The sequence below is a fragment of the Deltaproteobacteria bacterium genome, assembly GCA_029210625.1.
Classification (GTDB): Bacteria; Myxococcota; Myxococcia; order SLRQ01; family SLRQ01; genus JARGFU01.
This window is the reverse complement of record JARGFU010000015.1, coordinates 14,940-72,610: the sequence shown is the minus strand read 5'-3', so window position 1 is coordinate 72,610 and position 57,671 is coordinate 14,940. Positions and strand designations below refer to the sequence as shown.

The 57,671-nt window shown below is 71.6% G+C and carries 44 protein-coding genes; 22 read left to right on the top strand and 22 right to left on the bottom strand.

Features of this window, described 5'->3' with window-relative positions; genetic code table 11:
- Positions 1-160 precede the first annotated feature (160 nt).
- The 5 genes from P1V51_15275 (at position 161) to P1V51_15255 (ending at position 10,154) form a co-directional block, all read left to right on the top strand.
- Positions 161-499 carry a P-II family nitrogen regulator gene (locus P1V51_15275; GenBank protein ID MDF1564404.1) on the top strand — a complete coding sequence of 113 codons (339 nt, stop codon included), beginning with the start codon at positions 161-163 and terminating at the stop codon, positions 497-499.
- Positions 500-708: 209 nt separating this feature from the next.
- Positions 709-2,127: a type I glutamate--ammonia ligase gene (gene glnA, locus P1V51_15270; protein ID MDF1564403.1), complete on the top strand. Its 1,419-nt coding sequence runs from the start codon at positions 709-711 to the stop codon at positions 2,125-2,127.
- A gap of 224 nt (positions 2,128-2,351) precedes the next feature.
- Positions 2,352-2,681 (top strand): TRL-like family protein, encoded by a 330-nt coding sequence (locus P1V51_15265; protein ID MDF1564402.1) that lies wholly within the window; start codon positions 2,352-2,354, stop codon positions 2,679-2,681.
- Positions 2,682-3,078: 397 nt separating this feature from the next.
- Positions 3,079-6,915 carry a hypothetical protein gene (locus P1V51_15260; protein MDF1564401.1) on the top strand — a complete coding sequence of 1,279 codons (3,837 nt, stop codon included), beginning with the start codon at positions 3,079-3,081 and terminating at the stop codon, positions 6,913-6,915.
- Positions 6,912-10,154 carry a hypothetical protein gene (locus P1V51_15255; protein ID MDF1564400.1) on the top strand — a complete coding sequence of 1,081 codons (3,243 nt, stop codon included), beginning with the start codon at positions 6,912-6,914 and terminating at the stop codon, positions 10,152-10,154. Before P1V51_15260 ends, P1V51_15255 begins: the two co-directional genes overlap by 4 nt.
- Here the strand turns inward: P1V51_15255 and P1V51_15250 are convergent.
- Positions 10,141-11,526 (bottom strand): hypothetical protein, encoded by a 1,386-nt coding sequence (locus tag P1V51_15250; protein ID MDF1564399.1) that lies wholly within the window; start codon positions 11,524-11,526, stop codon positions 10,141-10,143. The genes P1V51_15255 and P1V51_15250 overlap by 14 nt on opposite strands.
- 74 nt (positions 11,527-11,600) lie before the next feature.
- Between P1V51_15250 and P1V51_15245 the strand changes: the two genes are divergently transcribed.
- Complete coding sequence (locus P1V51_15245) at positions 11,601-11,771, top strand: DUF5989 family protein (protein ID MDF1564398.1); 171 nt, start codon at positions 11,601-11,603, stop codon at positions 11,769-11,771.
- A gap of 212 nt (positions 11,772-11,983) precedes the next feature.
- On the opposite strand, the gene P1V51_15240 is transcribed toward P1V51_15245, so the two are convergent.
- The 4 genes from P1V51_15240 to P1V51_15225 form a co-directional block, all read right to left on the bottom strand.
- Positions 11,984-13,786, bottom strand: a complete 1,803-nt coding sequence (locus P1V51_15240; protein ID MDF1564397.1) for a carbamoyltransferase — start codon at positions 13,784-13,786, stop codon at positions 11,984-11,986.
- A complete protein-coding gene (locus tag P1V51_15235) occupies positions 13,786-14,181 on the bottom strand; it encodes an SxtJ family membrane protein (GenBank protein MDF1564396.1) in 396 nt (131 codons plus the stop codon). Before P1V51_15235 ends, P1V51_15240 begins: the two co-directional genes overlap by 1 nt.
- Positions 14,178-15,881 (bottom strand): alanine/glycine:cation symporter family protein, encoded by a 1,704-nt coding sequence (locus P1V51_15230; GenBank protein MDF1564395.1) that lies wholly within the window; start codon positions 15,879-15,881, stop codon positions 14,178-14,180. The genes P1V51_15235 and P1V51_15230 overlap by 4 nt, the downstream gene beginning before the upstream one ends.
- Positions 15,882-15,951: 70 nt before the next feature.
- On the bottom strand, positions 15,952-16,878 hold the full coding sequence (locus P1V51_15225; GenBank protein ID MDF1564394.1) for an NAD(P)H-binding protein: 927 nt from the start codon (positions 16,876-16,878) through the stop codon (positions 15,952-15,954).
- A 99-nt stretch (positions 16,879-16,977) separates the two neighbouring features.
- On the opposite strand from P1V51_15225, the gene P1V51_15220 reads away from it, so the two are divergent.
- From P1V51_15220 to P1V51_15170, 11 genes are all read left to right on the top strand, one after another.
- Entirely contained in the window at positions 16,978-17,877 is a 900-nt protein-coding gene (locus P1V51_15220) for a site-specific DNA-methyltransferase (GenBank protein ID MDF1564393.1), read from the top strand.
- A 98-nt stretch (positions 17,878-17,975) separates the two neighbouring features.
- Positions 17,976-19,082, top strand: coding sequence for a hypothetical protein (locus P1V51_15215; protein ID MDF1564392.1), 1,107 nt, complete (start codon positions 17,976-17,978; stop codon positions 19,080-19,082).
- Positions 19,083-19,269: 187 nt separating this feature from the next.
- Positions 19,270-20,493, top strand: coding sequence for a hypothetical protein (locus tag P1V51_15210; protein MDF1564391.1), 1,224 nt, complete (start codon positions 19,270-19,272; stop codon positions 20,491-20,493).
- Positions 20,494-20,529: 36 nt separating this feature from the next.
- Positions 20,530-21,084, top strand: coding sequence for a 3'-5' exonuclease (locus tag P1V51_15205; GenBank protein ID MDF1564390.1), 555 nt, complete (start codon positions 20,530-20,532; stop codon positions 21,082-21,084).
- Positions 21,085-21,246: 162 nt separating this feature from the next.
- The gene (locus P1V51_15200; GenBank protein ID MDF1564389.1) at positions 21,247-21,744 is read left to right on the top strand and encodes an NAD(P)H-dependent oxidoreductase subunit E; all 498 of its coding nucleotides are present in this window, start codon (positions 21,247-21,249) and stop codon (positions 21,742-21,744) included.
- A gap of 2 nt (positions 21,745-21,746) precedes the next feature.
- Positions 21,747-23,036: an NADH-quinone oxidoreductase subunit NuoF gene (gene nuoF / locus P1V51_15195; protein MDF1564388.1), complete on the top strand. Its 1,290-nt coding sequence runs from the start codon at positions 21,747-21,749 to the stop codon at positions 23,034-23,036.
- A 60-nt stretch (positions 23,037-23,096) separates the two neighbouring features.
- Positions 23,097-23,585 (top strand): NADH-quinone oxidoreductase subunit J, encoded by a 489-nt coding sequence (locus tag P1V51_15190; GenBank protein ID MDF1564387.1) that lies wholly within the window; start codon positions 23,097-23,099, stop codon positions 23,583-23,585.
- Positions 23,586-23,591: 6 nt separating this feature from the next.
- Positions 23,592-23,891, top strand: a complete 300-nt coding sequence (gene nuoK, locus P1V51_15185; protein MDF1564386.1) for an NADH-quinone oxidoreductase subunit NuoK — start codon at positions 23,592-23,594, stop codon at positions 23,889-23,891.
- Between the two features lie 10 nt (positions 23,892-23,901).
- The gene (gene nuoL / locus P1V51_15180; GenBank protein ID MDF1564385.1) at positions 23,902-26,004 is read left to right on the top strand and encodes an NADH-quinone oxidoreductase subunit L; all 2,103 of its coding nucleotides are present in this window, start codon (positions 23,902-23,904) and stop codon (positions 26,002-26,004) included.
- Positions 26,001-27,950: an NADH-quinone oxidoreductase subunit M gene (locus P1V51_15175; protein MDF1564384.1), complete on the top strand. Its 1,950-nt coding sequence runs from the start codon at positions 26,001-26,003 to the stop codon at positions 27,948-27,950. The genes nuoL and P1V51_15175 overlap by 4 nt, the downstream gene beginning before the upstream one ends.
- A complete protein-coding gene (locus tag P1V51_15170; GenBank protein ID MDF1564383.1) occupies positions 27,947-29,521 on the top strand; it encodes an NADH-quinone oxidoreductase subunit N in 1,575 nt (524 codons plus the stop codon). Before P1V51_15175 ends, P1V51_15170 begins: the two co-directional genes overlap by 4 nt.
- Here P1V51_15170 and P1V51_15165 read toward each other — a convergent pair.
- Genes P1V51_15165 through P1V51_15135 form a run of 7 tightly spaced genes read right to left on the bottom strand, consistent with a single transcriptional unit; the run spans position 29,518 to position 37,132 of the window.
- Complete coding sequence (locus P1V51_15165; protein MDF1564382.1) at positions 29,518-30,615, bottom strand: chemotaxis protein CheB; 1,098 nt, start codon at positions 30,613-30,615, stop codon at positions 29,518-29,520. The genes P1V51_15170 and P1V51_15165 overlap by 4 nt on opposite strands.
- Entirely contained in the window at positions 30,608-32,779 is a 2,172-nt protein-coding gene (locus tag P1V51_15160; protein ID MDF1564381.1) for a response regulator, read from the bottom strand. Before P1V51_15160 ends, P1V51_15165 begins: the two co-directional genes overlap by 8 nt.
- Entirely contained in the window at positions 32,776-34,446 is a 1,671-nt protein-coding gene (locus P1V51_15155) for a methyl-accepting chemotaxis protein (GenBank protein ID MDF1564380.1), read from the bottom strand. Before P1V51_15155 ends, P1V51_15160 begins: the two co-directional genes overlap by 4 nt.
- A gap of 28 nt (positions 34,447-34,474) precedes the next feature.
- Positions 34,475-34,981, bottom strand: coding sequence for a chemotaxis protein CheW (locus P1V51_15150; GenBank protein MDF1564379.1), 507 nt, complete (start codon positions 34,979-34,981; stop codon positions 34,475-34,477).
- A complete protein-coding gene (locus tag P1V51_15145; GenBank protein ID MDF1564378.1) occupies positions 34,978-36,339 on the bottom strand; it encodes a tetratricopeptide repeat protein in 1,362 nt (453 codons plus the stop codon). Before P1V51_15145 ends, P1V51_15150 begins: the two co-directional genes overlap by 4 nt.
- A complete protein-coding gene (locus P1V51_15140; protein ID MDF1564377.1) occupies positions 36,336-36,791 on the bottom strand; it encodes a chemotaxis protein CheW in 456 nt (151 codons plus the stop codon). The genes P1V51_15145 and P1V51_15140 overlap by 4 nt, the downstream gene beginning before the upstream one ends.
- Positions 36,788-37,132 (bottom strand): response regulator, encoded by a 345-nt coding sequence (locus P1V51_15135; GenBank protein MDF1564376.1) that lies wholly within the window; start codon positions 37,130-37,132, stop codon positions 36,788-36,790. Before P1V51_15135 ends, P1V51_15140 begins: the two co-directional genes overlap by 4 nt.
- 372 nt (positions 37,133-37,504) lie before the next feature.
- Between P1V51_15135 and P1V51_15130 the strand changes: the two genes are divergently transcribed.
- A complete protein-coding gene (locus P1V51_15130; protein MDF1564375.1) occupies positions 37,505-39,736 on the top strand; it encodes a DUF3160 domain-containing protein in 2,232 nt (743 codons plus the stop codon).
- On the opposite strand, the gene P1V51_15125 is transcribed toward P1V51_15130, so the two are convergent.
- Genes P1V51_15125 through selB form a run of 4 tightly spaced genes read right to left on the bottom strand, consistent with a single transcriptional unit; the run spans position 39,733 to position 46,925 of the window.
- Positions 39,733-41,991, bottom strand: coding sequence for a CocE/NonD family hydrolase (locus P1V51_15125; GenBank protein ID MDF1564374.1), 2,259 nt, complete (start codon positions 41,989-41,991; stop codon positions 39,733-39,735). The two genes, P1V51_15130 and P1V51_15125, sit on opposite strands and share 4 nt — an antisense overlap.
- 17 nt (positions 41,992-42,008) lie before the next feature.
- Complete coding sequence (locus tag P1V51_15120) at positions 42,009-43,388, bottom strand: sigma-54 dependent transcriptional regulator (GenBank protein MDF1564373.1); 1,380 nt, start codon at positions 43,386-43,388, stop codon at positions 42,009-42,011.
- 7 nt (positions 43,389-43,395) lie between these two features.
- Positions 43,396-44,955: an ATP-binding protein gene (locus P1V51_15115; protein MDF1564372.1), complete on the bottom strand. Its 1,560-nt coding sequence runs from the start codon at positions 44,953-44,955 to the stop codon at positions 43,396-43,398.
- Positions 44,952-46,925, bottom strand: a complete 1,974-nt coding sequence (selB, locus tag P1V51_15110) for a selenocysteine-specific translation elongation factor (GenBank protein MDF1564371.1) — start codon at positions 46,923-46,925, stop codon at positions 44,952-44,954. The genes P1V51_15115 and selB overlap by 4 nt, the downstream gene beginning before the upstream one ends.
- A 120-nt stretch (positions 46,926-47,045) precedes the next feature.
- Between selB and P1V51_15105 the strand changes: the two genes are divergently transcribed.
- Positions 47,046-48,899, top strand: a complete 1,854-nt coding sequence (locus P1V51_15105; protein MDF1564370.1) for a tetratricopeptide repeat protein — start codon at positions 47,046-47,048, stop codon at positions 48,897-48,899.
- 39 nt (positions 48,900-48,938) lie between these two features.
- Here P1V51_15105 and P1V51_15100 read toward each other — a convergent pair whose 3' ends face one another.
- Positions 48,939-50,345: a hypothetical protein gene (locus P1V51_15100; protein MDF1564369.1), complete on the bottom strand. Its 1,407-nt coding sequence runs from the start codon at positions 50,343-50,345 to the stop codon at positions 48,939-48,941.
- 65 nt (positions 50,346-50,410) lie between these two features.
- Between P1V51_15100 and P1V51_15095 the strand changes: the two genes are divergently transcribed.
- Together P1V51_15095 and P1V51_15090 are read left to right on the top strand one after the other, a co-directional pair.
- Positions 50,411-51,553 carry a hypothetical protein gene (locus P1V51_15095; GenBank protein ID MDF1564368.1) on the top strand — a complete coding sequence of 381 codons (1,143 nt, stop codon included), beginning with the start codon at positions 50,411-50,413 and terminating at the stop codon, positions 51,551-51,553.
- Entirely contained in the window at positions 51,543-52,286 is a 744-nt protein-coding gene (locus P1V51_15090; GenBank protein ID MDF1564367.1) for a hypothetical protein, read from the top strand. Before P1V51_15095 ends, P1V51_15090 begins: the two co-directional genes overlap by 11 nt.
- A 15-nt stretch (positions 52,287-52,301) precedes the next feature.
- Here P1V51_15090 and P1V51_15085 read toward each other — a convergent pair whose 3' ends face one another.
- From P1V51_15085 to P1V51_15065, 5 genes are all read right to left on the bottom strand, one after another.
- Positions 52,302-53,252, bottom strand: coding sequence for an SDR family oxidoreductase (locus P1V51_15085; GenBank protein ID MDF1564366.1), 951 nt, complete (start codon positions 53,250-53,252; stop codon positions 52,302-52,304).
- 2 nt (positions 53,253-53,254) lie between these two features.
- A complete protein-coding gene (locus P1V51_15080) occupies positions 53,255-54,091 on the bottom strand; it encodes a lysophospholipid acyltransferase family protein (GenBank protein MDF1564365.1) in 837 nt (278 codons plus the stop codon).
- A gap of 133 nt (positions 54,092-54,224) precedes the next feature.
- Positions 54,225-55,169: a polysaccharide deacetylase family protein gene (locus P1V51_15075; protein ID MDF1564364.1), complete on the bottom strand. Its 945-nt coding sequence runs from the start codon at positions 55,167-55,169 to the stop codon at positions 54,225-54,227.
- Positions 55,166-55,894: a glycosyltransferase gene (locus P1V51_15070; GenBank protein MDF1564363.1), complete on the bottom strand. Its 729-nt coding sequence runs from the start codon at positions 55,892-55,894 to the stop codon at positions 55,166-55,168. The genes P1V51_15075 and P1V51_15070 overlap by 4 nt, the downstream gene beginning before the upstream one ends.
- Entirely contained in the window at positions 55,891-57,234 is a 1,344-nt protein-coding gene (locus P1V51_15065) for an FAD-dependent oxidoreductase (GenBank protein ID MDF1564362.1), read from the bottom strand. Before P1V51_15065 ends, P1V51_15070 begins: the two co-directional genes overlap by 4 nt.
- 165 nt (positions 57,235-57,399) lie before the next feature.
- Between P1V51_15065 and P1V51_15060 the strand changes: the two genes are divergently transcribed.
- Positions 57,400-57,671 (top strand): zinc-ribbon domain-containing protein (locus tag P1V51_15060; GenBank protein ID MDF1564361.1); only part of this gene is annotated, 272 nt, incomplete at its 3' end.

Here is a 57,671-nt window from a genome sequence, read left to right as displayed (position 1 = left end):
TGGCTGTGAGCTACGAGCCGCGAGCTGCGAGCTTGGCCGACTCGCGCCCCAGCCGGGAGCCCACTTGCTCGAAGCTCATAGCTCGCAGCTCGTAGCCTCGTCGGGCTGGCAAGAGTCTTGCTAATCGCCCGGAGGCCACCTCAACGCTCCGAGGCCCCGAATGAAGAAGATCGAAGCCATCATCAAGCCCTTCAAGCTCGACGACGTGAAGGAGGCCCTCCACGAGGTGGGCGTCCAGGGGATGACCGTGACCGAGGTGAAGGGCTTCGGCCGCCAGCGGGGACACACCGAGATCTACCGGGGCGCCGAGTACGTCGTGGACTTCCTCCCCAAGGTGAAGGTCGAGGTCGTCGTCCCCGCCGAGCTGGTCCACCTGGCCATCGAGGCCATCGAGCGGGCCGCCAAGACCGGGCGGATCGGCGACGGCAAGATCTTCGTGACGCCGGTCGAGGAGGCCGTCCGGATCCGCACCGGCGACCGGGGCGACGCCGCCCTCTAGCCGACAGCTGACAGCTGATAGCTGCCGCCTGCTCGCATGGCGGGCACTGCCCAAGATCCGAGCAAAGGACTGCTTGTCGTCTGGGCAACGAGGTCAGCTTCAATGAAGCCCTTGGTGTCCCAGTCCAGCGAATCCGCCCGAGCCACGTTGGTACGCCCCTTGCCAGAGAGCGCCCCGACTTCCTCCCCATCACCGCAAGGATCCCAGCGATGCCCAAGACCCCCAAGGACGCCCTCGACCTCGCCAAGAAGATCGACGCCAAGTTCGTCGACGTGAAGTTCCTCGACTTCGTCGGCCTCTGGCAACACTTCGTGCAGCCCGTCGATCAGATCACCGAGGACACCTTCGAAGAGGGCCTCGGCTTCGACGGCTCCTCGATCCGAGGGTGGGCGGCGATCCACAGCTCCGACATGCTGGTCGTCCCCGATCCGGACACGGCGATGGAGGAGCCCTTCGCCCGGGAGTCGACCCTCTCGCTGATCGGCAACATCGTCGATCCGATCACCAAGGAGGCCTACAGCCGCGATCCCCGGAACATCGCGATGAAGGCCGAGAAGTACCTCATCTCCACCGGCATCGCCGACACCGCCTACTTCGGCCCCGAGGCCGAGTTCTTCATCTTCGACGACGTGAAGTTCGACCTCGGCCCCAACTTCGCCTTCTACGAGGTCGACTCGAACGAGGGGCGCTGGAACACCGGCCGGGACGAGGGCCCGAACCTCGGCTACAAGCCGCGGCACAAGGAGGGCTACTTCCCCGTCGCCCCCACCGACCAGCTCAACGACCTGCGCAACGAGATCTGCCTCGAGCTCGCCAAGGTCGGCATCGAGGTCGAGCGGCAGCACCACGAGGTCGCCACCGGCGGCCAGGCCGAGATCGACTTCCGCTTCCGCTCGCTGACCGAGATGGGCGATCAGCTGCAGTGGTTCAAGTACATCGTGAAGAACGTCTGCTGGCGTAACGGCAAGACGGCGACCTTCATGCCCAAGCCCCTCCACGGCGACAACGGCTCGGGGATGCACACCCACATCTCCCTCTGGAAGAACGGCAAGCCCCTCTTCGCGGGCGACCGCTACGCCGGCCTCTCCGAGATGGCGCTGCACTTCATGGGCGGCATCCTCCACCACGCCTCGGCGCTCACCGCCATCACCAACCCCTCGACCAACTCCTTCAAGCGGCTGGTGCCCGGCTACGAGGCCCCGGTGAACCTGGCCTACTCGAGCCGGAACCGCTCGGCGGCCCTGCGCATCCCGATGTACTCGCCCTCGCCCAAGGCCAAGCGGGTCGAGGTGCGCTTCCCCGATCCCACCTGCAACGGCTACCTCGCCTTCGCGGCGATGATGATGGCCGGCCTCGACGGCATCGAGCGCAAGCTCGATCCGGGCGAGCCGCTCGACAAGGACATCTACGGGATGACCCCCGAGGAGCTCAAGGACGTCCCCTCGGTGCCCGGCTCCCTGGCCGACGCGCTGATCGCGCTGGAGCGGGACCACGAGTTCCTGCTGGCCGGCGACGTCTTCACCGAGGACGTCATCAGCACCTGGATCAAGTACAAGCGCGAGAACGAGGTCGACCCGGTCCGCATGCGGCCGCACCCCATGGAGTTCGCTCTCTACTTCGATGTGTAGTGGGGGGAGGTCCTCTCCCCCCACACCCCCCAGCTCGTGAACGGGTTTCGGGGACCGCTGCCCTCCGCCGGCTGGGCGCCGCCTGCGGGCGCTTCTTCCGGGGGAGGTAGAGGCGTTGCATCGGGATCCACCCCGTGCCAACGTCCGGCCGCCGAGGCGCGCCGATCCGTCCGGATCGGGCGCGCCTTCGGCCAAGAGACTCTTTCGAAGACAGGAGCAAACTCATGCGCAAGCTCGTTCTGGCCGTCGCGGCCGTCGCTCTCTTCTCCACCGGCTGTGCCGGCCTCTCCTTCATGAACCGTGGTGTCGCGATGGGCACCCTCTACGTCGACGAGACCGGCTCGCCCGCGATGGGCACCACCGACAACGACGTGGGCACCAAGGTGGGTGAGGCCTGCGCCTCCTCGATCCTCGGCGCGGCCGTGATGGGCGACTCCAGCATCCAGACCGCCGCCAACGCGGGTGGGATCACCAAGGTCGGCACCGTGAACCACCACTACACGAACATCCTGGGCCTCTACGCGAAGTATTGCGTGATCGTCACCGGCGAGTAGATTCACCGCATTCGTTGTACCGGGTGAGCGATCACCCGAAGAGTTGAGGCCGCCCAGAGACCCCGGGAGGGGGTGGGCGGCCTCTCTCGTTTGGCGTGGTTCCTGCCATCGGCCTTTTCGTTTCCGTCCCCGTCCCCGTCTCCGTCGCCGTCTTGTCCCGGGGATCGTGGGGAGGCGACTCGAGCCAGGGGAAAAGACGGGAACGGGGACGGAAACGGGAACGGGGACGGTGAGCGGGGCCGCTTGTGAACGCGGTTTTCGGCTGCTAGCGTCATCCTCTGAAGCCGTACTTCAGAGGAGGGCAGGGGGCTCGATCCGAGGCCATCGGTATGTCCGGTCGGGCAATCGAACCTGTTCCCCCTAGAGGCGGCAGTTTCGCGATCTCGAGGTGAAGCAAATGGGTCGATTCCTCCTCCCCCTGCTGGCCGCCCTGGCCCTGCTCAACGTCGCCGCCTGCGGCGGCAAGGGCGACACGCCCGACGGGGGCTCCGACGCGGGCACGGACGCTGGCGGCTGCCAGATGAACACCCAGTGTCCGGCCGCGCGGCCGATCTGCGAGGTCGACACCGCCACCTGCCGGGCCTGCGCGAGCGACGCCGAGTGCGGTGCGGGCTTCGTCTGCGAGGCGGCGGGCTCCTGTGGCCTGCCCCCGGCGGTCTGCGCCACCGACAACGACTGCCTCGGCCAGCCGGGCCGCACCCACTGCGATCCGGCGCGGGGCACCTGCGAGGCCTGCACCTCGGACTCCCACTGCACCGGCATCGGCCAGATCTGCGATCCCACCTCCCGCACCTGCACCGCGCCGCCCTCCTGCGTGGACGACACGACCTGCACCGATCCGGCCCGCCCCCGCTGCGAGGTGGGCTCGGGCCTCTGCGTGGCCTGCGTCCAGGACGACGACTGCAACGTCGCCGCCCGGCAGACCTGCGCCCTCTCCACCCACACCTGCGCCGACTTCGTGCCCTGCACCTCGGACGCCGACTGCGAGGGCTCGCCCGAGGGCGCGCTCTGCGACACCGCCACCGGCGACTGCGTGGCCTGCCGGGGCGACGCCGACTGCATCGCCGGCACCGGCCGCACCTGCGACACCGCCCGGAACCTCTGCGTGGGCGGCAACCGCTGCATCGACGACGGCGGCTGCGTGGGCCTGACCAACGACGTCTGCGATGCCCGCCTCGGCTACTGCGTCGAGTGCCTCGGCGGCAGCGACTGCGCCGATCCCGGGGCGACCTGCGACGTGCCGGCCCGCCTCTGCCGGGATCCGCTGCCTTGCCTCAACGACGCCGAGTGCACCGGCGCGCCCCTCACCGTCTGCGACACGGGCACGGGCTTCTGCGCCGAGTGCCTGAGCGCCGCCGACTGCGGCAGCCCCGAGGCCGTCTGCGTGGGCGGCATCTGCGACGCCGGCCCTCCGGGCGGCGGCCGGGCCGGCTCGGCCTGCACCCAGTTCACCGACTGCGAGGCGGCCAGCGCCCTGCCGGCCGATCAGTACAACTACTACTGCCTCGAGCCCGACGACTACGTGATCCCCTGGAAGTGGTACGAGGGCTACTGCCTGGGCTTCTGCAACAGCCAGAGCGAGTGCCCCGCGGGCACCACCTGCCTGGGCGGCGCCTGCTGGGACGCCTGCACCGCCGACGCCGAGTGCCGGGCGGGCTACAGCTGCCAGCCCCTCCAGGCGGGCGGCGTGGTGCGCAGCATCTGTGCGCCCGAGTGCGACGCGGCCCTGATCTCCCAGCTCGCCTGCGTCACCGACCGCGACTGCCCCCTGGGCATCTGCAACCAGCAGACCGGCTTCTGCGGCTGCTCGCCGGTGGGCGGCCCCTGCGTGGGGCCGGGCTCCTGCCGGTCCGACGCCGGCTGCATCGGCGAGACCGACGCCAACGGTGACCCCACCGGCTGGCCCGGCGGCTACTGCATCGTGGTGGACTGCGATCCGCCGGCCGTCCCCTGCCCGGCGGGGAGCTCCTGCTACACCCTCCCCGGCGACGTGAACGCCTGCCTGCCCGACTGCGATCCGAACGACCTCGGCTCCTGCAGCCGCGCGAACTACATGTGCGCCGAGGTGGACCGCTACATCGTCGGGGGCACCTGCCAGTCGAGCGCCGACTGCAACGCCGTGGCCCCCGACTGCTTCGGCGCCAGCCCCGGGGTCGTGGGCACCTGCATCCGCGCCTGCGGCAGCGACGCCGACTGCGCCACCAGCCAGGGACACGTCTGCCGCAACTTCCAGGATCAGGTCTCCCTCTGCGCCGACCCCTTCCAGCGGGGCGCCTGCTACCCGGGCTGCTCCACCGACAGCGACTGCGGGGTCTGCACCGCCGACGCCGACTGCCAGCTCGGCCAGGTCTGCTCCGGCTCGCGCTGCCGCACCCCCTGCTCGAGCGACGCCCAGTGCGGGGTCGGGGCGGTCTGCGCCGGCGGGCTCTGCACCATCGCCTGCGGCGCGGACCTCGACTGCCCCCGCGGCTCGGCCTGCGCCGGCGGCGGCTGCACCGTGCCGGCCGTGACCTGCGACGCCGTCGCCCGCCGCTGCGACGCGCCCTGCGACGGCGACCTCGACTGCGACCGCAGCCGCAGCTGCGATCTGACGAGCCAGAGCTGCTTCACCGCCTGCTCCGCCGCCAGCGACGACTGCGGCCCCGCCGGCCGCTGCGATCCGGCCCTGGGCGAGTGCGTGCCCGACTGCCGCATCCTCGGAGAGATCTGCACCCCCGACACCTTCTGCGACTTCGACACCGGCGCCTGCCAGCCGCGCTGCGGCACCTTCGGCAGCGGCACCTGCACCGCGCCCGAGATCTGCGACCTGCTGACCGGCGAGTGCGTCGAGACCTGCTCCAGCCTGCTGGGCACGGCCTGCACCAGCAGCACCGAGTGCGGCACCGACCAGGTCTGCTGGCTCGGCAACTGCGCCGATCGTTGCGAGGACGACAGCCAGTGCGGGCCCGAGCTGATCTGCCAGTACAGCTACGCCTGCTCTCCCTGCCCCACCAGCCGCTGGCGCTGCGACGCCGGCGGCACCGAGCTCTGCGTCGACTGCAACACCGACAACAACTGCAGCTCCCGCTCCTACTGCGACGTGGGCGGCACCTGGGAGTGCCTCGAGCGCTGCGGCGGCGTGAACGGCGGCAGCCGCAGCTGCAACCCCGGTGAGGTCTGCGACATCGGCGGCGGCGGGCTATGCAAGCTGCCCTGCGCCATCGACGCCGACTGCCCGGACGCGGCGCGCCCCTACTGCGACACCGGCAGCGGCCTCTGTGGCGCCTGCGCCGACGACAGCCACTGCGTGGGCGACCCGGCCGGCGAGGCCTGCGATCCGCTGACCCTGACCTGCACCGTCTGCGCCGACGACGCGCACTGCCTCGATCCGGCGCTCCCGGCCTGCGACGCCACCGTGCCCGCCTGCGTGGAGTGCACCGACGCCACCCACTGCACGGGCCACGCGAACGGAGAGCTCTGCGAGCCCACCAGCCAGACCTGCGTCGAGTGCCTCCTCGACGCCGACTGCCCCTCCATCACCCCGCTCTGCGACCCGAGCACCTTCACCTGCCTGCCCTGCACGGCCGACGCCGAGTGCGCGGCCGGCGAGCTCTGCCACTTCGCCATCAACGGCGGTGAGTGCCACGAGCCCTGCGGCCTCGTGGCCGGTCAGGTCTCCGGCGAGGCCAACATCGACACCGGCAACGTCGGCTTCGTCGACGCCGCCGGGGCGCCCGCGAACTTCAGTCACTTCCGCGGCAGCAACGACGTCTGGGCCTACACCCTCGATCCGGCCAGCGCGGGCGCGGAGACGGCGACCATCGACCTGCTGATCTTCGGCCTCTCGGTGCCGGCGGGCTCGACCGTCACCGGCGTCAGCGTGGAGATCGAGGCCTCCACCGACGGCGACCCGGCGGCCGGCGGCGACCAGTGGAACATCCGGGGCGTGCTCCTCGCCTCGGGCGGCCGGATCGGGACGCCCATGAACATCGCCACCCCGCTCACCGCCACCGACACCGTCCACACCCTCGGCGGGAGCACCGAGCTGTGGGGCCTCACCCTCGGCGAGGCGGACGTCGCCGACGTGAGCTTCGGCGTGCGGCTCATCCTGAACGAGGTCGGCGGCAGCCCAGACGTGCGCGCCCGCGTCGATCGGGTCGTGCTCATCGTCCACACCAGCATCCCCGGTGGGGCGAATTGTGACACTCTCCTCTCCGGCTCGACCTGCAATCTCACGGAGAACCGCTGCCAGTGATCCGCACCGCCCGCCTCGTCTTCTTCCTGCTGCTCTTCGGGGTCGCGGTCACCACCGAGGGCTGCCGCTGCGGTGATCCCTGCGACGGCGTCACCTGCGCGACGGGCGAGGTCTGCGAGGACGGGGTCTGCGTCTCGAACCCCGACGGAGGCGGCGAGAGCTGCTTCTCGGACTTCGACTGCGCCGGGAAGGTGGGGCGCACCCACTGCGACGGCATCAGCCAGACCTGCGTCGCCTGCCTCTTCGCCGCCCACTGTCCCGACCCCCAGACCCAGATCTGCGAGTCGAGCAACCACACCTGCGTGGCCCGCCCGCCTTGCGCCACCGACGACTCCTGCGCCGACCTGCCGGCGACCCCGCGCTGCGAGGTGGTGAGCGGCGCCTGCGTCTCCTGCCTGGTGGACGACGACTGCCCGGGCAGCCAGCAGGGCTGCCACCCCACCGGCTACTTCTGCCGCTTCGAGCCCTGCTCGGCGGACGCGGACTGCGCCTCCCAGCCGGACGAGCCCTACTGCCACGCGGCGACCGGCCTCTGCCAGCAGTGCACCGGCGACGCCCACTGCGGCGCCGACGAGGTCTGCCGCGACGGCCTCTGCCAGGCGCGGGGTGAGTGCGTCCGGAACACCGACTGCGGCCCGGGCCAGGTCTGCGACACCTCGGGGCTGGCCACCTGCGTGCAGTGCTCGGTCGACCTCGACTGCCGCCTCGGCGGGGTCTGCACCAGCCGCAGCTGCCAGGGAAGCACTTCCTGCACCGGCGACGTCGACTGCGACGCACCCCGCCACTGCCAGCTCGCCCTGGGCCTCTGCGTCGAGTGCCTGGACAACGCCCACTGCCGGGCGGGCCAGACCTGCGCCGCCGACGGCACCTGCTCGGCGCCCGCCACCTGCTCCTCCAGCGCCCTCTGCCTCGAGGGGCAGAGCTGCGTCTCGGGGCAGTGCCGGGCCGCGACCTGCAGCGACGACGACCTCGAGCCGAACGACACGCCCTACGGGGCGAGCCCGATCCTCCCCGGCGTCACCGCCGGACGCACCCTCTGCCCCAACGACCGGGACTGGTACGTCGCCGACGCCGCGGTGGGCGACGGGGTCCTGGTCGAGCTGGCCTACGATCGCAGCGGCGGGGATCCCACCCTCCTGGTCTGGGCCGGCACCGGCTCGGGCCCCGTGCTCGCCGGCCAGGCGGCCTTCACCGCCACCGGTCAGAAGGTCGAGATCCCCTCCCTCTCCCGCTCCGGCCCCCTCTGGATCGGGGTGCGGGGGATCAACGCCGAGGTCGGCTACGACCTCTCGCTCACCGTGGATCCCGACGGGCTCTGCGACGACGACGCCCTCGAGCCCAACGACAGCTCGGGGCTGCCCACGAACATGCCCCTCCCGCTGGCCGGGCGCAGCGAGCTCGACGCGACCGCCTGCTTCGCCGACGAGGACTGGTTCGCTCTCGACGTGCCCGCCGGGCAGCGCCTCCTGGCCGAGGCGGCGCCGCTGGGCGGGGCCTCCGCCGGCAACCTCATGCTCTCGATCTTCGTCCAGACCGCGGGCGGCAACCTGCAGCTGGTGGGCGGCACCGGCGCCAACACCGCCGAGGCGCCGGCCGCCGGCGCGGATCGCATCCTCCTCATCCGGGTGAGCCAGGTGGTGCCCGGCGCCACCGACTACCACCTGGTGGGCTGGATCCGGCCGCCGCGGCCCGCCAACGACGGCTGCAGCGGCGCGCCCCTGCTCACCGACGGCGCCACCGTCACCGCGACCACCGGCGGCGGCACCGACGACGGCCAGACCCTCTGCGGCGGCGCGGGGAGCGCGGACGTCGTCTTCCGCCTCGACCTGCCCACCGACCGGCTGGTGACCCTCTCCACGACCGGCGCCCTGGACACGGTGCTGGGCCTCCGCACGACCTGCGCCGATCCGGCCAGCGAGCTCGCCTGCAACGACGTGCCCGGCAGCCTCGAGCAGCTCACCGCGCTCCTCCCGGCCGGCGCCTACACGGTCTGGGTGGACGGCTACGGCGGCGCCGAGGGCAGCTTCGACCTCTCCCTCACCACCGCCGATCCGCCCCCGCCCCCGGCCAACGAGGACTGCAGCAGCGCGATCCTCCTCGACGAGTCCCTCGGCGGCGGCAGCGAGAGCGGAGATCTCTCCACCGCCCTGCGCGACCTCGCCGTGAGCTGCGGGCAGTCCGGCGGGGACGCCGTCTACCGCCTGCCCCTCTCCACCGACGCGAGCCTGAGCCTCCAGCTCGCCGGCGCCCCGGGCCTCTCGGTCTCGGTGCGGAGCACCTGCGCGGACGACGGCACGGAGGCAGACTGCGCCGCGGTGGCCGCCGACGGAGGCCCCGGGCTCCTCGACCTCCCCTTCCTCGCGGCGGGGGACTGGACGGTGGTGGTGAGCGGCGGCGGTCCCGCCGGCGGGCTCTACGATCTCTCCTGGGCCCTGGGCTCGCCGATCCCCCCGGCCACCAACGAGGACTGCAGCACCCCCGAGCCCCTGGTCTTCACCGCCGATCAGGCGAGCGTGGCCGGTGACACCCGCAACGCCGCCGAAGATCTCGACGCGGCCTGCGCCCTGCCAGGGCAGAGCGGGGGAGACGTCCTCTACTCCTTCGCCCTCCTCTCGCCGCGCTCGGTCAGCGCCTCCCTCGGGGCCGCCTTCGACGGCGTGCTCGCGCTGCGCGCGATGCCCTGCGCCGACGCCGGCAGCGCGCTCTCCTGCTCGGACCTCCAGACGCCCACCCTCTTCGAGCCCGAGCTGCCCGGGGGCCTCTACTACCTGATCGTCGACGGCTACGACGGCGCCGCCGGGCCCTTCACCCTCGACGTCAGCCTGGGGGCGCCGCTGCCGCCCCCGGCCAACGACACCTGCGCCGCCGCCGAGGTGGTGAGCGTGGCGGGCGGCACCGCGACGGTCACCGGCCACACCTACCGGGGCAGCGACACCCTGGATCCCGTGGGCTGCCTCTCCTTCGCCCAGCCCGGGCCCGAGGTCTTCTTCGCCGTCGACCTCCTCGCCGGCCAGACCCTCACCGCCACCGCCACCCCCGAGGCCGGCCACGACCTCTCGATCTACCTGCTCTCGGGGTGCGACCCGAACGCCTGCCTCGCCGGCGCGGACGACTCGTTCATCAGCCTGCCCGAGACGGTGAGCCACACGGTCGCCGTGAACCAGACCCTCTGGGTGGTGGTGGACAGCTGGTCGGCTACTTCCGAGGGGCGCTTCACCCTCGAGCTCACGGTGCAGTGAGGGCTTCCTCCCGGACGTCCGGGAGATCCGCCTCGAGCCGGTCCAGGGCGAAGGAGAAGTCGTTCGCGTCCCAGCTGGCCTCCTCGAAGTTGCGGAGGTAGCGGTCGCGGTTGATCCACTCCACCGAGCCCGCGGTGGTCAGCAGCTTGAGGCGCAGCCACTTCAGCCGCTTCACCGTGTGCAGGCGGGAGAGCTGCCCCTCGCTGAAGATCTCGACCTCGAGAGCGGGCAGGGCGGCGATCCGCTCGGGGGGCGCGCCCAGCGCCTCGCCGAAGGCCCGCGCGATCCGGAGCGCCAGGAGGCGGTAGCCCCGCAGGTGCAGGTGGCAGGAGTCGATGAAGAGCTCGTCTCCCGGGATGCCGTCGGGGGCGACGCGGCGCAGGTGGGCCTCGAGATCCAGGACCCGCACCCCGGGCCGCCCCTCCCGCTGCCGCAGGAGGCGGTTGAGCGCCGGGCGCGCGCGCTGGATGACCTTGTCCTCCTCGAGGGCGCGCTCATAAAAAGACAGGGCCTCGGCGGGGCTCCCCGAGCGATCGAGGCAGCGGGCCCGCAGGAAGAGGGCGGTGGCGTGGTCCTCACCGGCCCCGGCGATCCGGGCCTCGAGCCGCTCGCACTCGCCGGCCTCGGCCTCGGCCAGGGCCGCGGGCAGGTCGAAGAGCGGCCGGTCGGTGGGGACGTGGTCCCGGAGGTTGGTGGGCACGGTGAGGAGCCACACCGGCACCTCGGCGGCGCCCGCCGCCGCCAGGATCGCGTCCAGGTGCTGCTCGTACTCCTCCACCGTCCGGGAGACGAAGGCGTCGAACTCGTCGCCGACCAGGAAGTCCTCGGCGCCGAAGACCGCTCCCTCGTTGTTGCCCGAGAGGATCAGGAGGGCGTCGGGGGAGCCGGCCTCGAGGACGCCCGGCACGAGCTGGTGCACCATGCTGATCGGCGTGCCGGGCATGGCGAGGTTCACGACCTGCACCGGGCGGTCGGGGAAGAGGTGCTGCAGGTAGGCCTCGAGCCAGGTGGCGATGCCGCCGCGGTTGGGCACCTCCAGCCAGCGGAGGAGGCGGGAGGTGGCGAGCTGATCCCGGTGGACGTAGGGGGAGCCGAAGGCCTGGGAGCCGCCGAAGAGGAAGACGCGCAGCGCGCCCTCGGGCTTCTCCACCTCCCAGGACTGGCGGGCCAGCCCCGGATCGAAGGTGTGGATGCGGCCCTCGCGCTCCTCGAAGAAGACGCCCTCCTCCCTCCGCTGCACCTCGTCGGTCTCCGCCAGCAGGAGGACCCCGCCGATGGCGGCGATCAGGCCGAGCACCAGCAGCAACCACAGGAGCTTCAGGGCCCAGATCAGCGGCCGGCGCAGCAGCGGGTGGAGGCGGAGGGGCGACACGATCGCCCAAGCCTACCTTGCTGGCGGCGCCAGGAAACGATCTGGTAGCGTGGCCGCACCATGGAGCACGAGCGATGAGCAGGCGGCGGTCGAGCATCGTCTGGGTGGCGAGGGACGTCGGCGGCTTCCTCTGGTCCCACAAGAAGTGGTGGCTCCTCCCCGTGATCCTCGTCCTCGCCCTCCTCGCCACCCTCATGGCCCTCGGCGGCACCCCCGCCGCGCCCTTCATCTACACCCTCTTCTGATCTACGGGGGTGCCGCGCACCCCCGCCCCGCCGGCGAAGCCGTCGGGGCCCCACCCCCGCGCCCGGGGGGGGACCCCCCGCCCCGTCAGGGGACCTGCCGGGGCCCCACCCCCTACCTTTCCGGACGAGCTGCGGCCGGGCGGCACCTCCGACGCCCCCGGAGCGACCCCTCCCCACCGGGCCCGAAAGCGCCGCGACGGAAGCAACCGCGCCTAGACGTCGACCTCGTCGAAGGGCGGCTGCTCGCGCTTGAGGAGGAGGTGGCGGCCGAGGACGAGGACGTCCATCTCGGTCTTCATGAAGCAGCGATAGGCGTCCCGCGGCGTGCAGACGATCGGCTCCCCCCGCACGTTGAAGGAGGTGTTCACCAGCACCGGGCAGCCGGTCCGCCGGTGGAAGGCGGAGAGGAGCCGGTGGAAGGTCGGGTTGCGCTGCGCGTCCACGGTCTGCAGGCGGGCCGAGTGATCGAGGTGGGTGATGGCCGGGAGATCCGAGCGCACCTGGTTGACCCGCGCGCTCACGTCCTCGCGATCGACGCCCTCGTCCACCGGCGCCCAGCGCTCCTCGCGCACCGGCGCCACCATCAGCATGTAGGGGGAGGGGCCCTCGAAGTCGAAGACCGTGGCGGCCTCCTCCTCCAGCACCGCCGGGGCGAAGGGGCGGAAGGACTCCCGCTGCTTGATCTTCAGGTTCATGGTCCGCTGGGTGTCCGCCCGCCGGGGGTCGCCCAGGATCGAGCGGTTGCCCAGCGCCCGCGGGCCGAACTCCATCCGGCCCTGGAACCAGCCGACGATCTTCCCCTCGTCGAGGAGGTCCGCGATCCGCCCGGGGAGGGCCTCCTCCTCGAGGAGGGTGTGGGGCAGGTGGCACTCCTCCAGGAAGGAGTCGATGGCCTCGTCGGGGAACTCGGGGCCGAGCAGGCTGCCCTGCATGGCGTCGCCGGCGCGCGCCACGCGCGGGGCGCCGACCTTCTGGTGGTGGACCCAGAGCGCCGCCCCCAGGGCGCCGCCGGCGTCGCCCGCGGCCGGCTGCACCCAGACCTCCTCCACCGGGGTGTTCGCCTTCAGCTTGCCGTTGGCCACGCAGTTGAGCGCGACCCCGCCGGCGAGGCAGAGGCGCCTCTCACCGGTCACCGCCAGGGCGCGGCGGGCCAGGGCGAAGACCACCTCCTCCGTCACCTGCTGCACCGAGGCCGCCAGGTCCATCTCGCGGCGGGTCAGGGGCCCCTCCGGCTCGCGGGGCGGGCCGTCGAAGAGGGCGTCGAAGCGCGCCGAGGTCATCTTCAGGCCGCCGACGTAGTCGAAGTAGGAGAGGTCGAGGCGGTAGGAGCCGTCCTCCTTCAGGTCGATGAGCTTCTCCCGGATGCGGTCGGCGTAGGAGGGCTCCCCGTAGGGGGCCAGGCCCATCAGCTTGTACTCCCCCGAGTTCACCTTGAAGCCGCAGTGGTAGGTGAAGGCCGAGTAGAGCAGGCCGAGGGAGTGGGGGAAGCGCAGCTCCTCGAGCAGCTCGAGCCTCGAGCCCTGCCCGTGGCCGATGGTGGTCGTGGCCCACTCGCCGACGCCGTCGATCGTGAGCACCGCGGCCGACTCGAAGGGGGAGGGGTAGAAGGCGCTGGCGGCGTGGCTCTGGTGGTGCTCGCAGAAGAGCAGCTCGTAGTCGCCCGGGAGCGCGCGCTCGATCGTGCGCGGCATCCAGAGCTTCTCCTTGAGCCAGAGGGGCAGCGCCATCCGGTAGGGCCGGAGGCCGCGGGGGGCGATGGCCAGGGCGCTCTCGAGGATGCGGCCGAACTTCAGCACCGGCTTGTCGTAGAAGACGACGTGGTCGAGCTCGTCGGCGCCGAGGCCGCCCTGCCGCAGGCAGAAGGCGATGGCCTCGGCGGGGAAGTCACTGTCGTGCTTCTTCCGGCTGAAGCGCTCCTCCTGGGCGGCCGCCACGATCTCGCCGTCGCGCAGAAGCACCGCCGCGCTGTCGTGGTAGAGGGCCGAGATCCCGAGGATGTGCACGGGCTTCGCCATCAGTAGAGGCGCTCCAGCTCCTCGGCCGGATCTCCGGGCGGGGCGCGCTTCACCCAGTAGCTCGGCGCGTCGCGCTCGAGGCGCCGCTGCAGGGGGTCCCAGCCGAAGAGGCGCATCAGCAGCCCCAGCGGAGCGAAGACCAGGAAGAAGAGCAGGGTGAGGAGGATGTAGGCGTTGATCCGGCCCAGGACGTGGCCGAGCTTCATCCAGGGGCCGTAGATCGGACCCAGGGCGCGCGGCCAGACGAGGGCGAGCGCGAGGAAGACCCCGCCGGCGATGGCGAGGCCCGCCGGCCAGCCCTCGAGCGGCGGCCAGCCCTTCCAGCAGGCGATCGCCAGGAGGAGACCTCCCAGGATCAGCCCGAAGGAGCGCAGGGCTCGCCGCGTCTCGCTCATGCGAACTTCTTGATCTCCCCGCTCTTGAGGCGCCGGAGGTAGTCCCGCAGGTCGGCTCTCACCTCCTTCGAGAGGAGGAGCAGGCCGAGGATGTTCGGGAAGGCCATGCCCAGGATCATCATGTCGGAGAAGTCGAGGACCGCCCCGAGGCTGGAGGCCGAGCCGATCACCACGCAGAGCAGGAAGAGGATCTTGTAGGCGAGGTCGGCGTAGCGGTTGCCGCCGAAGAGGAAGTTCCAGGCCTTCAGCCCGTAGTAGCTCCAGCTGATCATCGTGGAGAAGGCGAAGAGGAAGGCCGCCAGCGCCAGGAGGTAGGGGAACCAGGTGAAGACCGTGCCGAAGGCGTGGGAGGTCAGCGCCGTGCCCTCGAGGCCCGGCACCTTGTAGGAGTCGGTGAAGATGATCACCAGGGCGGTCATGGTGCAGACCACCACGGTGTCGATGAAGGGCTCGAGGAGGGCCACGATGCCCTCGCTGATCGGCTCGTCGGTCTTGGCGGCCGAGTGGGCGATCGAGGCCGAGCCGATGCCGGCCTCGTTGGAGAAGGCCGCGCGCTTGAAGCCCTGGACGATGACGCCGAGGAAGCCGCCGTACATGGCCTTGGCGGAGAAGGCGCCGGCGAAGATGGCGCCGAAGGCGTCACCGACGTGGGAGAGGTTCATGCCGATGATCACCAGGGCCACCGCCACGTACATGCCGCACATGAAGGGCACGATCACCGAGGTGACCTTGGCGATGGACTGGATGCCGCCGATGATCACCAGGCCCACCAGGATCGCCACGCCCATGCCGAAGGCCACGCCCCAGGAGCTCATGCCCGGGAAGAGGGTGCTCACCTGCTTGAAGGCCTGGTTGGCCTGGAACATGTTGCCGCCGCCGAAGGAGCCGCCGACGCAGAGGACGGCGAAGAGGATCGCCAGGCCCTTGCCGGTGGGCTTCCAGGCGCCGCCCCACTTCGCCAGGCCGCGGGAGAGGTAGTACATCGCCCCGCCGGAGACCGAGCCCTGCTCGTCGATCTCCCGGTACTTCACGCCGAGGGTGCACTCGGTGAACTTGCTCGACATGCCGAGCAGGCCGGCGACGATCATCCAGAAGGTCGCGCCGGGTCCACCGGCGGTGATCGCCACGGCGACGCCGGCGATGTTGCCGAGGCCGACCGTCGCCGAGAGGGCCGTGGCCAGGGCCTTGAAGTGGGAGACCTCACCCTTGTCGGCGGGGTTGTCGTACTTCCCGCGCACCAGGTCGATGGCGTGCTTGAAGCCCCGGAAGTTGATGAAGCCCATGAAGAGCGTGAAGAAGACCGCGCCGAAGACCAGCCAGACCACCACCAGGGGCACCGAGCGGGTGTAGGGCTGACCGCTGACCGGATCGAGGATCGGCTTGCCGGCTTCGTCCTTCATCACCGGATCGATGAGGCCGATCGCGGCGAAGGGATCCCAGAAGAAGACCGAGGCCACGGCCGAGACCAGGGGCTCGAAGACGGCGTCGATGGACTCGGAGAAGTTGCGCTGGGGCAGGGGGGGCTCGCGCCGGATGGGCTGCGTGGCGCTCCCCACCTTCGGCGTCGCCTCCTCGGCGGCGGGCGCGGCGGCCCCGGCGGGGGCCGCGTCCTGCCCGAGGGCGGCGCTGCCCAGGGCCAGCAGGAGCGCCAGAGCTCCGCCCACGGCGAAGCGCAGATGTCGAGTCGAAGCGAGCTTCATTTCCCCGGGTCCTCCCTCGAAAAGGCCGGGAGGAAATGCCACGGATCGCGCGGGATGGCCACCTTCGTCGTCAGGCGCCGAGGGCCCGCACCCGCAGGTCCCCGAAGTGGCGCCGCCGGTCGTTGAGGTAGCGGCGGCCCAAGGAAGGGCCTTTCTGGAGCAACCAGGCCCGCACCGAAGCCTTCCCCGCCGGCGGCTCCTGGGAGAGGAGGAGCTCCTGCTGCAGCCCCAGCAGCTCCTCCTCGGAGAGGATCACGTCCGAGAGGAGGAAGCCCAGCAGGCTCACCGCGAAGAGGGAGAGGCCGTTGGGGGCGGGCAGGAGCAGGCGGCGCAGGGAGCAGGCCTCGCAGAGCAGCTCGAGGTACTCGCGGAAGGTGTAGACCTCGGGGCCGGCGAGGTCGCCGATCCGGTTCTCCCGCTCGTCCACCGCGTCGGCGATGAGGCGGCCGCACTCCGGGAGGAGGATCGGCTGCAGGCGCGCCTCGCCCCCCTTCGGGAGGAAGAAGACGGGCAGGTTCCGCAGCAGCCAGACGATGTTCGAGGTGAGGATGTCCCGCTCGGAGAGGACCAGGGTGGGGCGCAGGATCGTGTGGGGCAGGCCGGTCTCGGCGAGCAGGCGCTCCATCTTCGCCTTGCCCCGGTAGTAGCCGAGGTTGGTGCCGTTCGGGGCGTTCGAGACGCTCACGTGCACGACCCTCCCCACGCCGGCCTCCCGGGTGGCCTGGAAGAGCACGCCGGCGTTCTCCACCGCGCCCTCGAAGGTCTGGCCCTCCATGGGCAGGCGGATCCAGTAGGTGTTCACCAGGGCGTCGGCGCCCTCGAGCTCGCGCACGAGGTGCTCGCGGTCGAAGCGCAGGTCGGCGCGGGTGATCGGCGAGCCCTCCGGCCGCTCGCGGCCGGTGAGGCTGTGCACGCTCTCTCCGCGGGCGAGCAGCTCCTTCGCCACGGCCGCGCCGATGTTGGAGAAGGCGCCGGTGACCACGATCTTCCTGCTCATCGAACCTCCCGGAGAGGGACCTGTTACACCTGGTATCACCTGATACCGGATCGGCCGGAAACTTTCGCCGATCGCTGCAGCGGGTAGCTTCGCTGGCAGATGACGGCACGCAATCAGGACGCACTGCACGACGCCACCTTGAGGGCGGCTCGTCTGGCCCGCCTCGCCCACAAGGACGAGGCCGCTCTGAAGAAGGCGCTATCCAGCTCTCCGCTCGCGCCGGCAACGCATTCGGGAGGTCCCGGATGGCGGCTTCTTCAGGGCGACAGCCTGGAGCTCCTGCGCTCCCTGCCCTCGCGCACCGTCGACCTCTGCTTCGCCGACCCGCCCTACAACCTCTCCAACGGCGGGACCACCTGCCAGGCGGGCAAGCGGGTGAGCGTCGACAAGGGCCGGTGGGACGTAAGCCACGGGGTGCAGAGCGATCACGAGTTCCACACCACCTGGCTGCGCGAGGTGCAGCGGGTGCTCAAGCCCTCCGGTACCCTGATGGTGAGCGGCACCCAGCACGTGATCTTCAACATCGGCTTCGCCATGCAGAGCCTGGGCTACCACCTGCTCAACACCATCACCTGGTACAAGCCCAACGCCGCGCCCAACCTCGCCTGCCGCTTCTTCACCCACTCCAGCGAGCTGATCATCTGGGCCGCTCCGGCGCGGACCAAGCCCCTGCTCCACCACTTCTCCTACCAGGAGATGAAGGAGGAGAACGGCGGCAAGCAGATGCGCGATCTGTGGACCATCCCGACCCCCAAGAAGTCGGAGAAGGCCCACGGCCGGCACCCCACCCAGAAGCCCCTGGCCCTCCTGGATCGGGTCGTCCGCGCCAGCACCGTGGAGGGGGCGCTGGTCCTCGATCCCTTCAACGGCTCCGGCACCACCGGCGTCGCCGCGGTCGCGCTCGGCCGCCGCTACCTGGGCCTGGAGCGGGAGAGCGAGTACCTGGAGCTGACCGCCCGCCGCCTCGACGAGGCCGTGGGCCTGCGCCAGGTGGGCTGACCCCGGCCGCGCTCGAGCAGGTGGTCTTGACCGATCGCCGCTCGACCCGCAATGATCGGGTTGCTCCGGAGATCCCCTCCGGGGGGGAGGATCTTCGAATGCTGCGCCACCTGCTGGTCTCGCTCCTCGTCTTCACGCTGGCCGGTTGCTTCCCGACCGACGACTCCGATTCCGGCGACGGTGGGGGGACGAGCGACGGCGGCACCACCGACGGCGGCACCACCGACGGTGGGGGCACGACCGACGGTGGCGGGACCACCGACGGTGGCGGGACCACCGACGGCGGCACCACGCCCTTCGCCTGGCCCGCCAGCGCGGACGCCTACACCCCGGCCGACCTGCGCTACGTCTCGAGCTTCACCCTCCCGCCGGAGGACGGCAACGGCGGCGAGAGCTGCTGCCGCGACTGGGGCGCCGCCTCGGCGAACGAGGGCATCGACAACGCGTGGGCGGCCCTGGCGCGCAGCATGATCAACCTCGGCGGCATCGACTTCCAGGCCCTGATGGACGAGATGATCCAGAGCGGTGACGTGGTGATCCTCCTGGACACCATCGACCCGGGCCCGCTCCCCGAGGATCGCCTCGTCGCCAAGCTCGACGCGGCCTTCGACGGGGTCGACTGGGCCACCGCCGCCGGGGGGCAGGGGAGCTTCCTCATCGATCGCGCCTCCTTCCTCCCGGGGAGCGGAGAGCCGGCCGAGTGGTTCTCCGGCGTGCTCTCGAGCGGCTTCCTCGACACCACCGGGGAGAGCTTCACCATCGGCCTGCCCCTCTTCGGTGCGACCCTCCCCTTCCACATGCGGGAGGTCGTCCTCCAGGCCGATGACTCGGCCGGTGAGTACCTCCAGGGGGAGCTCTCGGGCCACGTGCTGCTCACCGACTTCTACGGGGCGATCAACGACTTCGTGCAGTCGCCGGCCTGCAGCTGCCTCGGCCTGACGGGGCCGATCTACGTGCAGGATCCCTCGTCCGGGAGCTGGACCTCCGACTGCGCCTCCGACACCAGCGGCTGCGATCCCACGACCGAGACCGCCTGCATCGCCTTCGCGAGCAGCAACATCGCCCAGCAGGGCACCTGCGGCCTCCTGAGCATGATGATCCCGGTGGACATCGACGCCGACGGCGACACCAGCACCTTCGAGGCCTTCTCGGTGGGCCTGCTGTGGGAGGCCGCCCCCACGGTCTCGGCCACCCTCGCCCCCTGACAGCTGCCCCGAGACCTGACCGGTACCAGGCACCGGGCCGGGGTGCGGCGATCGTGGCGCAGTGCGTCGTCCGCTTCGCGCTCCGGGTGGTGGGCGCCTACCCAAGGTGCTGAAAATACTGGAGGCAAAATTGGTCTGACCTGTGCATTCGCCCTCCGGCGACGACACCCACGACACCGGAGGAACCATGAACCGACCGCATCAGACCCAACGACTTCTGCTCCTCGCGCTCGTCGCGCTGCCCCTGCTCCTCGGCGGTTGCCGGGTGAAGGGGGCCCTCGAGGGGGCGCGGGACCGCTACCGCTTCCACACCCGGGTCCAGGACCGCCACGGGACGATCCGCCACGAGGGGGCGATCGCCCGGGGCAGCACCCTGGACCTCGCCGCCGGAGAGCGCACCGAACCCGGGGCCGAGGACTACTGGATCCCGGTGCGCCAGCTCCGGAAGGAGGAGACCTGCCTGCGGGAGTACCTGACGACCGAGCCCGAGGCCCTGGTGCCCCTCCTCGAGACCCCCGAGCAGGCCTCGGTGGCCTACCTCGCCTCGGGCCGGGTGGTGCTGCACACCGAGCGGTCCGGCCGGGTCACGGTGGGCTGGCAGGGTCGGGAGTGCATCCTGGAGCAGACCCACTTCCAGGTGGTCGAGGCTGCCGCGCTGCGCCTGGGAGACGCGGGTCTCCTGGCCCTGGAGGATCACCCCGGGGACCTGCTCGGTGAGCCCTGGATCGACGAGGCCGCGGGCTCCGTGCTGCGGCTGCTCCCGGGCACCCTGGCCCGCCTCGAGGTGACGGTCCACGACGCCGCGGGGGCCGAGCTGGCCTACGCCGACGACTTCCTCACGATCGACGCCGGGGGCCTCGACGTTCGCCTGGTGGATCACGAGCTGCTCGTCGACGCCCGGAGGGCCACCCCCGGGCGGCGCTACCCGCTGCAGATCACCACCCCCGGGGGGCTCCGGCTGGAGCGCGAGCTCGAGATCCTCGAGCCCGGCGAGCTCGGCAGCCTCGCCCTGCGCCACTACTGGGTGCCGCGCCTGGGCGGGGTGGGGCTCAAGGCCGGGGCGACCACCTATGAGGGAGAGCCGATCCTCCAGCCGCCGGTGGAGTGGCGATCGCCCGAGCTCCTCGCTCACCGGGTGGAGGGCCGGCTCGCCTTCGCCGGGCGGCAGGATCTCGTCGCCTTGATCCCGGACGCCGGCGCCCAGCCCACCGAGGTGAGCGCGGCGCGGGTGGGGCTGGGGGGGCTCGAGGCCACGGCCCTCCTGCCGCCGGGGCTCTGGGTGCCGGCCCCCGCCGAGCCCGTCGAGGTCGGCTGCCAGTCGGCGGGCGGCCGGGGTCCGGTGAGCACGGGCCTGGCGCTCCTGCTCCTGGCCGGCCTGGCGCTCGTCAGCTTCCGGCGCACCGGGGAGTGATGCGATGGCCGGGAGGGGGTATAGGCTCTCGCCGACGTGAGTGAGAGCCTGCCCCCGACCTTCGCCGCCATCGACTTCGAGACCGCCCACACCGAGCGGGACAGCGCCTGCGCCCTGGCGGTGATCCGGGTGGAGGGCGGAGCGGTGGTCGCGCGGGAGGTGCGCCTGATCCAGCCGCCCCGCCGGGAGCGCTGGATGTTCACCGACATCCACGGGATCCAGCTCTCTGACGTCGCCAGCGCGCCCCGCTTCGGGGAGCTCTGGCCGACCTTCGCTCCTCTCCTGGAGGGGGTGGCCTTCGTGGCCGCCCACAACGCCGGCTTCGATCGAGGGGTGCTCGGCGCGAGCCTCGAGCGGGTGGGCCTCGAGCCCCCGGAGGCGCCCTTCCTCTGCACGGTCCGCCTGGCCCGGAGGGTCTTCGACATCTTCCCGACCAAGCTGCCCCTGGTCTGCGAGGCCCTGCGGATCCCCCTGCAGCACCACGACCCGGCCTCGGACGCCGAGGCCTGCGCGCAGATCGTGATCCAGGCGGCCGCGGCCGGGGGGCGGCTCGAGCCGACCCACGCCCCGCTGGGAGCCCCTCGCGAGTAGACGCGAAGACGCCGAGCGTCAACCGTCGAAAGCCCACAGTTTCCGGGCACTTGAGGCCGGTTCCGTGCCTTGACAGCCCCCGGACCCCGCAGTACCGTGCGCGCCCTCTGGCCGTATCGAGATCGCTCGAAAAGTCCTCTCTCCACCCGTGGGTATGCACCTATGGCCGACTTCACGCCCGAGCAGCGCCAGCAGTACGACGATGGCGTCGCCAAGCTGCTGCAGCGCTATCCCGAAGATCAGAAGGGCGCCGCGCTCCTTCCGACCCTCCACCTCATCCAGGACGATATCCTGGGTTGGATCCCCACCTGGGTGATGCCGATCGTGGCCGAGTCCCTGGGCATCGCCACGGTGCGGGTGCGGGAGGTCGCGACCTTCTACTCCATGTACCACCTGGAGAAGCCCGGCGAGCACCTCATCGAGGTCTGCACCAACCCGGCCTGCCAGGTCCTCGGCGGCGAGGAGGTCCTCAAGCGGATCTGCGAGCGCTACGACGTGAAGCCGGGCCACACCTCCAAGGATGGCAAGGTCACCGTCGAGGTGGTCGAGTGCCTCGGCTCCTGCGGCACCGCCCCGATGCTCGCGCACAACCGCGAGTACCGTGAAGAACTGACCAGGGCGAAGCTCGAGAAGCTCTTCGCCGAGATCGAGGGGAACTGAAGATGCATTTCGGAGGTGACCCGAAGATCCTGTCCGTGAACTGGGACAAGCCCGACTCGAACAAGCTCTCGAGCTATCCGAAGGGCTCGCGCTACCAGCAGATGAAGCGCGCCCTGACCGAGCTCTCGCGCGAGTTCCTCATCGACGAGGTGAAGAAGTCGAACCTGCGCGGCGCCGGCGGCGCGGGCTTCCCCACGGGGCTGAAGTGGTCCTTCGTGCCCCAGAACACCGGCAAGCCCGTCTACCTGACGGTGAACGCCGACGAGTCCGAGCCGAGCACCTTCAAGGACCGCTACATCATGGAGCGGGACCCGCACATGCTCATCGAGGGCATCGGGTGCACCCTGAAGGCCATCGGCGGCCACGTCGCCTACATCTTCATCCGCGGCGAGTACGTGGGCACCCACCGCAAGCTGGTGGCCGCCATCGACGAGGCCTACGAGGCCGGCATCCTGGGCAAGGACGCCATGGGCACCGGCTACGCCGTCGACGTCTACGTCCACCGGGGCGCGGGCGCCTACATCTGCGGCGAGGAGACGGGGCTCATCGAGGCCCTCGAGGGCAAGAAGGGCATGCCCCGCCTCAAGCCCCCCTTCCCCGCGGTGGAGGGGCTCTTCGGCTGCCCCACCTGCGTGAACAACGTGCAGACGATCGCCAGCGTGCCGGCCATCCTCGAGATGGGCGGCGAGGCCTTCGCCAAGCTCGGCCACGAGCGCTGCGGCGGGACGCACCTCTTCAACGTCTCCGGCCACGCCAAGAACCCGGGCATCTACGAGCTGCCCATGGGGACGACCTACAACGAGGTCATCGCGGCGGCGGGCGGCATGCGCTCGGACAAGCCCCTCAAGGGCCTGATCCCCGGCGGCTCCTCCACCGGCGTCCTCCTCCCGGAGGAGCTCGACGGCCACGCCGACTTCGACTCGGTCAAGGCCATCAAGGCCATGTTCGGCACCGGCGGCATGACCCTCCTCGAGGAGGGGACCTGCATGGTGCGCACCGCCCTGCGGCTGATGGAGTTCTACCATCACGAGTCCTGCGGGCAGTGCACCCCCTGCCGGGAGGGCTGCGGCTGGCTCACCAAGATCGTCCACCGGGTCGAGTCCGGCGGGGCGACCTCCCGCGACCTGGACCTGATCCTCGAGGTCGCCAGCAACATCATGGGCAACACCATCTGTCCGCTGGGTGACGCGGCCGCGATGATGATCGCGCCCTACGTCGAGAAATTCCGCGACGAGTGGGTGGCGCACATCGAGAACGGCGGCTGTCCCTTCCCGGAGTACGCCCTGGCCTAGCGTCGAGCACGCCAGCTCCCGGCGTCCTCGTCTCATCTCTCCGAACTGGAGGCTTCTGAAATGGAAGCAGCACTCTTCTGGATCTTCGCGGGCCTTCTGGTCGTCAGCGCCTTCGGGGTCGTGTGGTCACGCAACCCCGTGAACTCGGCGATGAGCCTCATCGGCGGCTTCTTCATCCTGGCCTCGCTCTACGTGCTCCTGCGGGCGCACCTCCTGGCGGGCCTCCAGGTGCTGGTCTACGCCGGCGCGATCATGGTGCTCTTCACCTTCGTGATCATGCTGCTCTCCCTCTCCGAGGACGAGATCGGCGGACCCCGCTACACCTGGTTCAAGTTCCTGGGCGTGGCCGGCGCGGGCACCCTCGCGGTGATCGTGGCCTGGGCCGTGCGCCAGGGTGAGGCGCTGGCCGAGGCCGGCACCCAGGTGGGCACCTTCCGCGAAGTGGCCCTGCTCCTCTACACCGACCACCTCATCGCCTTCGAGATGACGGGCGTGCTGCTCCTCGTCGCCATCGTCGGCGCCGTGGTCGTGGCGAAGCGGAGGATCTGACCGATGATCGGACTGACCCATTACCTCGTCCTCGCGGCGATCCTCTTCGCCTTCGGCGCCATCGGCGTCGTCATCCGCCGCAACGTCCTGATCGTGCTGATGAGCATCGAGTTGATGCTCAACGCCGTGAACCTGACCCTGGTCGCCGGCAGCCGCTTCGGCGGAGGCCTCGACGGCCAGGTGATGGCCATCTTCGTCATGGCCGTGGCCGCCTCCGAGGCTGCCGTGGGCCTGGCCCTGGTGCTGGCCGTCTTCCGTACCCGTCAGACGGTGCGGGTCGACGAGCTGAACCTCCTCAAGGGTTGAGGAAGACTCGATGAGCTCCATGATCAATCCCTCCCGTGTCGAGAGCCTGCTCTACCTCATCCCGCTGATCCCCATGCTGGCAGCGGCGGTGAACGGCCTCTTCGGCCGCCGCCTGGGCCGCGAGAACGCCCAGTGGCTGGCCGTCGGTGCCGTGGGCGCCTCCTTCGTCATCAGCCTCGGCGTCTTCCTCTCCATGCTGGGCGGCACCGAGCGGCTCTACCACGTCGCCTACGACTGGATCGTGGTCGGTGAGTTCCGGATCCCCATCGCCTTCGCGGCCGATCACCTCACCTCGGTGATGCTGCTGGTGATCACGGGCATCGGCTTCTTCATCCACCTCTACAGCGTGGGCTACATGGCTCACGACGACGGGGTCACCCGCTACTTCAGCTACCTGAACCTCTTCGTCGGCATGATGCTGGTGCTGGTGCTCGGCGACTCCCTGCCGGTCCTCTTCGTGGGCTGGGAGGGCGTGGGGCTCTGCTCCTACCTGCTGATCGGCTTCTGGTACTCCGACACCGAGAAGGCCATCGCCGGCAAGAAGGCCTTCATCGTCAACCGGGTGGGCGACCTCGGCTTCATCATCGGGATGTTCGTCCTCTTCTCGGTCTTCGGGACCCTCTCCTTCTCGAGCCTGAACGCCGCCGCCGGGAGCGTGAACGTCGACAGCGTGATCCCCGCCGCCTCCATCTTCGGCGGCTGGACCTACGGCCAGGCCATCACCTTCGCGGTGCTCGCCCTCTTCGTGGGCTGCACCGGCAAGTCGGCCCAGATCCCCCTCTTCGTCTGGCTCCCCGACGCCATGGCGGGCCCGACCCCGGTCTCGGCCCTCATCCACGCGGCCACCATGGTCACCTCCGGCGTCTACCTGCTGGTGCGCCTCTCCCCGATGGTCGTCCTCTCCCCGAGCGCGATGTGGGTCATCGCCATCATCGGCGCGGCCACCGCCCTGGTGGGCGCCTTCATGGGCCTCTTCCAGCGCGGCATCAAGAAGGTGCTCGCCTACTCGACCGTCTCCCAGCTGGGCTACATGTTCCTGGGCGTCGGCGTCGGCGCCTTCTACGCCGGCACCTACCACCTCTTCACCCACGCCTTCTTCAAGGCCTGCCTCTTCCTCGGGGCCGGCGCGGTGATGCACGCCATGGGCAACGAGGAGGACATCCACCTCTTCGGCGGCCTGCACAAGAAGATCCCGCACACCCACTGGACCTTCCTCATCGCCACCGTGGCGATCAGCGGCATCATCCCGATCTCGGGCTTCTTCTCGAAGGACGCGATCCTCTACGAGACCCTCCTGCGCGACAGCGGCGCGGGCCCGGCCCTGGCCTGGACCCTCTGGGGCATGGGCGCCCTGGCGGCCTTCTTCACCAGCACCTACATGTGGCGGCTCTACTTCCTGACCTTCCGGGGCACGCCGCGCAACGAGCACCTGCACGACCACGCCCACGAGTCGCCCTGGACCATGACCAGCGCGCTGTGGGTGCTGGCCATCGGGGCCATCGTGGTGGCCGCCTTCGGCCTCCCGCACTTCGTGCAGAACAACTCCGAGCTCTTCGCTCACATCTCCTTCCATCACTGGCTCGCCGGCGTGACCGCCAGCGACGTCGTCCCGACCCCGCACCACCCCAACGAGTTCCTCTTCCTGGGCATCGCCCTGGCCATCGCCTGGGCCGGCTTCGCCCTGGCCTGGACGGTCTGGGGCAAGGCCGAGGTGAAGGGCGACGCCACGGCCAAGCGCACCCTCGGCGTGATCTACACCGCCTCCTACGAGCGCCTCTGGTGGGACCAGTCCTACCTCAAGCTCATCGTCTTCCCGCTGGTGGCCTTCGCGAAGGGCCTGTGGTGGGTGGTCGACGTCATCCTCATCGACCGGCTGCTGGTCGAGGGCAGCGCCAAGGTGGCGCGGCTCTTCGGCTCGCTGCTGCGCCCCATCCAGAACGGTGACGCCCAGCGCTACGCCGCGGTGGTCGCCATCGGCGCCGCCCTGCTCCTGGCCGCCTTCGTCGGCTGGAAGCACTGGGGCAACGAAGCCGCCGGAGTGGCCCGAAGTGAAGTGAGCGCCCCGGCCGGGCCCGTGGCCATGCTCCAGACCGGTACGGAGGTGATCCAGTGAACCCCCTCGCCTCCTGGCTCCTCCCCCTGATCGTCTTCACGCCGCTCGTCGGCGCCGCCCTCCTCCTCTTCCTGCCGAAGGGCGAGGCCGGGCAGCACAAGATCGTCGCCCTCTGCACCTCCGCCATCGTCTTCGCGATCTCGCTGGGCCTGCTCGCCTTCTTCGAGCCGGGCGTGGCGGGCTTCCAGGAGTCGATGACGGTGAACGCCGAGTGGATCCCCTCCCTGGGCATCCGCTTCCACATGGCCATCGACGGGATCAGCCTCTTCCTGATCCTGCTGACCACCTGGCTGATGCCCATCGTGGTCCTCTCGACCTTCACCGCGGTCGAGGGACGCACCAAGGAGTTCTACCTCGCCATGCTCGTCCTCGAGACGGCGATGCTCGGTGCGTTCGTGGCGGTGGACATGATCCTCTTCTACGTCTTCTGGGAGGTCATGCTCATCCCGATGTACATCCTCATCGGGGTCTTCGGTGGCCCGCGCCGCATCTACTCGGCCATCAAGTTCTTCATCTACACGATGGTCGGCTCGCTGCTGATGCTGCTGGCCATCCTCTTCCTCTACTTCGACACCAGCAGCTTCGACTTCCAGACTCTGCTGGACGCGAACCTCTCGCTCTACGAGCAGCGCTGGCTCTTCTGGGCCTTCGTGCTGGCCTTCGCGGTGAAGGTGCCTCTCTTCCCCTTCCACACCTGGCTCCCCGACGCCCACGTCGAGGCGCCGACCGCCGGCTCGGTGATCCTGGCCGGCGTGCTCCTGAAGATGGGCTCCTACGGCCTGATGCGCTTCGCCTTCCCCCTCTTCCCCGAGGCGGCGGCGATCTACGCGCCGGTCATCGCCTTCATCTCCGTGGTGGGCATCGTCTACGGCGCCTTCATGGCGATGGCGCAGAGCGACGTGAAGAAGCTCATCGCCTACAGCTCCGTGTCCCACATGGGCTTCGTCATCCTCGGCCTCACGGTGCTGACCACCTCGGCCGGGACCGGCGCGGTCTACCAGATGCTCAACCACGGCGTCTCCTCCGGCGCGCTCTTCCTCCTGGTCGGCATCATCTACGAGCGCCGGCACACCCGGGAGATGGCGGACTTCGGTGGCATCGCCAAGGTGATGCCCGCCTACGCCGCCTTCTTCATGCTGGTCGCCCTCTCGTCGGCCGGCCTGCCGGGCACCAACGGCTTTGTGGGTGAGTTCCTCATCCTGCTGGGCTCCTTCACCTCGGCGCCCGCCTGGGGCCGCTGGGCCGCGGGCATCGGCGGCACCGGCGTGATCTTCGGCGCGGTCTACCTCCTCTGGATGTACCGCCGGGTCTTCTTCGGGCCGCTGACCAACTCGAAGAACGAGAAGCTGAAGGACCTCACCCTGCGCGAGTGGGTCACCCTCGTGCCCATCGCCGGGATGATCCTCTTCATGGGCCTCTACCCGAAGCCCTTCCTCGACCGGATCACCCCCTCGGTCGAGGCCTACGTGGGCCGCGTGCTCTCGGTGGCCACCGAGGGCAAGACCGGCGGCGTCGCGACCGCCAACGCCGAGGTCGGCAAGGCCCTGGGTGCCGGGGAGGGCGAGGTCGTCCTCCTGGGGCCCGGGGGCCGTGCGCTGGGCGCCGGCAACGAGCTGAACCGCGTCCTCGCCTCGGCGCGCGCCTGGCAGGGCGGCGGCGCCGCTCCGGTGCAGGCCGTGCCGCCGCCGGCCGCCGGCCGGATGGTGCCCGCGGGCACCGTCGTCGCGCCGGCCGCCGGGACCCGGGTGGGCTCCCCGCGCATCGTGCCGCGACAGAACCTCGATGGCCGGGGCGTCCCCGAGCGCCCCCGCCCCGCCGAGCCGCAGGACGCCGCCCGGCGGCTGCGCCTCCAGAAGCAACAGCTCGACATACTCCGCAAGCGGGCCCAGGAGATGGGACTCAAGGCTCCCACCGCCCAGCCCGTGCAGAAGGAGGAGACGCGATGACCGGCTCCGTGCTTCTCGCCACCTCGGTCGGCCTCGCCGACGTCGGTGCCGTCCTGGCCCCCATCGTGCTCGTCGCCGGTGGGGTGCTCCTCCTCCTCCTCGAGACCGCCACGCACTCCGAGTCGCGGGCGCACCTGCCCTGGGTCACCGCGCTGGTGGCCGTCGTGGCGGCGGCGAGCGCCTTCTGGGGCGCCGGCGACACCACCACGGCCTTCGGCGGATCCCTCGCGGTCGACGCCTTCTCGCGCTTCTTCACCGTGGTGATCTGCGGCAGCCTGGCCCTCTCGGCCCTCGGCGCGCAGATCTACCTGCAGGATCGCAAGCTGGCCCGCGGTGAGTTCTATGGCCTCGCCACCCTCTCGGCCTCCGGGATGGTGATGCTGACCATGGCCGCCGACCTGCTGGTGCTCTTCGTCAGCCTGGAGGTGATGTCCATCGCCATCTACGCGCTGGTCGCCTTCCGCCGCGATCAGCAGCGAAGCGTCGAGGCCGCCTTCAAGTACCTGGTGCTGGGCGCCTTCTCCTCGGCCCTCTTCCTCTACGGCGTGGCCCTCCTCTACGTGGACACCGGTCACCTCGACCTGGCCGGCATCGCCGCCGGCGCCCGCGGAGAGGTCTCGGGCCTCTTCCTCACCGGCGCCGGACTCGCCGCGGTGGGCTTCGCCTTCAAGATCGCGGCGGTGCCCTTCCACATGTGGACGCCGGACGTCTACGAGGGCGCCCCGACCCCCACCACCGCCTTCATGGCGGCGGGCGTGAAGGCGGCGGCCTTCGCGGCCTTCCTGCGCCTGCTCCTGGTGGCCCTGCCCGCGCCCTCGATCTCCGTGGGCGACGGCGGCTGGGGACAGATCCTCTACGTGCTGGCCCTGCTCACCGTGGTCCTGGGCAACGCCCTGGCCCTGGTGCAGGACAACGTGAAGCGGATGCTGGCCTACTCCTCCATCGCCCACGCCGGCTACGCCCTCCTGGCCGTGGTCGCCGCGGCCTGGGGTGGCCCGGCCCTCACCTCCAGCGTGCTCTTCTACCTGCTGGTCTACGCGGCGACCTCCATCGGGGCCTTCGCGGTGGTCGGCGCGGTGGAGAAGAAGCGCAGCGAGGGGCAGCAGGCCACCGGCCACATCGACGAGGTCGCCGGGCTGGCGAGCAAGCACCCGGCCCTGGCCTTCGCGATGACCGTCTTCATGCTCTCCCTGGCGGGCGTGCCGCCCACCGGCGGCTTCATCGCCAAGCTCGACATCTTCCGGGCTCTCTTCCAGACCGCGGCGCACAGCGAGACCATGCAGCGGCCGCTCTACATCCTGGCGGTGATCAGCATCCTCGCGAGCGTGCTGGGCGCGTACTACTACCTGCGGGTGGTGGTCTACATGTACATGAAGCCCGCGGTGGAGCAGGCGGAGGAGGGCGCCGCCCCCCGCCGCTTCGGCGCCGCCTTCGGCACCGGTCTGGTGATCGCCACCCTGGCGGTGCTCCTCCTCGGCCTCTGGCCGGCCAAGGTCAGCTCCTTCGCCCAGGACTCGGTCCGCAGCACCTTCAAGACCGGCCCGCATCCGGTCGCGGTGGTCCAGCGCTAGACCTCGAGGTCGCGCAGGTAGTCCGCGATCCGCCCTGGTTCGGCCACCAGGGCGGTGGGCTCCTCCTCCAGGGCGGCCCGGGGCATGCTGGAGAGCAGCGCCGAGTCGGGATCCTGCACGATCGTGATCCCGCCGGCGCGCTTGAGCGCGGCCAGCCCCCGGGCGCCGTCCCGGCCCATGCCGGTGAGGAGGATGCCCAGGGTGCCCCCGGGTTGGGTCGCGGCGACCGAGGAGAAGAAGTGATCGATCGAGGGGCGGTTGTGCCCCGGCACCTCCTCGCTGGTGGGCTGCAGCCGCCCCGAGGAGGTGAGGACCAGGTGCCGGTCGTCCGGCGCCAGGATCACCAGCCCCGGCTCGGGGAAGAGGCTCCGCTCGGCCACCACCACCCGGTGGCCGGTGCTGGTGGAGAGCCAGTCGGCCAGGGGCCCCGCGAAGCCCTCGGAGATGTGCTGAACGAGGACGATCGGCAGGGGATAGGGAGCGGGTAGGCGGGAGAGCAGCCGCTCCAGCTCGGGCGGCCCTCCGGTGGAGGCGCCGATGACGATCAGGCGGGCGTTGGGATGGGGGCCGACCCGCAGGCCGAGGGTCGGCGCCTCCGAGCGCTCGCCCAGGCCGCGCGGCTCACGCGGGACGGGCGCGGCGGGCGGGGCGCGGCGGTGACGCCGCTCCCGCTCCTCGCGCCGGTGGCGGGTGACCACCGGGACCTCCGAGAGCAGCTGCAGGCGCCGGATCAGCTGCCGGCGCTGCCGCTCGTACTCGGCGTGGCCCGCCCCCGGCAGCTTGGGGAAGACGTCCAGGGCTCCGGCGCCCACGATCCGGAAGGAGAGCTCGGCGTCACTGGTGTCGGCGCTGGTCACCACCAGGATCGGCGTGGGGCAGCGCTCCATGATGCTCCGGGTGACCTCCACCCCGTCGTCCTTCCCCAGGAAGAGGTCCATCGTGACGATGTCCGGCCGGAGACGCTCGACGGACTCGAGGGCCTCCCCGCCGGTGGCGACCGCGCCGACCACCTGCAGCTCCGATCCCTCCAGGGCACGCTTCAGGGCGAGGCGGGCCGTGGGGGAGTCGTCGACGATCAGGACCGACCTAGGCATGGGCACCGAGCAGCCGCTGCACGGCCTCCAGGAGCTTCTCGTGATCGAAGCGCCCCTTGACCACGTACTCGTCCGCGCCGGCGGCGGCGCCCGCCGCGAGGTCCTCCGGGCGATCCAGGCTGGTCACGAGGATCACCGGGAGGCGCTCGAACTCGGGGTGGGCCCGGATCTGCCGGGTGAGCTCGAAGCCGTTCATCTCGGGCATCTCGACGTCCGAGACGACGAGGTCCACGGGGAGCTCCTGGAGCCGCTGCCAGCCCTCGCTGCCGTTGACGGCGATCTCCACCTCGTAGCCGGCCGCCTCCAGGATGTTCCGCTCGAGGGTGCGGCTGGTCAGGGAGTCGTCCACCACCAGCAGCCGGTGGCGCGGCCGCACCCGCCGCTCCTGGGCGGCCCTCAGGGCCTGCCCCTTGTCGAGGGAGGCGCGCTCGAGCAGGCCCTCGACGTCGACCACCGCGGCGAGGGTGCCGCTGCCCAGCACCACCATCCCGGCCACGCCCCTGATCCGGACCAGGTTCCAGGGCAAGGGGCGGGTGACCAGCTCCTCCTCTCCGGCGACCTCGTCGACCACCAGGCCCAGGGATCGGTTGCCCGTCTGGACCTCGACGATCACCAGCTGGCCGGAGTCCTCGCCGGGGGGGTGCTGCATGAGGGCGGAGAGCCAGCGCAGGCGCAGGGGGGAGGCGCCCTTCTCCTCCAGGGCGTCACCCCCGGAGGTCGAGCGGACCAGATCGGAGGAGATGCGCAGGGTGCGCCGCACGTTGGCGTGCGGGAGGACGTAGGTGGTGCCCGCCGCGTTCACCAGCAGGCCCCGGATCGAGACCACGCTGGCCGGGATGGTCAGCCGGAAGCTGGCCCCCCCCAGCATGGAGGAGGTCGAGAGGGTGACGTTGCCGCCGAGCTCGCCGACCCGGCTGCGGACCACGTCCAGCCCGACGCCGCGGCCGCTCACCCGGGTCACGTCCCGGGCGGTGCTGAAGCCGGGGAGGAAGAGCAGCTCGATCAGCTCGTCTTCGGTCGCGGCTTGCGCGTCGGCGGCCTCGAGGAGCCCGGTCTCCACCCCCCGCTCGCGGACCCGCTCGAGATCGATGCCCATCCCGTCGTCGCAGAGGTCGAGCTCAACCTGGTTGCCGACGGTCCGGGCCCGCAGGTGGACCCGGCCGGCCGCGTCGCCGCGGCCCTCCTGGGCGGCGCGGGCGAGGCCGTGACCCACGGCGTTGTGGAGGAGGTGCATGAGGGGATCCCAGAGGCCATCGAGGATCTGGCGATCGATCTCGATCTGGCCCACGTCGGCGGTGAAGCGCACCGGCAGGTCGAGGGCCGCGGCCGCCCGGTCCACCACCTGGCGCCAGCGCGGGACGAAGTCGGCCAGGGGCCGCATCCGCATCGCGCTCACCGACTCCTTGAAGCCCAGGGTGACCCGCTCCCACTGCTGCAGCTCCTGGACGTTGCGTCGAAGCAGCGCCTCGAGCCGGTGGTGGACCTCGCGGAAGAGGCCCCGCTCGCCCGGCGGGAGGGTCGCGATGGTGTCGCCGAGGTGGGCCTCGAGCTCGTCGAGCTCGCGGTGCTGGGCCCGGCGCCGGTTCTGCAGGGCGAGGAGCTCGCCGGAGTAGTCCATCAGGCGATCGAGGCGCTCGGGCCTCACCCGGATGGTCGTGCTGCGCGCGTCGAGGGCGGCCTCGTCCTCCAGCTCGGTCCGGGCCTCGGCCTCCGCCGGTGCGGTCTTCCGGGTCTTGCGCTTCGCGCGCTTCTTCCGGCCGGGGGTGGCCGGGCGCTCCCCCGGGGGGGAGGAGAGCTCGGCGATCTCCTGGACCAGCGCCAGGATCCGATCCCGGGCCTCCGGGTCGTCCAGGGCCGCCTCGATGAGGGGGACGGCGCGGTGGAGGAGCGCCACCATCGCGGCCGGCGGGGCCTGCTCCGCGGCGAGCGACTCGCCCAGCCCGTCCTCGAGGGCGTGCGTGAGCAGCTCGATCATGTCCAGGCTGACGGCCCGGGCGGCGCCCTTGATGTTGTGGACGACCCGCCGCACCACCCGGACCTGCGCGAGCGCGTCCTCCACCGAGCCCGCCTTCTCCAGCGCGTCGAGCGCGGAGAGGAGGGTCTCGATGGCGTCGCTCACCTCTTCGCGGAAGACCGCGAGGAGCTCTGGGTCGGGCGTCGTCATCCGATGCGGTAGCGCTCGACCATCTCCTTCGCGCTGGAGGCGAAGGCGGTCAGGTCGGTGGCGGCCGACTCCAGGGACTCGATGCCGGCGAGGTTCTCGCGGCCCGCCTGGGTGAGCTCCCGCAGGGCGCTCGAGATCTGCTCGATCCCCGAGGCCTGCTGGTTGGTCGTGCCGTGGATCTGCCGGGCGCGATCGGCGTTCTCCTCGACCACGGAGACGAAGAACTCGACCACCTTGCGCACCGTGTCGATGGCGGCCCGGCCGTCGGTGGCCCGCTTGGTGCCCTCCTCGGTGGCCATCACCACGCTGTCGGTCGCCCGCTGGATCTCGGCCAGGATGCCGCGGATCTGCTGGGTGGCCTTCTTGCTCTGCTCGGCGAGGTTGCGCACCTCGGTGGCCACGACCGAGAAGCCCCGCCCGTGCTCCCCGGCCTTGGCGGCCTCGATGCCGGCGTTCACGGCCAGGAGGTTCGACTGCTCGGCCAGGTCGTTGACCGTCTCGCCGATCTCGCCGATCTGGGCGTTGCGCTCCCGCAGCTCGAGGATCTTCTCCGCGATCGACTCGACCCGCGCCCCGATGGTGTCCACGGTGCCCACGGCGTTGCCGATGGCCTCGATGCCGCCCTGGGCGCTGTCCGCGGCCTCCACCGCGGCGTCCACCACCCGGCGGGCGTTCTCGGCGGCGGCCTTGCCGGTCTGGGAGAGTTCTTCGACCGTGGTGCTGACCTGGGCGAAGGAGGAGGCCTGCTCGGCCGCCGTCGCCGAGTACTCCTTGGCGATCGAGCTGATCTGGGCGGAGCTCGAGGAGACCTGCACCACGCTGTCCCGCAGGCTGTGGATCACGCTGCGGAGGCTGGTGGCCATCGAGACGAAGGAGTTCTGCAGGACGCCCACCTCGTCGCTACGGGAAGTGGCCTCGATATGCAGGGCGTCGAGGTTGCCCTCGGCCATGCGCTGGGCCTCCTCCGCGATCGTGACGATGGGGCGGGCGATCTGGCGGACCACCAACAGGACCACCACGCCGACCACGATCGCGAGGAGGAGCGCGATGCGGATGGTGGAGATGGCCTCGGCGATGGTGTCGTCGATGGTGCCGAAGGTTTGATCGATCTCGCCCATGCTGTGGTCGAGCGCGGCGACGTGCTCCGCGACCAGGGGATGGAAGCGCTGCGAGAAGGTCACGGCCACCGCGTCGAAGTCACTCATCAGGGCGTTGCCGGCGCTGGAGCCGCCGTCGATGTAGGCGCGGGCCATCTTCTTGCCCTGGTCGTAGTAGCTCTCGAAGGCGATCTTGGTGTCCTCGATCCGCCGGACCCCCTCATCGTCCCCGGCCTCCTGGTAGTGGGCGCGGAAGGCCTCGAGGGCCTCGCGGAGGGCGACCGCGTGTCGCTCGGCCTGGTCGAAGCCGTCGTCCAGGCCGTCCTGTCCCCGGGTGGCGGAGATGTCGGTCAGCCACTGCTGCACCTGGATGGCCGAGAGCTCGGCGTTCTTGGCCCGGAGGGCCATCCGTACGGTCACGTCGCGGGTGCGGGTGGCGTGGGCGCGGCTCGTGGTCAGCGCCTCACGGATCGCGCCCGCACCCATGAGCTGAACGATGATGGCGCCCAGGAAGAGCGCCTGCATCAGGAGGATGAGGGCTCCGATTCGACGGGTGATGGTCCAACGCAAGGCAGCTACCTCCGGTCTCGAGGACGGTTCATTCGAGGACGAGGTCCTCTCTCTTCAGAAGGATTCGGGGATCGAGGATGGAGACGAGGTCCTGGCTCATCCGGGTGACCGCCGGGCGGCCGCCGGCCTCGGCCTCGGCCACGTCGATGAGCTCGTCTTCGTAGAGGGGCCGCAGCCCGAGGACCTCCTCGACGGCCAGGGCGAGGGCGCCCCGGCTCCCCTCGAGGATGACGAGATGAGAAGGAGTGTCGCGCCCCTCGACCTGCAGCCAGACCCCGAGATCGATCACCGAGAGGATCTCGGAGCGCAGCTGGATGACCCCCGAGATCCACGGGGGAAGGTCGGGGAGGTGGGTGAGGGGCTGCGCGGGCAGGACCTCGCGCAGAGCGCGGGCGTCGATGGCGAAGACCTCTCTCCCCACCCGGAAGGAGCAGACGAGGGCCGAGATGACCCGGCCGTCGTCCTCGCTCGTCCGGCGGGCGATCCGCTCGGCCCGGCGGCGAAGGACCGCGAGGTGCTTGGCGTCGAAGCTCATCGGAAGCGCGCCTCCAGCGCGGTGATGGCCGAGCGCAGATCGCCGGCGGTGGTCAGGCCGTCCTCGAGCGCGTCCTCCGGATCCCGGGTGGCGATGCGCTGCTGGAGGTCACGGAGCTGGCCCAGGGCCCGGCCCGGCGCGCCGCCGCTGGAGAGGGCCAGGGCGTACCAGTAGCGGGCGAGGTGGTGGTCCGGATCGATGAAGAGCGCCTGCCGCAGGTCGGCGATGGCGGCGTCGTGGGCGCCCCGGGAGACGTGCATCCGGCCGCGGATGGAGAGGGCCTCGGCCGCGGTGGGATCGGCCTCGATCAGGCGGGTGAGCAGGGCCAGGGCGGCGTCGATCTCGCCGGCGTCGCCCATGCGCTCGATCTCGGCCAGGGGATCGAGGCCGACCTCCACCTTCGCCGGGGCGGGCGCGGGCGTGGCCGGAGCGCTCGGGGCCGGCGCCGCAGGGAGGGGGCGCCGGTGGATCTCGCTCTCCCAGGGCCTCCGGCTCCGGGAGGGGGTCCGGCTTGAGGTCACCGTGCTCACCGTCGAGCCGCGAGGTGCCTCCGCGCGGGCATCCACCTCCTGGCGCCGGGCGTGGATCGTCCCGGCGTCCTCCAGGGAGGTGAAGAGGGTGGCCGGGGGGCGGGGATCCGAGGGGGCGATCATCAGCAGGCCCCCGGGCGCGAGCGCCCGGTGCAGGGCCCGGAAGATCCGCTCCAACGCGCTCGGATCCAGGTAGATCCCCACGTTGCGGAAGAAGATCACCTCCAGCGAGCCGGCGGCCTGCTCGGCGGCGAAGGCCTCGATGCTGGCGTGGCGGAGGGAGACGGCCTTGCGGATCTCGGGCTCCAGGGAGAGCTTTCCCCGGGCCCCCTCCCGGAAGTAGTGGGCCAGGACCCAGGCCGGCGTGCCCCGGAAGGACCAGGCGCCGTACTCGGCCCTCCGGGCCCGCTCGACCGAGTGGTTCGAGAGGTCGTTGGCCAGGATGCGCACCCGGCCGAGCACCCCGCGGCCGAAGCGGGCGGCCAGGGCGATGGCCATGGAGTAGGGCTCCTCGCCGGAGGCGCAGCCCGCGGACCAGAGGGTGATCGGGGAGTCGTCCCCGGCCCGCTCGGCGAGCCGGTTCACCAGCCGGTCGAAGTGACGGGCGTGGCGATAGAAGTGGGTCTCGCCCACCGTGAGGTAGGCCATCAGCCGGTCGAGGAGCGCGGGCTCGTCACTCAGTCTGCGCAGCACCTCCCCGGCGCTGGTGGACTCCTCGCCGGCGAGGGCCTCGAGGCCCCGGGGGATGGCCTGGGGCCAGTCCCGGCGCGGACGCAGGCCATGGACCGCGAGGATCCGGGCCTCGAGCGCCGCGAAGGCGTTGCTCATGCCTCCGGCTCCTCGGGCAGGTCGGAGCGCTGCACCAGGCGGTCCACGTCGAGGACGAGCAGGGAGCCCTCGGCGGCCGGGTAGGCGCCCAGGAGGTAGGCGGCGGCCTCCACCGATCCCGGGTCGGCGATCAGCCGCTCGGGCACGATCGTCTGCACCTGGTGGACGTCCTGCACCAGCAGGCCGACCCGGCGGGTCCCGCTCTCGCAGACGATCACCTGATCGGAGAGCTCCAGCGCTCGCTCGCGCTGGTGGATGCGGCTCCAGACGTCGAGCACCGGCACCAGCTCACCCCGGACGTCCATCACGCCGACCACCCACGCGGGGCTCTCGGGGAGCTCGACCGTCGTCGCGATCGGGACGACCTCCTGCACCGCCGCCAGGGGAAAGGCCGCGAGCTCCTCGCCGAGCTGAAAGACCAGCGCCTCGAAGGTCGCGGAGGGTGGGCTCACTCGACCCACTTCCTCAGGGCCTCCACGAGCTCACCCGGGCGGCCGGTCTTCTGGATGCTGCCGTCGGCGCCGCAGAGCCGGGCCAGGCGCCGCAGCTCGGTGAGGCCGAGGGACGAATAGAGGAGGATGATCACCTGCTTGCGGGTCTCGAGGCCCATCAGCTTGGCGACCTGATCCCCGTTCATCGCCGGCATGTTCACGTCCAGGAGGAGCAGATCGGGCCGCTCCTTCCAGACGATGTAGGGCACGGCGATGGGGTTGTCGGTCTCGATGACCCGGTAGTTGTCGCCCTCGAGCTCCCGGCGGGCCGCGGCGCGGACCGTCAGGCTGTCGTCGATCAACAGGATCTTCGCGCGCGGCTCGGTTTCCGCGGCTCCATCCGCTTCACCTCGGGCCCCCCGGAGGATGGACTCACTGGACGTAATTCGACTCCCTATGGCGGCGAACCAGTGCTCCCGAACCAGTCCGGCCTGAGTATGGGAGCCGCAGATGGATCAATTGGTTCCAGGATCGATTCATTTTTATAGATAGGGATCCCTGCGCATCGGCTCGAAGATCTGTGGTTGCCCTCGGATCTCGAAGCACCCGGGGGTTCCGCTGACCGGAAGGTCATCCAATAAAAACGGAGCCTTATGGGTTTCCGGAGGCCGTGGAGCGGCTGGCATGTTCCCTGCTGCCTCTGGAGGCCCCTCCCCGAAGAAAAGTGAAACGAGATGAAGCACCAGAGCCTGTCCCCGATGATGGCTGCCTTCCTGCTCCTCCTGGCCCCCGGCTGCCCCGGCGCCGAGGAGGGCCCGAGCGATCCGGGGCAGGGGGTCGACCTGGCCCCCTCCGCCGGACAGGCCGCCGAGGCCGCGGCCCTCGAGCAGGCCCTCGCCGAGGTGAGGGGCCTCGACGCCGACGCCTTCCTCGCCCGCTACGCCCTCGAGCGCCCCGGGCCGCTGGCCTACGAGCCCCTGGACGCCCAGAACCTGGGGATCGTCCAGGCCTCGGCCCTCGAGCTGGACGCCGACGAGCTCGCCGTCCTCTCCCGGGAGGGGCTGGTGATCTCCGAGCGCAAGCACTTCCCCAGCTTCGTCTACGGCTACGAGACCCTCTACGCCGAGGATCTCCCCCTCTTCATCTCGGCCGACTCGATCCTCCACGCGGTCCACCGCTCCTACGACGCGATCCTCGCGGCCGTCGAGCAGGCCTCCCTGATCCCCGAGCTGCGCGCGCTCCTCGAGGGCATGCGCGCGGGGCTGGCCGGGGGCGCGCCGGCGGGCCTGCCGGCCGAGGCCCGGGAGGACGTCGACCTCTACCTGGCCGTCGCCGCCAGCCTCCTGGAGGGCGACCTGAAGGCGCCGGTGGCCGGGGCGAGGGAGTCGGAGGTGAAGGCGCTCTTCGAGGCCGCGACGGCGGCCTCCGGCTGGGAGCGCAAGCGCCTCTTCGGCCTCGACCGCGACCTGGACTTCTCGCAGTTCACCCCGCGGGGTCACTACACCGACAGCGTGGAGCTCTCCCGCTACTTCCGGGCGATGATGTGGCTCGGGCGGATCGACTTCCGGATCATCGAGACCCAGCCGGACCACAGCCAGCTCTTCCGGCGCCGGCAGCTCGAGGCCGCCCTCGGCCTGAACCTCCTGATGGAGAGCACGGGGCTCTCGCGGTGGCGACGCATCGACGCCGCGATCCGGGCCTTCGTCGGCGAGTCGGACAACATGACCCCGCCCCAGGCCGAGGCGCTGATGGCCGACCTGGGGGTCTCGGCCCTGGGCGAGCTCGCCACCCTCGACGACGGCGCCATCGCCCAGGCCATCGTCGACGGGGGCTACGGCACCCAGCGGATCTCCAGTCACATCATGATCAACGGGCTGGGAGAGGGGACGATGCCCCTCTCCTCGACCTACCTCCTCTTCGGGCAGCGCTACGTGGTCGACTCCCACGTCTTCTCCAACGTCGTCTACGACCGGGTGAAGCAGGGCACGGTGAGGCGGATGATGCCGGACCCCCTCGACGCCGCCTTCGCGGCGCTGAAGAACGACCAGGCCGGCGCGCTCCTGGCGGACGAGCTGCGGACCTTCGACTACGCCGAGGATCTCGCGTCCATGCGAGTGCTGGTCGAGGCTCACGGTACCTCGTTCTGGGAGGCCAACCTCTACAACCGCTGGCTCGGCGCCCTGCGCGCGCTCTCTCCCGGCGCCGAGGTGAAGGATCCCGCGGCGGTGGGCCTCCCGGCGGTGGCCGCCAGCGAGGCCTGGGGGCGTCGCCTGCTGAACACCCAGCTCGCCTCCTGGGCCGAGCTGCGCCACGACACCATCCTCTACGCCAAGCAGTCCTACACCGGGGGCACCAGCTGTGAGTTCCCGGACGCCTACGTCGATCCCTACCCGGCCTTCTACGGGGCCCTCGTCGGCCTCGCGAACCACGGCGCGGCGATGGCCGAGTCCCTCGACCTCTCGGCCGCGCCCTGGCTGCAGGAGCGGATCGTGGGCTACTTCGTCGACCTGGAGGTCGTGGCCCGGACCCTCCGGTCCATGGCCGAGCACCAGCGGACGGGCCAGCCCTTCACCGCCGAGCAGCTGGCCTTCGTGAACCAGGCCGTGGCCATCCAGTGGGGCTGCGGAGATCCCGCCGGCCTCGAGGGCTGGTACGCCGGCCTCTACTTCGATCTGGCCGGGGCGGTGAAGCTCGACCCGACCATCGCCGACGTGCACACCCAGCCGACCGACGAGGCGGGCAACCCGGTGGGCCACGTCCTCCACGTCGCCACCGGCCAGCCCCGGCTGATGGTGGTCGCGGTCGAGAACTGCTCCGGTCCCCGGGCCTACGCCGGCCTGGCCTCGTCCTACTTCGAGGTGATCACCCGGGACTTCGAGCGGATGGACGACCTGGGCTGGAAGGACGAGATCAACGCCGGGACACCGGCGGACGTCCCGTGGATCCAGGACCTCGTGGTCCGCTAGGGCGCGGCCGTGTTGGTGTAGGGCGCGTAGGTCCGGCAGGGCTGACCGCGCAGGCTCGGGCAGGCCGGCAGCGCGGTCGGCACCGCGATCCCCGGCACCACCGGCAGGAGCACGCTCGAGGCCTCGCCGGCCTGGTGGGCGATCTGCACCTCGGGCGGGGTCGTCCACTCGAGGAGGTTGAAGCGCCAGTCGGCCCGGCTGCCGCCGGGGGTGTCCACGCTGATGCGGATCCGGGAGCCGGCCCGGAAGACGTGGGCGAAGGCCTCGAGAGGGATCCGGGCCTCGTTCCACTGCCCGGCCGCCAGGGGCTCCACGTCCTCCAGCTTGTGGGACTGCACGGGGACCAGCTCGGTGGACTCGGGCTGGAGCTTGCGGTGGGAGAGGCGCAGCCAGCCGTTCTGCACGTACATCTCCTCGCCGTCGGGGCGGACCTCGGAGAGGGTCACCTCGAGGTCCGCGTCCTCGCCGCTGGCCTTCACGAAGAGGTCGATGCTGGCGTGGCCGATCATCACCGTGTCCTCGGTGAGCGCCTCGCTCACCCAGGCCACCGCGTTCGCCGGGCCCCGCTCCTTCCAGTCCCAGACGGGCAGCTGATCCCAGATGCCCGAGCCCGCCGCGAGGATCCCCTCCTGCCCCTCGGCCGGGTCGAGGGTGAAGGTGGAGGCCGCCGCCGCCTCGGCCGGCGCGGTCGAGGCGAGGCTGCCGTCGGCCTGGAAGTAGTAGCGGGCCGGCGCGATGCCCGGCACCGGCCACTCGGGGAAGGAGACCTCGAAGCCGCCGGCGGGGAGCCCGACGGCGGCCTGCTCGCCGGAGCCCGACTCGAAGATCACCCGCACCGGATCGGTCGCCTCGAACTCCGCCCGGGCATCGGCCAGGGAGGTGCCCGCGGGGAAGCGATCCGGCGGCATCGGCACCGGACCGCCGAAGATCTCGGCCACCAGGGTGGGGCCGAAGTTGCGCAGGAAGGGATCGATCTGGGTGATCTCCTCGGCGACGTAGATGTCGAAGAAGGCCTTCCACTCCATCAGGATCTGGGGGGCGTAGCCGTCCGGGTGGACGCCGTTGTAGACGGTGCGCCGCACGTAGGGAGAGCTGGTGAAGCGGTCGAGGAGGACCGCGAAGCCCGGCCCGGTCTGCTCGTCCTGCCAGGCGTTGGCGGTGAAGACCGGCACGTCGATCATGTCCACGAAGAGGGAGGGGTTCACCGGGCCGCCCACCTCGTCGGTGTAGTAGGGGTTCTCGTAGGCCTTCTCCACCGCGTCGATCATCTGATCGTGGAGGAGCTGGTTCTCCTCGCACTGGGTGTCGCCGGCGTCGACCATGCCCTGCTCCCAGCCCTGGGCGTAGGGGCGGGCGCGATCGCTGACCCGGTCGGCCCACATGATGGCGAAGCCGTCGTTGAGGATCCCTCCGGCGGCGAGGGTGGTCATGGTGTTGCCGATCACCGAGAGGGGCGCGATCGCCGCCAGGGAGGGCGGCCGCTCGCGGGCGGTGAAGAGCTGGGAGATGCCCGGGTAGGAGAGGCCGACCATGCCGACCTTGTTGCCCTTGACCCAGCTCTGCGCGGCCACCGTCTCGATCACGTCGTAGCCGTCGAGGCGCTGGAGGGTCTCGAAGAAGTCGTAGGCGCCGCCGCTGCAGCCGGTGCCGCGGATGTTCACGCCCACGGTGGCGTAGCCCATCATCCCGCCGATGATCCCGGACGGATAGGTGGGGGAGTCACAGAGGACGGGGTAGTCGTCGCAGAGGGCCTCGAGGGCCGGGTCGATGGGCTCGCCGGGCTTCGAGGGGCTGTAGCCCGAGTAGTTCACCAGAGTGGGGTAGGGGCCGTCCTCGACGGGGCCGGGGAGGTTCACGTAGGCCGAGAGGAGAGTGCCGTCCCGGGTCTCGAGGTAGTTGAAGCCGGGCTGGAGCACCTGCCCGGCATAGAAGGCCGGCTCGGGGAGGCTCTCCGCCTCGCTCATCACGGTGAGCTTGTCGCTGCGCTCCTCGGGCTCCACCCCCTCGGTGCGGATCCGGTACTTCTCGCCCGGCGGGACCTCCCGGAAGACCAGGCTGCCGAGGCCATCGACGGTGCCCCGGGCGATCTCCTCGCCGCGCTGCTCGAGCACCAGGGTGGTGCCGGGTTGCGCGTGGGTGACGTGGAGCTGCTCGACGCTCTCGCGCACGGAGAAGGTGGCGTTTCCCCCACCGCAGGCCGCGGAGAGGAGGAAGAAGAGCCCGGTCAGGACGAGGACGGAGATGTGGCGGTGCATGTGAGTTTCCTCCTGGCCTAGCTGCGCTCGATGCCCAGCTTCCTCATCTTACGCCAAAGCGTCGTGTGCGAGACGCCGAGGGTCGTCGCGGCCTTCTCCAGGTTGCCGCGGTGCACCGCGAGCGCCGCCTGGATGGCCTCCGCCTCGGCGGTCGCCACGACGTCGGCGAGCGAGCGCAGGCGCCCGCCCTCGTCCCGGATCGCCAGGGTGGGGCTGACCGGGCGCTCCCGGGTGCTCGAGGCCAGATCGTCCGCGTTGATCACCTCGGAGGTCGAGAGCGCGGCGGCCTGCTCGACCAGGTTCTCGAGCTGGCGGACGTTGCCCGGTAAGTCCTGCTCCATCAGGCGCTCGAGGGCGCTGCGGTGCCACTTCAGCGCCGTGCGGTTGATCTTGTTGTAGCGGGCGAGGAAGTGCTCGGCGAGCAGGGGGATGTCCTCGCTGCGCTCTCGCAGGGGAGGGACCCGGATCGGGACCACGGCCAGGCGGTAGTAGAGGTCCTCGCGGAACTCCTTGGCCTCGATCGCCTTGGGGAGATCGACGTTGGTGGCGGCGATGATCCGGGCGTCGACCTGGATGGCGGCGTTCTCACCGACCCGCCGGATCTCCCCCTCCTGGATGGTCCGCAGGAGCTTGGCCTGGAAGTTCATCGAGGTCTCGGCGATCTCGTCGAAGAAGAAGGTGCCGCCCTCGGCCTCCTCGAAGAGCCCCCGCCGGGTCGCGTTCGCGCCGGTGAAGGAGCCGCGCACGTGACCGAAGAGCTCGCTCTCCAGGAGCTGCTCGTTGATGGCCGCGCAGTTCACCGGGACGAAGGGGCGGTCCGAGCGCCGGGAGTTGGCGTGGATGGCCCGGGCGATGAGCTCCTTGCCGGTGCCCGACTCGCCGGTGATCAGCACCGTCGCCTGGCTGGGGGCGACCCGCACCACCCGCGCCAGGAGCTCCCGCAGGGCCGGGCTGCGGCCGATGATGTTCTCGACCTTGTAGCGGGCCCGGAACTCGTCGGCGAGGACCCCGACCTCGGCGATCAGGCGCCGCTGCTCCACGGCGCGCTGCACCCGCAGCAGGAGCTCCTCCTCCGAGAAGGGCTTCTGGAGGTAGTCGGTGGCGCCGCGCCGCATGGCGTCCACCGCGCTGTCCACCGAGCCGTAGGCCGTCATCACGATGACCTGGATGGTGGAGGAGACCTCCTTGACCTTCTCCACCAGCTCGATGCCGGTCATCGGCGCCATCCGCAGGTCGGTGATCACCACGTCCACCGTCTTCTCCTGCAGGACCTCGAGGGCGGCCGCGCCGCTCTCGGCCTCGATCACGGCGTAGCCGGCCGACTCGAGCATGAGCGCCGTGGTGGCGCGCATGTTGACCTGGTCATCGACCACCAGGATGTTCGAGCGGTTCGCCATCGAGCGATCACCTCTGCTTCAGCGGGAGAGAGAGCCGGAAGCACACCGGGTCGTTCGACTCCAGCACCAGCTCCCCGCGCAGATCCTCGGCGATCCGGCGGGCCACGGCCAGACCCAGGCCGGTCCCCCGGGGCCGGGTGGTGAAGAAGGGCCGGAAGATCTTGGGGGCGTGCTCCTCCTCGATGGCCGGTCCGTCGTTGCGCACCCGCAGGTGGAGGTCGCCGCCGCGGACGGTGAGGGAGAGCTCGATGCGCCCCCCCGCCGCGGTGTGCTGGAAGGCGTTGAGGAAGAGGTTGCCCAGCGCCCGGCGCAGCAGCTCGGGATCCAGCTCGGCCTCGACCCGGTGCTCGGGGAAGTCGCGGACGAGCTCGCGCTCCCCGAGGCCCTCCTCGTCGACGGCGTCGAGGCCGGCCAGGGTGGCGTCGATCAGCGCGGGCAGGTCCACGGGCTGCAGCTCGGGGGTGTAGGGGCGGGAGTAGTCGAGCAGGTCTCCCACCAGGATCTTCAGGCGCTCGCTCTCCTCGGCGAGGATCTCCACCAGGCGCAGGAGGGTGGGCTCGTCGCTGAGCCTCCGCCGCAGACCGCCGACGACGTTGAAGATCACCCCGAGGGGGTTGCGGACCTCGTGGGCGAGCACCGCCGACATCTCGCCCACCGCGGCGAGGCGCTCCCGGTGGACCAGCTCCCGCTGGAGGCGGCCGATGCGCAGGGAGTTGGCGACCTGCGCCGCGAAGAGCCGGACGACCAGGAAGTCGTACTCGGTCAGGTCGCGGGCGACCACCACGACCAGGCGGTGCGGCTCGCCCTCGGCGCGCAGGGGGACCCAGGCCGCGTAGGCCATCCCCGCCTCCTCGGCGGCCTTCTCGAGGGGCACGCCGATGCCCCCGAGGCGGGTCAGCCGGTGGGGGAAGTCGTCGAGGAAGCAGGCCTCGCCGGACTCGAGCAGCTCGGCCACCAGGGGCACCTGCTCGGCCGTGAAGGGCCCGCCCTTTTGCAGGCCGTCCAGCAGGTTCCAGATCGGCAGCTCCCGGGGCAGGTCGCTCATGATCCGGAGGGTCCGGGCGCCCTCGGGGGAGCCCTCGAAGAAGAGCACCGTCCAGCCCAGGGTGCGGAAGATCGGCTCGGAGAGATCGATCAGCCGATCGAAGTCGAGGCGGGCGTCCCAGCTGCCGGCGGTGGAGGCCAGCTCACCGAGGATGCCCTCGACCCGGGCGGGGTGGCGGGCGTCCCGGACCGAGAGGATGTAGGTGCCGCCGGGCGCGCTGGGGGCCGAGGCCAGGCGCACCTCGGCGGGGAGCGGCTCGCCCGGCGCCCCGTCCACGAAGAGGATCCGGTGGGTGCCCTCCAGCCCCAGCCCCTGCTCCCAGAAGCGGGTCAGGCGCCCGAGGTGCTCGTCCTCTCCCTCGGCCAGCACCTCCCGCAAGGGGAGGCCGGCCAGCGCGTCACGGCGAAGGAGCGAGCGCGACGCCGCGTTGCCCCAGGTGATGCACCCCTCGGTGATCACCAGCACCGCGTCGGGGAGGCTCTCGAGGATCTCCTCGAAGGAGGGGCGGGAGAAGGGGCTCAAGGGTCTCCTCCCGGCCTCCGACCCCGGCGCACGCGGACCTCGCCCTTGCGGAGGGTGACCTTCGCGTTGTCGAAGTGCTCGGCCAGGGGGATGGCGTGCTTGCGGGTGGTGCCGGTCATGGCCTTGAACTCGGCGGTCGTGATCTCCCCGTGCTCGTCGAGGTGGGCGACGAGCTCCTCCTCGAGGGCCTCGATGGCTCGCGTCGCGAAGTGGAGGTCTCGCCGCACGCGCACCAGCTTTCCCTCGGCGGTCAGCCGCGAGAGTACCGCCGCCAGCTGGTCCTCGGGAAGGTCCAGCCGGGCGGCGAGCTCGCCGAGGCGGGGCGGCGCCAGGCCGGCCTCCTCCAGGGACGCGAGGATCGCCGCCTGCCGGGCCTCGAGGTCCTCCTGCCGGGCGCCTCCGCCGGCCAGCGCGATCCGATCGCCTCCCTCGACCCGGTAGGCCTCGTCCTCGCGCAGGAGATCGATGAGCCGGCGAAAGAGGCGCGGCGGAGGCGGGCCGGGCAGGGAGCTCTGCAGCTCGGCCAGGGGCAGGCCGAGGCCGGTCTGGTCCTGCTGCTGGTGGGCCTCGAGGCGCTCGTGCACCCGCGCGGCGAGCTCCTCGAGGGCCTCCCGGTGGGCGAGCTTGCGGGGGTCGGGCTCGGCGACGATCACCGCGCCGGTGGAGAGCAGGCGCTCGACCACCTTGGTGATCTCGCGGCGCCCCTCACCGGCCTGGTAGGGCAGGAGCGCCTCGGCGATGCCCGCCGGGCCCGCGGCGTGGATGAGGGCCTCGGTGCGCTGCTCCAGGCGGGGATCCGCGAGGCGAGCCAGCCAGCGCGCGTGCTCGGGGCGGGAGGGCCGGCGGCGGAAGCCCGCCACGGCGAGCACCTGGCCGCCGCCGACGGTGCGGCCGCGGCCCTCGAGGATGCGGCTGCCCCGGAGGATGAAGGGTTGCCCCGGCAGGACCGCCACCGGGCGATCGAGCTGCACCTGGGCCAGCTGGCTGGTGCCCGGCTCGAGGCCTGGGCGCTCGAGGAGGACGACCTCGGCGCTCGCCTGCGCCGTGCCGATGTGGAAGTGGAGGCGGGCTCGCTGCTTCAGGGGCCCCCCGGCGGTGGCGAGGAGCCGCACCCGGGCGTCCAGGAGGTGCCCGGTCGCCGGTGCGTCCGGCTCGGCGACCACCTCGCCGCGCGAGAGGGCGGCGGTCTCGATGCCGGCCAGGTTCAGGGCGGTGCGCTGCCCCGCCCGGGCCTCCTCGGCGGCCGCGCCGTGGACCTGGATGCCCCGCACCCGCACCTGCCGGGGCTGCTTCTGGCGGGGGAGGACCTCCACGGTGTCGCCGACCCGCACCCGGCCGGTCCGCAGGGTGCCGGTGATCACCGTGCCGAAGCCCGCGAGGGTGAAGACCCGATCGATGGGCAGGAAGAGGGGGCCGTCGTCCCGCCGGCCGCCGACCTCGCGGGCGAGCGAGCGCAGGGTGTCCACGAGCGCCTCGAGGCCCTCGCCGCTGCGGGCCGAGACCCTCACCACCGGCGCCCCCTCGAGGAAGGTGCCGGCCACGGCCTCCTCGACGTCGGCGCGCACCAGGGCCTCCCAGTCGGGGTCGAGGTTCCCGGCCAGGTCGGCCTTGGTCAGCGCGATCACCCCCCGCTCGATGCCCAGGAGCGAGCAGACGTCGAGGTGCTCCCGGGTCTGGGGCATGACCCCCTCGTCCATCGCCACCACCAGGACCACCAGGTCGATGCCGCCGGCCCCCGCCACCATCGTCCGGACGAAGCGCTCGTGCCCCGGCACGTCGACGACGCCGGCCTCGAGGCCCTCCCCCAGGTCGAGGTGGGCGAAGCCCAGCTCGAGGGTGATCCCGCGGGCCTTCTCCTGGGCCAGCCGGTCGGGGTCGGTCCCGGTCAGCGCCTCGACCAGCGACGACTTGCCGTGATCGATGTGACCGGCGGTTCCGATGACGATCCGGGCGCCCAAGCGATCCTCCATGAGCTTTAGTTGCTTCGATCCGAGGTCATACCGTATCGTCGATCCGTTGATGAGGCGCAAACGCGTGGCTCCAACCCGGTAACCGATCGGGCTGACCACCTACGCTGGGAGAACCTTGGGATGAACGGCCTGTGCACCACCTGCCAGGTGTACTTCCCGATGCCGCCGGACTTCGCCGAGGGTGTCCCCTACGCCTGTCCGCAGTGCAACGCGCTGCTCGTTCCCATGGAGGAGCCCCCGGCGCCGCCGCCTGCGCCCGAAGCGCCGGCCGCCGAGGCGCCGCCGGCGCCAAGCCCGGACGAGATCTCCACCGAGGAGGTCACCCTCCCGCCGCAGCCTCCGCTCGATCCTCCGCCGGCCCCGGCGCCGCCAGCCGCGCCGGCGGGCGCGCCGGCCACCGCCAGCGAGGCGCCGGTCGCCCTCACCGCCGACGAAGACCAGCCGGAGTCGATCACCCTGGTCACCGCGATCCCCGACGAGGTCAAGGCGATCATGGCCCAGCAGGCCGCCGCCGCGGCCTCCGCCGCCTCCGCGCCGGCCACCGCGCCCGCGGGTAACGGCGTCCCTCCCCCTCCCGCGCCCCCCGCCGCGGCGGCCGCGGCGCCTCCGCGGCCCGGTGAGGTTCGCGGGCCGATGCCCGACACCTCCCTCGCCGGCGTCTCGGTGGTCTGGTTCCATCCCCGGGTCTCCCCCGAGGTGGAGGCGGTCCGGGCCCGCCGGGTGGCGGCCACCGCGCCCCCGCCTCCACCGCCGGCCCCGCCCCCGGTGGAGGAGGCGACCGCCGGCGCGTTCAGCATGAGCGGCGCCGGCGGCGGCGTGGCCGTGGAGGACTTCTCCGGTCTCTCGATCCCGCCCGCCGGCCTCGCGCCCGAGGGCGAGGTCGACCGCACGGCGGTCACCGTCGATACGCCCTCGCCGGCGGCCGAGCTCCCCGAGCTCGCCGACGCCGGAGACTTCGAGCTGGTCTCCGGGAGCACCGGTGACGGGGTCCACGTTCAGGCCGGGGGGACCCGGGACGAGATCGCGGTCGCGAAGCCCAGGCGCTCGCCCCCGAAGGCCCCCGCCGAGCCGAAGCCCAGCGCTCCGGCCGCCGCCGAGGTGCGGTCCTCGGCCAGCGCCACGCGCCCGAAGATCACCACCGCCACCAAGGCCGCCGTGGAGCAGGGCGGCGGGGCCGGCAAGTGGATCGGCCTCGGCGCGGTCGTGATCCTGCTCGGCTGCGTGATCGTGGCCTTCGCCCTCCCCCAGGTGCTCCCCGTCTCCCTGCGCAAGGCGCTCCACGGGGACGAGACGCCCGCCGCCGCCGATCCGGCGCCGGAGGAGGAGCCCGTGGTGGAGCCCGCTCCCGGGGAGGGCAGCACGCCCGCCGGGGCCGAAGGTGAGGCCGCCGAGGGTGGCGACGAGGCCGCCGGGCCCGCGGAGGGCGAGGCGGACGAGGCCGAAGCGGCGCCGGTGGAGGACGAGCGCGCCGCCGCCGAGGAGACGCCCGAGACCGAGGAGCCCGAGCGCCGCGCCCCGCCCCGCCGGACCGAGCGGCGCGAGCGGGTGACCCGGACGGCCGCGGGAGAGCCGGCGCGGGTGACCCGCACCGGGAGCGCGCCGGCCGGCGGGACGAGCCCCCAGGCGACCGCCGAGAAGAAGCCCCCGCCGCCCGCCGAGCCCCCGGCCGAGGAGAAGGCCCCGGAGGCCGCGGAGGACGATCCCGTGGTCAAGGCCAAGGATCACGTCCGGGCCGGGAACAGCTTCCTCAAGCAGGGCAAGGTGGATCAGGCCATCCGGCAGTACGAGAAGGCCATCCTCCTCGATGGACGCAGCGCCGCGGCCCACCGGGGCCTCGGGGTGGCCTACGCCAGCCTCGGCCGGGCCCGGGAGGCCGTCCGGGAGTACGAGCTCTACCTGAAGCTCGCGCCCAAGGCCCGGGACGCCGCCCAGGTCCGGCAGATCATCGACAACTACTACCAGTCCCAGAAGTAGACCGCCCTCGGGTGGGGACCCCGGCGGTAGCCGTCCGGATCAGAGCTCGAGGGCGTAGCCCAGGGTGAGCCCCGCGCCGGCAAGCGTGCCCGCGCTCATGATGTCGGTGCCGCCCGCCGGATCCTTCACCCCGCCGTGGCTGGCCGTCAGCCGCAGCGCCGCGGTGAGGTGGCCGGGACCCAGGCGGAGCGCGGGACCGAAGGCCAGCGCACCCGCCGGGTGGATCGCGCTGGCGGTGTCACTCTCCCGGCCCACCCGCACCCAGGCCACGCCGGCGCTGCCAGCCAGCCAGAAGCGCAAGGAGCCCTTGCCGAGCTGGTAGACGAAGCCCGCCAGGATGGGGAGGGCGTCGAGCGAGACGTCGAAGCGCTGGCTCGCTCCCCCGGTGAGGAGCTGCTGCTGGTAGAGCCGCTGCGGGAGGAAGTCGACCGAGACGCCCAGCAGCAGCTTGCCCGAGAGCAGGCCCAGCCGCAGGAGGAGGTCGAGGCCGCCGCCCATCGCGCCCGATCCGAGCCCGACCCGGGCCGCCACCCCGCGCAGGCCCAGGACCAGCGTCCCCGGCTTCCTGGGGGTGGGGGCCGGCGTGTCGGGGTTGAGGGGGGCGCCGATGAGCGCGCCGCTGCCGCGGTTGGCGCTGAAGGTGTCCACGCTGACCTCGGTGCCCGAGGTGGCCGTGTTCACCGCCACGGCGGTCTCGCCGCCGCTCACCGTGGTCTCGCCCGGACCTGCGTCGTCCACGAGTCCGACGAGCTCGATGTCCGAGTTCGCGGGATCCGGGGCGTCGTCGTCTCCTCGATCCGGGGTCAGGCCGACCAGGGGGATCGCGTCGAGGTCGTCGCTCGGGCCCGCCTCCGCCACGGTCGAGCCGACCGGCGTTCCGTCGAGGCCGACCAGGGCGATGTCGCCGAGGTCGTCGTCGCCGGCGGGCGGCGCCGGCGGGGTCGGGCCGGAGAGCCCGACGAGGTCGGGCAGCTCGTCGATGTCGAGGACGAAGTCGTAGGAGACCAGGGCGTAGTGGCCCCGCACCAGGGTCTTCACCAGGATCTTGTGGCTGCCCCCGGGGATCTCGATCTTGCGGTTCTGCGGCGCGCCCGCCTGGCCCGCGTCGCCGGCCAGGGAGACGGCCCCCGTGGCCGCGAGGCGGAGCTTGGCGAGCTGCCGCCCGTTGCGCATCAGCTGGATCAGGGTGGGCCCCCGCGGGCCGTCCAGCTCCTTGCGGAAGTTCAGGGTGAGCGTGCCGGGCCCGATAACCTGCAGCGCCAGAGGCCGGGCCGCGCCGACCCGGATGTAGGGGAGGGCCTCGCCGGGGATCGAGAGCTTTGCCGCGTGCTTGCTGGTGATGCGTGCCTGCGCCGAGGCGGACGAGGGCGCCAGCACCGAGGGTGCGAGGAGCGCGCAGAGGCAGAGGGCGAGAGGACTCCAGCGGACGAGGACCCGGCTTCCCATCCCTCGATCGTAGAGAGGGGTTCCATCGAGTGTCAAACGCCCCGGGACGCGATATCCTTTTTCTCGTGCTCTCACCCTCCCGCACGTGCCTCGCGCTGTCGCTGCTCCTGGCGCTGGCCGGCGCGCCCGCCGCCGCCTCCGGTGCACAGGAGGGCAAGGGAGAGGAGCTCCCCCGCCTGCTGGTGATGGACCTGCTCTCGCGGGGGACGCCGCCCAAGCTCTCGGCCTTGATCGCGGAGGAGGTCGCCGGCGCCCTGCGGGACACCGGGCGCTTCCACGTCGTCTCCCAGGACGACGTGCGCTCCCTCCTCGGCCTCGAGGCCCAGCGCCAGCTGCTCGGCTGCGAGGACGAGGGCTGCCTCACCCAGATCGCCGGCGCCCTCGGCGCCGAGCAGATCGTCACCGGCTCCTCGATCCACGTCGATCGGGTCACCCAGGTGCGCCTCAAGCGCATCGACGCCACCACGGCCCAGGTGCTCCGCGACGTGGCGGTGGGCTCGGCCTCGGCCGACGAGGTGCTCGAGCTGACGCGGCGGGCCGCCTTCGATCTGGTGGACGCGACCTGGAAGCCCCGCTCCAAGCGCCAGGTGGCCTGGGCCGAGGAGACCCTGGAGATCGGCGCGGCCCTGCGCCTGGTGAGCTATCCGGAGCAGAACCCCGCGGTGGGCGAGCCCACCCCCGGGAGCACGCAGGCCGGCCCGGTGCTCCAGCTCGGCTACGCCTTCCGCTCCGGCACCTTCGGCTTCGGTCTGCGCCTGGCCACCGGGGTGAGCCCCTCCCAGGTGACCTGGAAGGATCTCTTCGGGGACTACACCGAGCGCATCGAGCTCTCCACCGTCCGGGGCGGCCTGCTCCTGCGCTGGCCGGAGGCCGGGGGCGTCTGGGCCCGGCCCTACGTCACCGCCGAGCTGGGCGTGATGCGGGTGAGGGCCCGCTCCCGCGCGGTGGCGCCGCCGGAGTGGCTGGTGGCGACCGGCGGGCAGCGCTATGGCGCCTACGCGACCCTGGGCGCGGGGCTGCGCTTCTTCCCGCGCTCCCGCATCGGCTTCGCGATCGAGGCCGGCGGGCTCGTCGGGCCGAAGATCGACGACATCGTCGACCGGGACATCCCGGTGGCCGACGAGCCACCCCCCGCGGTGGTGGGAGCGGTGGAGCGAGGAGGTATCGATGGCTTCTTCATCATGGGGGTGCTGCGCCGTGCGATCTGAGCGCCGCTGCGTGAACTTGCTGGTGATCTGCGCGCTGGTCTTCGCCGGCTGCGCCATCAGCGCGCCGGGGGATTTCGACGGCTCGGGAGGCGATCGCGACCTCGGCGCCTTCTTCGACGACGCCTGGTGGCCCGCGACCCCCTTCGTCGCCGGCACCTCGCTCATCCCCTTGCAGCAGCCCCTGCGCTGCCATCGCTTCCCGAACGACGCGACCCGGGTGGCCTTCACCTGGACCCCCTCCGGCCAGCGCCGGGTCTACGCGGCCATCTTCGCCGACGAGCCCACGCGGGAGGGGAGCGTGGTCAGCCCCTCACCGATCTGGACCTGGATGACGGGGGGCACCCGCTCCGACGTCGGGCGCCTGCACTGGGACGACGGGGTCGAGCCCGGCGATCGGGACCTCCCCGACTGGAACACCACCGCGCCGCCGCTCGCGCCGGGCGACTACTGGTTCGTGATCTGGGCCTGGGACGAGAGCCGGAACCTGGTGGCCTCCTCCGAGGCCCGCTACTTCCTGGTCGAGGACCTGGGGGGTCGAAGCGAGCTGGGCGCCTGCTGTGATCACCTCACCGCCGAGATGTCGGACGGCGGCTGGACCTCGAACGCTCTGCCCGTGGCCTGCGCCCCGGAGCTGCCCCCCGAGGGCGGCGGCGTCTGCCCGACGGCGGACGGCGGCGGGAGCGAGTGGCCCTGCTACTGCGACTACCTGGCCGCCGGGGCGGTCTGCGAGTAGCGCCGGCCGCGCTCGTCAGAGGCGCGGGCCGTCGACCGAGAGGACGGTGTCGAGGAAGGTCTTGGAGGGCGTGAAGCCCGTCGCGGCCTGGAAGGCGCTGCCGTCGACCACGCAGAGGTAGCGGATGTGGTCGAGCTCGGGGGGCGGGAAGCTGGTCAGGCGCAGCTTCCAGAGCCGCTCGAGCATCGGCCCTGCGGCGAAGTGGGGCACCGGGATGGAGCGCCGCCCCAGCATCTTCAGGATGCGGGAGAGGGGCGCGACGCCGGGGCCCACCACGTTGAAGACGCCGCGCACCCCGGGCTCGAGGGCCGCGCAGATCGCCCGGGCGACGTCCTCCTGGTGGATGAGCTGCACGTTGGGGTCGAAGCCGGCCATCAGCCAGGGGCGCTTGAGGCGCAGGTAGTTCGAGGGCGCGTTCTTCACGCTCGGGCCGACGATGTGCACCGGCCGCAGGACGACGGTCTCGACCTCGGGGTGCCGCCAGAAGAAGCTCTGGGCGTACATGTCGACCTCGACCAGGTCGCGCACGTCGCCGTGGCGCACGGCGGCGCGCAGGGGCGACTCCTCGGTGAGGAAGTTCGAGTTGTCCGGATCCGGCCCGTAGACGTTGGCCGAGGAGAGCACGATGACCTTCTTGACCCCGTGCTTCACGCAGTACTCCAGGATCCGCTGGGTACCCACCACGTTGAAGCTGTGGTGCTCCTCGGGGGAGAGGCGCGGGTCGTGGATGATGCCCATGTGGACCAGGGCCTTGATCGGTTCGCGCCGGAAGATGTCGCCGGTCTTCTTTCGCCGGATGTCGAGGCGGTGGAGGGCGATGTCCTTGGGCTTGCCCCGGAAGGGGCGGCGGTCGATGCCGACCACCCGCTCGTCCCGGTGGAGGATCCGGGCGATCGTCCGGCCGAGGTTGCCCGAGATGCCGGTGATCACCACCGCGGGCTGCTTGTCCTTGGTTGCCGCGCTCATGGCTAGAAGAAGATCGACTCCCGCTTGCGCAGGCCGTCCCGCAGCATCGTCTGGATCGTGTTCTTCACCACCCGGACCTTCTCCTCGATCACCGCGTCCTCGTCGTCGGGGTTGCCGCGGAACTCGAGGGGCTCACCGAAGTAGATCCGGTACTTGGTGGGCAGGGGAAGCCAGCCGAGGAAGGGCACCATCAGCTGGGGGATCACGGGCAGGGCGGGCATGCCGATGAGCTTGCCCAGGCTCTTCACGTTGCCCACCGAGATGATCTGCTCCTCGGCGCCGACCACGGCGATGGGGACGATCGGCGTCTTCGTCTCGAGGGCCAGGCGCATGAAGCCCAGGCCGAACTCGGCGAGCTGGTAGCGCTGCTGGATGGGCTTGGAGATGCCGCGCACGCCCTCGGGGAAGGCGAGGATGGCCTCGCCCTGCTCCAGCAGGCGGCGGGCGTTCTCCGGGGTGCCCACGACCTGGCCGAGGCGGGCGAAGGCGATGGAGATGTAGGGGAGAGTGGGGACCCACTTCTCGAACATCGCCCGGATGATCCGCGGGGGATCGGCCTCCAGGAAGGAGGCGATGCCGACCATCGCCGCGTCGATCGGGATCTGCCCGGAGTGGTTGCCGATCAGGAAGACCCGGCCGTCGGGGATGTTCTCGGCGCCGACGGCCTCGACCCGGAAGTAGTTGCGGTAGAGCCAGACGATCGGCGCGATGGCCGCGATCACGAACTCGGGATCGAGGCCGTAGGGATCGAGCCCGAACTCGTTGAGCTGGTGCCAGGGGAGCTTCTTGACCCGCTCCTCCAGGTCGTCGCCGCCCTGGGAGAGGGTCCAGTCGATCATCTTCCGCTTGAGACGATCCTGAAGGCCGCGGCGCACTCCGCGCGGAGAGGGGCGGGTGGGCACGAGCGCCCGGGTGAGGTCCCTTCCGGCCATGGCTTCGAGGACCAAGAGTGCCCGAAAAGTCGACTCGCGCTCAAGCCATCCTTTGGGCGGCCTCATCCAGCCGGACGATCTCGTGATCGCGCTTCATCCACGCGAGCACCTCGCGCAGGCGGCGCGCCTTCTCCCGGGCGGGGACCATCAGATCGCGCTGCCGCCGGGCCAGCTCGGGCGGCAGGCCGTCGCTGCGGTCCAGCAGGTCGAGGGCGTGCAGCTCGAGGTTGAGGAAGGGGCGCCGGCGCAGGGCCCGCAGGCCCTCCCGCACCAGCCGCCAGGGCAGGGTGGTGAGGGTGCCCCCGATGAAGGGGAGGCCCAGCAGGGGCCAGACCGTGATCGGCAGCTCGAGCAGCTGCGCCTCGGGGCCTCCCCCGCCGAAGCGCGGCTGCCAGAAGCGGCGGGGGTGGGGTCGGTAGGGCCCCCGCGGGGCCAGGAGGGCGGCCGGCGGCCCCGCGTGGCTGGCCGAGGGGCGGCCACCGAGGGCCATCGCGCCGAGGACCAGCCCCCGCGCGGCGAGGTAGGGCGCCGAGGGGAAGAGGGAGGTGTCGTAGGTGGCGCCGCTCTCGCGCACCGCCTGCAGCAGCCCGGCGGAGAGGTTGTAGCCGGGGGCGCGGAAGCCCACCGGCCGCTCGCCGGTGAGCCCGGCGATCGCCTCGGCGCCGGCCTCGACCTCCTGACGCATCTCGGCGAGCGAGCGGAGCGAGAGCCGGTAGTCGTGCTCGAAGCTGTGGTTGCCCAGCTCGTGGCCGGCCCGGTGCAGCTCGGCGATCGCCTTGCGGGCGAGGGAGTCGGTGAGGCTCGAGCCGATCACGAAGGCCGTGCCCGGCAGGTCGGCCTCGGCCAGGAGCTCCCCGAAGCGGTGGACCGCCACGGTGTGGAGGGGATCGGGGCCCGCGCGGGGCGGCAGGTGCAGGGCGAAGATCCGCGCGTAGCAGTCGAGCCCGTCGAGATCGATGGAGACGCAGGCGAGGCGCTCGCTCATTCGCCCTTCACCCGGATCACCCAGATCAGCTCTCCGAGGTTGCGGAACACGCCGGGGACCCGGCGGATCAGCTGCACCGAGGGCGGGCGCTTCTCCTGGATGTCCACCGGGATCTCCTGCACCCGCAGGCCCATGCGCTGGGCGCGGATCACCAGCTCGCTGGCGAAGAGGTCCCGGGTCACCACGCAGCGCTCGACCACCGGCCTCACGCGCAGGCGGTGGAAGGCCTTCAGGCCGTGGGTGTCGGTGCCACGGAAGCCGAGGCCGGCCCGGAGCAGCCCGCTCATCACGCGGGTGGCGGCCCGCCGGTAGATCGGGCGGTGATCGCCCGAGCCCCGCGCGGCCTTGGAGCCCACGATGAAGTCGGCGTCGTCGTCGCGCAGCAGGGAGAGGGCCCGGCGGTGGAAGTCGACGTCGCAGATGTCGATCTCCTCGCAGACCACGTACTTGCCCCGGGCCTCCAGGATGCCCATCCGCAGGGCGGCGCCGTAGTCGGGCCGGTCGAGGTGGAGCGCGCGCACCGGCGCGAGGCGCGCCTCGAGGTCGGCCAGCAGCGCGGCGGTGCCGTCGGTGGAGCCGTTCTCCGCCAGGATCAGCTCGAAGGAGACGCCGTCGGCCTGCAGCCGCTCGACCAGCTCCTCGGCGGCGGGGACGACCAGCCCGGCCTCGTTGTAGACGGGGATCACGATCGTGATCTCCGGGGTTTCGTTCTTCGGCTTCGTCATCGGCTCGAGGTCTCGTCGAGGATCACGCGGGCCGCGTGGCGGCCGGCGAGGAGGGCGTCTTCCATGGAGGCGTACTCCCACCTTCCATAGCGCCCGACGGAGTGGATGGACAGCGGCGAGAGCCAGTCGAGGACGGCCGCCCGGGCCCGGGCGTGGTCCTCGTCGTGGATCACGTAGGCGTTCTCCAGGGTGCGCACCGAGGCGACCTCCACCGGATCGTCGGGGTGGACCAGGCCGACCTCGCGCAGGCCCGCCTCGGCGATCGCCGCGGCGTCGGCGGGCGGGGTGTCGGCGTGGTGGGAGAACTCGATGTAAAAGGAGGCGCACTGCTCGGGCGCGAGGCTCGGCACGGCCGCCGAGGCGCAGCCGGCCCGGTAGAAGGGGAAGCGCTCCTCGGGGAAGTAGACCCAGTGGTGGGGCGGCGTGGGCCGCGGGAGCCGCTGGCGGACCCCGAGGCTCGCGTAGGTGACGTGCGTGGCCCGCAGGCGCCCGGCGGCCTCCCGGACCGCGTCGGGGACCCCCTCGCAGATCGAGACGAGCCGCGGCAGGGCCATGGTGCTCACCAGCGCCTCGTAGGGCACCTCGCTGCCCTCGGCGAGGTAGAGCTTCTTCTTCGCCGGATCCACCGCCACCACCGCGGTGGAGAGGAGCGGCGAGGCCGGGAGGCGGGCGGCGAGGCCGTCGGGGAGGGCCTGGATGCCCCCCTCCCGGGGGTAGAGGAAGCGGGCGTTGTAGCCGCGATCCTCCTCGGGCGGGCCGAGGCAGCCGAGCATCAGCTCCTCGTCGCTGGGCTGGGGGACGAAGCGGCCGATCCAGTCCAGGGAGAGCTCCTCGAGCTCGACCCCCCAGAGCTTGCGGTTGTAGGGGATCATGAAGCGCTCGGCGATCCCCTCGCCCAGGCTCTCGTAGACGAAGTCGCGGAAGGTCCGGGGCGGCGCCTCTCCGGCGGCCCGCCGGTCGCGCGCGCGCAGGAGGCCCCGCAGGCAGTCGCGCCGGTCGGCGAGGGGGAGCGCCCAGACGTTGGTCTGGAAGGGGTAGGGGACGAAGCGATCCCCCAGCCAGATCGCCGCCGAGCGCTCGACCCAGGTCTTGTTCTCCCCGAGGACCTCCTCGACCAGGCGGCGGATCTCGGGGTCCCGCAGGTGCATCCAGTGCCCGGTGGCGTCGAAGGTGTAGCCCTCGATCACCTCGGAGCGCGCGAGGCCGCCGACCGTGGCGGAGGCCTCGTAGATGCGATGCTCGCGACCGGCCGCGGCCAGCTCGAGCCCGCAGGCGAGACCGGTGAGGCCGGCGCCGATGATGGCGACGGGGGCCGGGGCCCCGGGGGAAGAAGGAGTCACGGCCGGGTTTCTCCCACAGGGCCGCTCTCCTTGGAACGGCCCGCGAGGCGTCCGGGCCGCGCTGGGCGCCCCGGGGGCAAGGGTTTGTTGCTCCCGCCTCGACGCCGGTGGTAGCGTCCCGATCTGGCGGAAGAGCGCGATAACTGCGTCCGCCGCACCTTTGCCATGCATGTATCCTGCCCGTCCTGCCCGGCGACGTACGAGATCGACGAGGCGAAGATCCCCCCCGGGGGACTGACCCTCAAGTGCCCCCAGTGCACCACGACCTTCCCGGTGAACCCCACCGCGGCCGTGCCACTGCCCGGGGGAGGACCGGCGCCCGACGCCGGCGCGGTGCCCCTGCCGGGAGGTCCGCCGCCAGCGGGAGCCCCGGGCGCGGTGCCCCTGCCGGGAGGTCCGCCGCCAGCGGGAGCCCCGGGCGCGGTGCCCCTGCCGGG

Excerpts from the sequence above, each read along its gene's own strand:
- P1V51_15215 (MDF1564392.1), top strand. The coding sequence starts at position 17,976 with ATGCTGCGCCACCTGCTGGTCTCGCTCCTCGTCTTCACGCTGGCCGGT.
- P1V51_15190 (MDF1564387.1), top strand. The coding sequence starts at position 23,097 with ATGGAAGCAGCACTCTTCTGGATCTTCGCGGGCCTTCTGGTCGTCAGC.
- P1V51_15085 (MDF1564366.1), bottom strand. The coding sequence starts at position 53,252 with ATGAGCGCGGCAACCAAGGACAAGCAGCCCGCGGTGGTGATCACCGGC.
- P1V51_15260 (MDF1564401.1), top strand. The coding sequence starts at position 3,079 with ATGGGTCGATTCCTCCTCCCCCTGCTGGCCGCCCTGGCCCTGCTCAAC.
- P1V51_15230 (MDF1564395.1), bottom strand. The coding sequence starts at position 15,881 with ATGAAGCTCGCTTCGACTCGACATCTGCGCTTCGCCGTGGGCGGAGCT.
- P1V51_15125 (MDF1564374.1), bottom strand. The coding sequence starts at position 41,991 with ATGCACCGCCACATCTCCGTCCTCGTCCTGACCGGGCTCTTCTTCCTC.
- P1V51_15160 (MDF1564381.1), bottom strand. The coding sequence starts at position 32,779 with ATGACGACGCCCGACCCAGAGCTCCTCGCGGTCTTCCGCGAAGAGGTG.
- P1V51_15275 (MDF1564404.1), top strand. The coding sequence starts at position 161 with ATGAAGAAGATCGAAGCCATCATCAAGCCCTTCAAGCTCGACGACGTG.
- nuoF (MDF1564388.1), top strand. The coding sequence starts at position 21,747 with ATGCATTTCGGAGGTGACCCGAAGATCCTGTCCGTGAACTGGGACAAG.
- P1V51_15100 (MDF1564369.1), bottom strand. The coding sequence starts at position 50,345 with ATGGGAAGCCGGGTCCTCGTCCGCTGGAGTCCTCTCGCCCTCTGCCTC.
- P1V51_15130 (MDF1564375.1), top strand. The coding sequence starts at position 37,505 with ATGAAGCACCAGAGCCTGTCCCCGATGATGGCTGCCTTCCTGCTCCTC.
- P1V51_15080 (MDF1564365.1), bottom strand. The coding sequence starts at position 54,091 with ATGATCGACTGGACCCTCTCCCAGGGCGGCGACGACCTGGAGGAGCGG.
- P1V51_15210 (MDF1564391.1), top strand. The coding sequence starts at position 19,270 with ATGAACCGACCGCATCAGACCCAACGACTTCTGCTCCTCGCGCTCGTC.
- P1V51_15245 (MDF1564398.1), top strand. The coding sequence starts at position 11,601 with ATGAGCAGGCGGCGGTCGAGCATCGTCTGGGTGGCGAGGGACGTCGGC.
- P1V51_15240 (MDF1564397.1), bottom strand. The coding sequence starts at position 13,786 with ATGGCGAAGCCCGTGCACATCCTCGGGATCTCGGCCCTCTACCACGAC.
- P1V51_15150 (MDF1564379.1), bottom strand. The coding sequence starts at position 34,981 with ATGAGCTTCGACGCCAAGCACCTCGCGGTCCTTCGCCGCCGGGCCGAG.
- P1V51_15200 (MDF1564389.1), top strand. The coding sequence starts at position 21,247 with ATGGCCGACTTCACGCCCGAGCAGCGCCAGCAGTACGACGATGGCGTC.
- nuoL (MDF1564385.1), top strand. The coding sequence starts at position 23,902 with ATGAGCTCCATGATCAATCCCTCCCGTGTCGAGAGCCTGCTCTACCTC.
- P1V51_15165 (MDF1564382.1), bottom strand. The coding sequence starts at position 30,615 with ATGCCTAGGTCGGTCCTGATCGTCGACGACTCCCCCACGGCCCGCCTC.
- P1V51_15225 (MDF1564394.1), bottom strand. The coding sequence starts at position 16,878 with ATGAGCAGGAAGATCGTGGTCACCGGCGCCTTCTCCAACATCGGCGCG.
- P1V51_15075 (MDF1564364.1), bottom strand. The coding sequence starts at position 55,169 with ATGAGCGAGCGCCTCGCCTGCGTCTCCATCGATCTCGACGGGCTCGAC.
- P1V51_15170 (MDF1564383.1), top strand. The coding sequence starts at position 27,947 with ATGACCGGCTCCGTGCTTCTCGCCACCTCGGTCGGCCTCGCCGACGTC.
- P1V51_15145 (MDF1564378.1), bottom strand. The coding sequence starts at position 36,339 with ATGAGCAACGCCTTCGCGGCGCTCGAGGCCCGGATCCTCGCGGTCCAT.
- glnA (MDF1564403.1), top strand. The coding sequence starts at position 709 with ATGCCCAAGACCCCCAAGGACGCCCTCGACCTCGCCAAGAAGATCGAC.
- P1V51_15265 (MDF1564402.1), top strand. The coding sequence starts at position 2,352 with ATGCGCAAGCTCGTTCTGGCCGTCGCGGCCGTCGCTCTCTTCTCCACC.
- P1V51_15120 (MDF1564373.1), bottom strand. The coding sequence starts at position 43,388 with ATGGCGAACCGCTCGAACATCCTGGTGGTCGATGACCAGGTCAACATG.
- P1V51_15105 (MDF1564370.1), top strand. The coding sequence starts at position 47,046 with ATGAACGGCCTGTGCACCACCTGCCAGGTGTACTTCCCGATGCCGCCG.
- P1V51_15070 (MDF1564363.1), bottom strand. The coding sequence starts at position 55,894 with ATGACGAAGCCGAAGAACGAAACCCCGGAGATCACGATCGTGATCCCC.
- selB (MDF1564371.1), bottom strand. The coding sequence starts at position 46,925 with ATGGAGGATCGCTTGGGCGCCCGGATCGTCATCGGAACCGCCGGTCAC.
- P1V51_15220 (MDF1564393.1), top strand. The coding sequence starts at position 16,978 with ATGACGGCACGCAATCAGGACGCACTGCACGACGCCACCTTGAGGGCG.
- P1V51_15235 (MDF1564396.1), bottom strand. The coding sequence starts at position 14,181 with ATGAGCGAGACGCGGCGAGCCCTGCGCTCCTTCGGGCTGATCCTGGGA.